At 37.0% G+C, this 57,671-nt stretch carries 62 protein-coding genes, 7 tRNA genes, 5 pseudogenes and 1 riboswitch (2 of these 75 cut by a window edge); of the genes and pseudogenes, 11 read left to right on the forward strand and 63 right to left on the reverse strand.

Annotated features, from left to right (window positions below; translation table 11 throughout):
* The 3 genes from JMM81_RS14045 to JMM81_RS14055 all read right to left on the reverse strand — a co-directional run.
* Nucleotides 1–932, reverse strand: partial view of an acyl-CoA carboxylase subunit beta gene (locus JMM81_RS14045; protein WP_256242191.1) — the 5' portion only. It extends 646 nt beyond the left edge of the window; only the first 932 of its 1,578 coding nucleotides appear in the window; the start codon lies at nt 930–932; its stop codon lies beyond the left edge, outside the window.
* 143 nt (nt 933–1,075) lie between these two features.
* Entirely contained in the window at nt 1,076–2,125 is a 1,050-nt protein-coding gene (gene namA / locus JMM81_RS14050) for an NADPH dehydrogenase NamA (protein WP_256242263.1), read from the reverse strand.
* Between the two features lie 217 nt (nt 2,126–2,342).
* Nucleotides 2,343–3,482, reverse strand: a complete 1,140-nt coding sequence (locus JMM81_RS14055) for an acyl-CoA dehydrogenase family protein (protein ID WP_256242192.1) — start codon at nt 3,480–3,482, stop codon at nt 2,343–2,345.
* 1,083 nt (nt 3,483–4,565) lie between these two features.
* Here JMM81_RS14055 and JMM81_RS14060 point away from each other — a divergent pair.
* The 4 genes from JMM81_RS14060 to JMM81_RS14075 all read left to right on the forward strand — a co-directional run bounded on the left by JMM81_RS14060 (nt 4,566) and on the right by JMM81_RS14075 (nt 8,423).
* Nucleotides 4,566–5,840, forward strand: coding sequence for an MFS transporter (locus tag JMM81_RS14060; protein WP_256242193.1), 1,275 nt, complete (start codon nt 4,566–4,568; stop codon nt 5,838–5,840).
* 71 nt (nt 5,841–5,911) lie between these two features.
* Nucleotides 5,912–6,649 (forward strand): SDR family NAD(P)-dependent oxidoreductase, encoded by a 738-nt coding sequence (locus JMM81_RS14065; protein WP_256242194.1) that lies wholly within the window; start codon nt 5,912–5,914, stop codon nt 6,647–6,649.
* Nucleotides 6,650–7,148: 499 nt separating this feature from the next.
* Nucleotides 7,149–7,463 (forward strand): EthD domain-containing protein, encoded by a 315-nt coding sequence (locus JMM81_RS14070; protein ID WP_256242195.1) that lies wholly within the window; start codon nt 7,149–7,151, stop codon nt 7,461–7,463.
* A 63-nt stretch (nt 7,464–7,526) separates the two neighbouring features.
* The gene (locus JMM81_RS14075) at nt 7,527–8,423 is read left to right on the forward strand and encodes a LysR family transcriptional regulator (protein ID WP_256242196.1); all 897 of its coding nucleotides are present in this window, start codon (nt 7,527–7,529) and stop codon (nt 8,421–8,423) included.
* Nucleotides 8,424–9,158: 735 nt separating this feature from the next.
* Here JMM81_RS14075 and JMM81_RS14080 read toward each other — a convergent pair.
* The 5 genes from JMM81_RS14080 to JMM81_RS14100 all read right to left on the reverse strand — a co-directional run bounded on the left by JMM81_RS14080 (nt 9,159) and on the right by JMM81_RS14100 (nt 10,910).
* Nucleotides 9,159–9,347: a TetR/AcrR family transcriptional regulator gene (locus tag JMM81_RS14080; RefSeq protein ID WP_256242197.1), complete on the reverse strand. Its 189-nt coding sequence runs from the start codon at nt 9,345–9,347 to the stop codon at nt 9,159–9,161.
* Nucleotides 9,348–9,713: 366 nt separating this feature from the next.
* Complete coding sequence (locus tag JMM81_RS14085; protein WP_256242198.1) at nt 9,714–9,989, reverse strand: DUF6273 domain-containing protein; 276 nt, start codon at nt 9,987–9,989, stop codon at nt 9,714–9,716.
* Nucleotides 9,990–9,995: 6 nt separating this feature from the next.
* Entirely contained in the window at nt 9,996–10,136 is a 141-nt protein-coding gene (locus JMM81_RS14090; protein WP_256242199.1) for a hypothetical protein, read from the reverse strand.
* A 334-nt stretch (nt 10,137–10,470) separates the two neighbouring features.
* On the reverse strand, nt 10,471–10,629 hold the full coding sequence (locus JMM81_RS14095) for a DnaB-like helicase C-terminal domain-containing protein (RefSeq protein WP_256242200.1): 159 nt from the start codon (nt 10,627–10,629) through the stop codon (nt 10,471–10,473).
* A 20-nt stretch (nt 10,630–10,649) separates the two neighbouring features.
* Nucleotides 10,650–10,910, reverse strand: a complete 261-nt coding sequence (locus tag JMM81_RS14100; protein WP_256242201.1) for a DnaB-like helicase C-terminal domain-containing protein — start codon at nt 10,908–10,910, stop codon at nt 10,650–10,652.
* Between the two features lie 238 nt (nt 10,911–11,148).
* Between JMM81_RS14100 and JMM81_RS14105 the strand changes: the two genes are divergently transcribed.
* A complete protein-coding gene (locus JMM81_RS14105; protein WP_256242202.1) occupies nt 11,149–12,564 on the forward strand; it encodes a PQQ-dependent sugar dehydrogenase in 1,416 nt (471 codons plus the stop codon).
* A gap of 19 nt (nt 12,565–12,583) precedes the next feature.
* Here the strand turns inward: JMM81_RS14105 and JMM81_RS14110 are convergent, their stop codons facing one another.
* From JMM81_RS14110 to JMM81_RS14200, 19 genes are all read right to left on the reverse strand, one after another.
* Nucleotides 12,584–13,144, reverse strand: a complete 561-nt coding sequence (locus JMM81_RS14110; RefSeq protein ID WP_256242203.1) for a YybS family protein — start codon at nt 13,142–13,144, stop codon at nt 12,584–12,586.
* Between the two features lie 330 nt (nt 13,145–13,474).
* Nucleotides 13,475–15,031 (reverse strand): ABC-F family ATP-binding cassette domain-containing protein, encoded by a 1,557-nt coding sequence (locus JMM81_RS14115; protein WP_256242204.1) that lies wholly within the window; start codon nt 15,029–15,031, stop codon nt 13,475–13,477.
* A gap of 273 nt (nt 15,032–15,304) precedes the next feature.
* Entirely contained in the window at nt 15,305–15,574 is a 270-nt protein-coding gene (locus tag JMM81_RS14120) for a VWA domain-containing protein (protein ID WP_256242264.1), read from the reverse strand.
* Nucleotides 15,575–15,609: 35 nt separating this feature from the next.
* Nucleotides 15,610–16,572 (reverse strand): MBL fold metallo-hydrolase, encoded by a 963-nt coding sequence (locus tag JMM81_RS14125; RefSeq protein ID WP_256242205.1) that lies wholly within the window; start codon nt 16,570–16,572, stop codon nt 15,610–15,612.
* Nucleotides 16,573–16,607: 35 nt separating this feature from the next.
* Entirely contained in the window at nt 16,608–16,898 is a 291-nt protein-coding gene (locus JMM81_RS14130; RefSeq protein WP_256242207.1) for an FAD-binding protein, read from the reverse strand.
* Nucleotides 16,891–17,190, reverse strand: coding sequence for a hypothetical protein (locus JMM81_RS23110; RefSeq protein WP_375162388.1), 300 nt, complete (start codon nt 17,188–17,190; stop codon nt 16,891–16,893). Before JMM81_RS23110 ends, JMM81_RS14130 begins: the two co-directional genes overlap by 8 nt.
* Nucleotides 17,115–17,864, reverse strand: coding sequence for an HAD family hydrolase (locus JMM81_RS14140; RefSeq protein WP_256242210.1), 750 nt, complete (start codon nt 17,862–17,864; stop codon nt 17,115–17,117). The genes JMM81_RS23110 and JMM81_RS14140 overlap by 76 nt, the downstream gene beginning before the upstream one ends.
* Nucleotides 17,865–17,961: 97 nt before the next feature.
* Nucleotides 17,962–18,105 carry a hypothetical protein gene (locus JMM81_RS14145; RefSeq protein ID WP_256242211.1) on the reverse strand — a complete coding sequence of 48 codons (144 nt, stop codon included), beginning with the start codon at nt 18,103–18,105 and terminating at the stop codon, nt 17,962–17,964.
* Between the two features lie 121 nt (nt 18,106–18,226).
* Entirely contained in the window at nt 18,227–18,727 is a 501-nt protein-coding gene (locus JMM81_RS14150; RefSeq protein ID WP_256242265.1) for a DoxX family protein, read from the reverse strand.
* A gap of 248 nt (nt 18,728–18,975) precedes the next feature.
* Complete coding sequence (locus JMM81_RS14155; RefSeq protein ID WP_256242212.1) at nt 18,976–19,806, reverse strand: glycerophosphodiester phosphodiesterase; 831 nt, start codon at nt 19,804–19,806, stop codon at nt 18,976–18,978.
* A 448-nt stretch (nt 19,807–20,254) separates the two neighbouring features.
* Nucleotides 20,255–21,481, reverse strand: a complete 1,227-nt coding sequence (locus tag JMM81_RS14160; RefSeq protein ID WP_256242213.1) for a multidrug effflux MFS transporter — start codon at nt 21,479–21,481, stop codon at nt 20,255–20,257.
* A gap of 605 nt (nt 21,482–22,086) precedes the next feature.
* Entirely contained in the window at nt 22,087–23,445 is a 1,359-nt protein-coding gene (gene bioA / locus JMM81_RS14165; protein ID WP_256242214.1) for an adenosylmethionine--8-amino-7-oxononanoate transaminase, read from the reverse strand.
* Nucleotides 23,446–23,530: 85 nt separating this feature from the next.
* The gene (locus JMM81_RS14170; protein ID WP_256242216.1) at nt 23,531–24,739 is read right to left on the reverse strand and encodes a cytochrome P450; all 1,209 of its coding nucleotides are present in this window, start codon (nt 24,737–24,739) and stop codon (nt 23,531–23,533) included.
* Between the two features lie 81 nt (nt 24,740–24,820).
* A complete protein-coding gene (gene bioB / locus JMM81_RS14175; protein ID WP_256242218.1) occupies nt 24,821–25,828 on the reverse strand; it encodes a biotin synthase BioB in 1,008 nt (335 codons plus the stop codon).
* Nucleotides 25,825–26,526 carry a dethiobiotin synthase gene (gene bioD / locus JMM81_RS14180; RefSeq protein ID WP_256242266.1) on the reverse strand — a complete coding sequence of 234 codons (702 nt, stop codon included), beginning with the start codon at nt 26,524–26,526 and terminating at the stop codon, nt 25,825–25,827. The genes bioB and bioD overlap by 4 nt, the downstream gene beginning before the upstream one ends.
* The gene (bioF, locus tag JMM81_RS14185) at nt 26,526–27,695 is read right to left on the reverse strand and encodes an 8-amino-7-oxononanoate synthase (protein ID WP_256242267.1); all 1,170 of its coding nucleotides are present in this window, start codon (nt 27,693–27,695) and stop codon (nt 26,526–26,528) included. Before bioF ends, bioD begins: the two co-directional genes overlap by 1 nt.
* 70 nt (nt 27,696–27,765) lie before the next feature.
* Complete coding sequence (gene bioW, locus JMM81_RS14190; protein ID WP_256242219.1) at nt 27,766–28,548, reverse strand: 6-carboxyhexanoate--CoA ligase; 783 nt, start codon at nt 28,546–28,548, stop codon at nt 27,766–27,768.
* Between the two features lie 891 nt (nt 28,549–29,439).
* Nucleotides 29,440–29,649 (reverse strand): hypothetical protein, encoded by a 210-nt coding sequence (locus tag JMM81_RS14195; RefSeq protein ID WP_256242220.1) that lies wholly within the window; start codon nt 29,647–29,649, stop codon nt 29,440–29,442.
* A gap of 2 nt (nt 29,650–29,651) precedes the next feature.
* Nucleotides 29,652–29,846 (reverse strand): hypothetical protein, encoded by a 195-nt coding sequence (locus JMM81_RS14200; RefSeq protein WP_256242221.1) that lies wholly within the window; start codon nt 29,844–29,846, stop codon nt 29,652–29,654.
* 116 nt (nt 29,847–29,962) lie between these two features.
* Here JMM81_RS14200 and JMM81_RS14205 point away from each other — a divergent pair, with 116 nt between their 5' ends.
* The gene (locus JMM81_RS14205) at nt 29,963–30,445 is read left to right on the forward strand and encodes a hypothetical protein (protein WP_256242222.1); all 483 of its coding nucleotides are present in this window, start codon (nt 29,963–29,965) and stop codon (nt 30,443–30,445) included.
* Between the two features lie 81 nt (nt 30,446–30,526).
* On the opposite strand, the gene JMM81_RS14210 is transcribed toward JMM81_RS14205, so the two are convergent.
* From JMM81_RS14210 to JMM81_RS14275, 14 genes are all read right to left on the reverse strand, one after another.
* Nucleotides 30,527–30,600, reverse strand: a tRNA-Arg gene (locus JMM81_RS14210).
* Nucleotides 30,601–30,610: 10 nt separating this feature from the next.
* Nucleotides 30,611–30,701 (reverse strand) — tRNA-Ser (locus JMM81_RS14215).
* Nucleotides 30,702–30,714: 13 nt separating this feature from the next.
* Nucleotides 30,715–30,798, reverse strand: a tRNA-Tyr gene (locus tag JMM81_RS14220).
* A gap of 30 nt (nt 30,799–30,828) precedes the next feature.
* Nucleotides 30,829–30,921, reverse strand: a tRNA-Ser gene (locus JMM81_RS14225).
* An 11-nt stretch (nt 30,922–30,932) separates the two neighbouring features.
* Nucleotides 30,933–31,008, reverse strand: a tRNA-Ala gene (locus JMM81_RS14230).
* Between the two features lie 264 nt (nt 31,009–31,272).
* The gene (locus tag JMM81_RS14235) at nt 31,273–31,716 is read right to left on the reverse strand and encodes a BsuPI-related putative proteinase inhibitor (RefSeq protein WP_256242223.1); all 444 of its coding nucleotides are present in this window, start codon (nt 31,714–31,716) and stop codon (nt 31,273–31,275) included.
* A gap of 80 nt (nt 31,717–31,796) precedes the next feature.
* Complete coding sequence (locus JMM81_RS14240) at nt 31,797–31,991, reverse strand: hypothetical protein (RefSeq protein WP_256242224.1); 195 nt, start codon at nt 31,989–31,991, stop codon at nt 31,797–31,799.
* 151 nt (nt 31,992–32,142) lie between these two features.
* On the reverse strand, nt 32,143–32,712 hold the full coding sequence (locus tag JMM81_RS14245) for a histidine phosphatase family protein (protein ID WP_256242225.1): 570 nt from the start codon (nt 32,710–32,712) through the stop codon (nt 32,143–32,145).
* A gap of 328 nt (nt 32,713–33,040) precedes the next feature.
* Nucleotides 33,041–33,991 carry a ribose-phosphate diphosphokinase gene (locus tag JMM81_RS14250; protein WP_256242226.1) on the reverse strand — a complete coding sequence of 317 codons (951 nt, stop codon included), beginning with the start codon at nt 33,989–33,991 and terminating at the stop codon, nt 33,041–33,043.
* Nucleotides 33,992–34,930: 939 nt separating this feature from the next.
* Entirely contained in the window at nt 34,931–35,191 is a 261-nt protein-coding gene (locus tag JMM81_RS14255; protein WP_256242227.1) for a hypothetical protein, read from the reverse strand.
* Nucleotides 35,192–35,278: 87 nt separating this feature from the next.
* Entirely contained in the window at nt 35,279–35,410 is a 132-nt protein-coding gene (locus tag JMM81_RS14260; RefSeq protein WP_256242228.1) for a hypothetical protein, read from the reverse strand.
* Nucleotides 35,411–35,640: 230 nt separating this feature from the next.
* Nucleotides 35,641–35,714 (reverse strand) — tRNA-Arg (locus JMM81_RS14265).
* A gap of 8 nt (nt 35,715–35,722) precedes the next feature.
* Nucleotides 35,723–35,813 (reverse strand) — tRNA-Ser (locus JMM81_RS14270).
* A gap of 329 nt (nt 35,814–36,142) precedes the next feature.
* Nucleotides 36,143–36,409 (reverse strand): DUF1292 domain-containing protein, encoded by a 267-nt coding sequence (locus JMM81_RS14275; protein ID WP_256242229.1) that lies wholly within the window; start codon nt 36,407–36,409, stop codon nt 36,143–36,145.
* A 322-nt stretch (nt 36,410–36,731) separates the two neighbouring features.
* Between JMM81_RS14275 and JMM81_RS14280 the strand changes: the two are divergent.
* The 4 genes and pseudogenes from JMM81_RS14280 to JMM81_RS14295 form a co-directional block, all read left to right on the forward strand.
* Nucleotides 36,732–36,908 (forward strand): annotated as a pseudogene (locus JMM81_RS14280) (MFS transporter); the annotation flags it as partial.
* A 77-nt stretch (nt 36,909–36,985) separates the two neighbouring features.
* The gene (locus JMM81_RS14285; RefSeq protein WP_256242230.1) at nt 36,986–37,552 is read left to right on the forward strand and encodes a copper resistance CopC family protein; all 567 of its coding nucleotides are present in this window, start codon (nt 36,986–36,988) and stop codon (nt 37,550–37,552) included.
* 3 nt (nt 37,553–37,555) lie between these two features.
* Complete coding sequence (locus tag JMM81_RS14290; RefSeq protein ID WP_256242231.1) at nt 37,556–38,647, forward strand: copper resistance D family protein; 1,092 nt, start codon at nt 37,556–37,558, stop codon at nt 38,645–38,647.
* 413 nt (nt 38,648–39,060) lie between these two features.
* Complete coding sequence (locus tag JMM81_RS14295; RefSeq protein WP_309143500.1) at nt 39,061–39,675, forward strand: FAD-dependent monooxygenase; 615 nt, start codon at nt 39,061–39,063, stop codon at nt 39,673–39,675.
* A gap of 137 nt (nt 39,676–39,812) precedes the next feature.
* Here JMM81_RS14295 and JMM81_RS14300 read toward each other — a convergent pair whose 3' ends face one another.
* From JMM81_RS14300 to JMM81_RS14355, 13 genes and pseudogenes are all read right to left on the reverse strand, one after another.
* Nucleotides 39,813–40,535 (reverse strand): YwaF family protein, encoded by a 723-nt coding sequence (locus JMM81_RS14300; protein WP_256242232.1) that lies wholly within the window; start codon nt 40,533–40,535, stop codon nt 39,813–39,815.
* 193 nt (nt 40,536–40,728) lie between these two features.
* Nucleotides 40,729–41,196 carry a hypothetical protein gene (locus tag JMM81_RS14305; protein WP_256242233.1) on the reverse strand — a complete coding sequence of 156 codons (468 nt, stop codon included), beginning with the start codon at nt 41,194–41,196 and terminating at the stop codon, nt 40,729–40,731.
* A 440-nt stretch (nt 41,197–41,636) separates the two neighbouring features.
* Nucleotides 41,637–41,780: a hypothetical protein gene (locus JMM81_RS14310; RefSeq protein WP_256242234.1), complete on the reverse strand. Its 144-nt coding sequence runs from the start codon at nt 41,778–41,780 to the stop codon at nt 41,637–41,639.
* Entirely contained in the window at nt 41,777–42,604 is an 828-nt protein-coding gene (locus JMM81_RS14315; RefSeq protein WP_256242235.1) for a cobalamin-binding protein, read from the reverse strand. The genes JMM81_RS14310 and JMM81_RS14315 overlap by 4 nt, the downstream gene beginning before the upstream one ends.
* 107 nt (nt 42,605–42,711) lie before the next feature.
* Nucleotides 42,712–43,263 carry a cob(I)yrinic acid a,c-diamide adenosyltransferase gene (locus JMM81_RS14320; RefSeq protein ID WP_256242236.1) on the reverse strand — a complete coding sequence of 184 codons (552 nt, stop codon included), beginning with the start codon at nt 43,261–43,263 and terminating at the stop codon, nt 42,712–42,714.
* A 63-nt stretch (nt 43,264–43,326) separates the two neighbouring features.
* Entirely contained in the window at nt 43,327–44,706 is a 1,380-nt protein-coding gene (locus JMM81_RS14325) for a cobyrinic acid a,c-diamide synthase CobB (RefSeq protein WP_256242237.1), read from the reverse strand.
* A gap of 75 nt (nt 44,707–44,781) precedes the next feature.
* Nucleotides 44,782–46,215: an adenosylcobinamide amidohydrolase gene (locus JMM81_RS14330; RefSeq protein ID WP_256242238.1), complete on the reverse strand. Its 1,434-nt coding sequence runs from the start codon at nt 46,213–46,215 to the stop codon at nt 44,782–44,784.
* Complete coding sequence (locus JMM81_RS14335) at nt 46,212–47,282, reverse strand: FecCD family ABC transporter permease (RefSeq protein WP_256242239.1); 1,071 nt, start codon at nt 47,280–47,282, stop codon at nt 46,212–46,214. Before JMM81_RS14335 ends, JMM81_RS14330 begins: the two co-directional genes overlap by 4 nt.
* The gene (locus JMM81_RS14340; RefSeq protein WP_375162389.1) at nt 47,245–48,243 is read right to left on the reverse strand and encodes an ABC transporter substrate-binding protein; all 999 of its coding nucleotides are present in this window, start codon (nt 48,241–48,243) and stop codon (nt 47,245–47,247) included. Before JMM81_RS14340 ends, JMM81_RS14335 begins: the two co-directional genes overlap by 38 nt.
* A 182-nt stretch (nt 48,244–48,425) precedes the next feature.
* Nucleotides 48,426–48,628: riboswitch (cobalamin riboswitch) on the reverse strand.
* A gap of 271 nt (nt 48,629–48,899) precedes the next feature.
* Nucleotides 48,900–49,073: pseudogene (locus JMM81_RS14345) on the reverse strand (ring-cleaving dioxygenase); the annotation flags it as partial.
* Between the two features lie 73 nt (nt 49,074–49,146).
* Nucleotides 49,147–49,491, reverse strand: a complete 345-nt coding sequence (locus JMM81_RS14350; RefSeq protein ID WP_256242241.1) for a hypothetical protein — start codon at nt 49,489–49,491, stop codon at nt 49,147–49,149.
* A gap of 57 nt (nt 49,492–49,548) precedes the next feature.
* Nucleotides 49,549–49,620 (reverse strand): annotated as a pseudogene (locus JMM81_RS23115) (hypothetical protein); the annotation flags it as partial.
* 204 nt (nt 49,621–49,824) lie between these two features.
* Nucleotides 49,825–50,988 carry a Gfo/Idh/MocA family protein gene (locus tag JMM81_RS14355; RefSeq protein ID WP_256242242.1) on the reverse strand — a complete coding sequence of 388 codons (1,164 nt, stop codon included), beginning with the start codon at nt 50,986–50,988 and terminating at the stop codon, nt 49,825–49,827.
* Nucleotides 50,989–51,463: 475 nt separating this feature from the next.
* Between JMM81_RS14355 and JMM81_RS14360 the strand changes: the two genes are divergently transcribed.
* Nucleotides 51,464–52,237, forward strand: a complete 774-nt coding sequence (locus JMM81_RS14360; RefSeq protein WP_256242243.1) for an IclR family transcriptional regulator — start codon at nt 51,464–51,466, stop codon at nt 52,235–52,237.
* Nucleotides 52,238–52,682: 445 nt separating this feature from the next.
* On the opposite strand, the gene wrbA is transcribed toward JMM81_RS14360, so the two are convergent.
* The 9 genes and pseudogenes from wrbA to JMM81_RS14405 all read right to left on the reverse strand — a co-directional run.
* The gene (gene wrbA / locus JMM81_RS14365) at nt 52,683–53,294 is read right to left on the reverse strand and encodes an NAD(P)H:quinone oxidoreductase (RefSeq protein ID WP_256242244.1); all 612 of its coding nucleotides are present in this window, start codon (nt 53,292–53,294) and stop codon (nt 52,683–52,685) included.
* A gap of 104 nt (nt 53,295–53,398) precedes the next feature.
* Entirely contained in the window at nt 53,399–53,824 is a 426-nt protein-coding gene (locus JMM81_RS14370; protein WP_256242245.1) for a DoxX family protein, read from the reverse strand.
* Nucleotides 53,825–53,862: 38 nt separating this feature from the next.
* Nucleotides 53,863–54,267 (reverse strand): annotated as a pseudogene (locus tag JMM81_RS14375) (alpha/beta hydrolase); the annotation flags it as partial.
* Nucleotides 54,268–54,436: 169 nt separating this feature from the next.
* Nucleotides 54,437–55,045 carry a flavin reductase family protein gene (locus JMM81_RS14380; protein WP_256242246.1) on the reverse strand — a complete coding sequence of 203 codons (609 nt, stop codon included), beginning with the start codon at nt 55,043–55,045 and terminating at the stop codon, nt 54,437–54,439.
* A gap of 22 nt (nt 55,046–55,067) precedes the next feature.
* Nucleotides 55,068–55,417: pseudogene (locus JMM81_RS14385) on the reverse strand (VOC family protein); the annotation flags it as partial.
* A 144-nt stretch (nt 55,418–55,561) separates the two neighbouring features.
* Nucleotides 55,562–55,960: a DoxX family protein gene (locus JMM81_RS14390; RefSeq protein ID WP_256242247.1), complete on the reverse strand. Its 399-nt coding sequence runs from the start codon at nt 55,958–55,960 to the stop codon at nt 55,562–55,564.
* Nucleotides 55,961–55,984: 24 nt separating this feature from the next.
* Complete coding sequence (locus tag JMM81_RS14395; RefSeq protein ID WP_305367813.1) at nt 55,985–56,371, reverse strand: MarR family winged helix-turn-helix transcriptional regulator; 387 nt, start codon at nt 56,369–56,371, stop codon at nt 55,985–55,987.
* Nucleotides 56,372–56,684: 313 nt separating this feature from the next.
* On the reverse strand, nt 56,685–57,287 hold the full coding sequence (locus JMM81_RS14400; protein WP_305367814.1) for a CBO0543 family protein: 603 nt from the start codon (nt 57,285–57,287) through the stop codon (nt 56,685–56,687).
* Between the two features lie 260 nt (nt 57,288–57,547).
* A protein-coding gene (locus JMM81_RS14405) for a DUF3231 family protein (protein ID WP_256242250.1) crosses the window boundary here: on the reverse strand, nt 57,548–57,671 show its 3' portion. 881 nt of this gene lie beyond the right edge of the window; 124 of the gene's 1,005 nt are visible here — the last part of the coding sequence; its start codon lies off the right edge, out of view — the gene reads right to left on this strand; it ends in the stop codon at nt 57,548–57,550.

A 57,671-nucleotide genomic window follows, 5' to 3' on the forward strand; every position in this document is an offset into this window, starting at 1 on the left:
TGGGCATACAGCTTTTTGAATTCAAAGAAGGAATCCTTATCAACCATTCTTTCAATGACTGGATACATATCCATTGGAATACGTTGATTTTCTGGTACTAATTCTTCTATTTCTTTGCCTTCAATCGGAAGTTTTGATTCGATTAAGGCTGGAGTTTCCAACCAATTTTGTGGAAGATAACTTAAATATTTTTTAGCAGCATCAAGTGCTTCAGGCTCATTTTCTACTAACATATCGCCTAATCCACTTGCTGTATTGTGCATGCGGGCGCCGCCCATTTCTTCCATTGAAACCTTTTCCCCTGTAGCCATCTCTGCCATTCGTGGAGAGCCTAAGTAGACACTAGCATTTTTATTGACCATCACGACAAAATCACATAGTGCAGGTAAATAGGCACTTCCAGCTGGAGATGGTCCAAATACTAAAGCGATTTGCGGGATTAAACCTGACATTCTTGCCGTATTATAAAAGATCTTTCCTGCATGGCGGCGGTCTGTAAATGTTTCAAATTGTTCATTAAGCCTTGATCCGGCTGAATCAATCATATAAATGAGAGGAATCTTTCTTTTTTCAGCCAACTCTTGCATCCGAATAATTTTTTCAATCGTTTTCTTTCCCCATGTCCCAGCTTTGATCGTCAAATCATTTGCGATGATTGCCACTTGTTGACCATTGATTTTTGCAACTAATGTAACAACGGCATCTGCTGGAAGAAAGTCTTCATCTCTGCAACGTGCGAAAAGGCCATCTTCAACTTCGAAACTATCTTCATCTACCAAATACTTAATTTTATCTCGAACAAACATCTTGTTCATGTCTTTCATTTTGGCGTAATACGGACGATTGGTTGATGTTTTTATTTCATGAGCTTTTTCATATACTGTTTGGTCAATACTCTTTTCTTTCGTTAAAGTACTTTTGTTTTCTTCCATCGTAGTAACCTCCTAAATTGGTCCTCTTATTATTTATATTTAACCTAGTAGATAGCAGAGCTTGTACCTACTATGTTATTGCTTTCGTCAGTAATCATTGTCTGAATGTTTATGTTTTTCCGTAAATTATGTTCATACTCCAGTTAATTAGGATGCCATTTTTCTATTACTGGACCTTCCCATGCTTTTGAATACTGACCTGGTCCAGTCAATTCTATACCTAATTCAACAGCAGCCCTTAATGGCCAATAAGGGTTACGTAATAGTTCTCTGGCTATAAAAATTAAATCTGCCCGATTATTTTTTAAAATTTCTTCTGCGTGAAGAGGACTCGTAATTAAACCAACAGCACCTGTTGCAATCCCAGCATCTTGCTTAATTTTCTCAGCAAGATGAACCTGATATCCGGGAAAGACATCAATCCGTGCAGGTACAATGGCTCCAGAACTACAATCGATCAAATCTACTCCCAGCTCTTTTAGTTTTCTGGAAAAATAAACAATATCATCAATGCTATTTCCTTCAGGATGGTATTCATTTACGGATAAACGTACAAATAACGGTCCATCCCAAACTTCATTGATTTCATCAATTATTTCTTCCAAAAATCGATAACGGTTTTCTATTGTCCCGCCATACTGGTCATTTCTATGATTAGATAATGGAGATAAAAACTCATTAATTAAATAGCCATGTGCTCCATGAAGCTCAATGACATCAAATCCTGCTACTTTTGCTCTTATGGCTGCTTCCTTAAATTGGTGGATAGTTTCCTGTATTTGAGACATGGATAACTCATTTGGTACTCGTTGATCTTGTTTATATGGCAAAGGAGATGGAGCATAGATTTCACCTTCTATATCTGCCTTTCTTCCTGCATGTGAAAGCTGAATTCCTGCCTTACTGCCATATCGATGAATCTCTTGGACAAGTTCACTTAATCCTTCCATATGATTTTCATCCCAAATCCCCAAGTCTTTCATGGATATTCTTCCCTGAGAATGAACGGCTGTCGATTCAAGCATAATCAATCCAACTTGACCCATTGCCCTGCTAACGTAATGCATATGATGAAATTTGTTTACATGCCCATCCCTATTAAATGAAGAAAACATACACATAGGCGACATGACGATTCTATTTTTAAAAACGACTTCTTTTATCGAAAATGAAGAAAATAATTTAGCCATTATCTTCCTCCTCTATTAGTGGACTGCAACACAAAAAACCCAGAGCTAGATCCATCAACACTTTGAATCTTGCCGCTGAGTTATATCTACTAATTTAGAAATAAAAGTATGAGTTTTATTTCCCCATAGATATTCAGCATCCTATTATTTACTTTCTAAAATAAAGCGCTTGCAATTACGAAATTTAACCACTTCATAATTTATAACTAAGATAAACGATTTATAGGTTCATTTCTTTTGCAATAATTTCTTTTTGAACTTCGTCAGTCCCCCCGCCAATTCTCATCAAACGGGCATCCCGCCATTCTCTAGAGATTGGATATTCATCCATATATCCATAACCGCCGTGAATTTGTAAAGCTTTATCCGCAACTTCATAATAAACTTTAGAAGCCAATAGTTTTGTCATGGATATTTCTTTTACTAGCACTTCCCCTTTATCATATTGAGCAGCAGTATTATATAAAAGTGCACGGGCAGCTTCGACTTCGGTTTGCATTTCAGCCAAGTAATGTCTGATAACCTGGTTCTTTGACAGGGATCGACCAAATTGTTCTCGTTCTTTGGCATATTGCACAGCCAAATCCAAACATCTTTGGGCACCCGCTACACAAGCAGTAGCTTGAATCAAACGCTCTCCGTTCAATTGCCACATAAGCTGCTTAAATCCTTCTCCTTCTTTACCCAACAAGGCATCATCCGGAACAAAGACATTTTCTAGAAAGATTTCTGCCGTATCTGATGCGTGCATGCCTATCTTTTCTAACTTACGACCTACCGTATAACCTTCTAAATGACTATCCACTAAAAAGATGCTAAATAACGGTCTGCCATTTTTTTCTCCTGTCTTTGCTATTAAGTTTTGATAATCAGCTCTTATCCCATTTGTAATAAAAACCTTGGATCCATTGATAATCCATCCGCCATCTGTTTTCTTAGCTGTAGTCCGTAATCCAGCCACATCTGATCCGGCAGAAGGCTCGGTAATACCAAGAGCAGCAATTTTTTCTCCAGCTATTGAAGGCACGAGATAGTTTCTTTTCTGTTCTTCTGTACCGAATTTTAATATTGGGTTTGTTGCCATTAAAGCCTGTACATTAAATGCCATCCCTAAGCCTGCACAACCTGATGAAGCAATTTCCTCTGTTACTGCCATTGCTGCAAAGTAATCCAAGTTGCTGCCCCCATATTCCTCAGGATAGCGTACTCCAAATAACCCCATTTGCCCCATTTTTCTAAATATCTCATTTGGAAACCCATTCTTTTCCCATTCTTCGTTATTGGGAACAATTTCCTTTTGTACAAATTTGCGAACCGTTTTTCTTAACTCCTGATGATTCTCCATTACTTTATATTTCATTTGTATTCCCATCCTTTACCTTTTCATCATTTTGCTAGATTATGATTCATTTTCATTTACTATTACTTAACTGAAGTTAACCACCTTTTATCTAGTTCCCCCCTTTTACCTTTCGCAAAATAAAAAGCCCAGCAAAAAATAGCATATCGCTTTTTTTTGCTGGGCTTATTTACGAATAAAGATTGGCTTTTTTGAAGAGTCAATCTCAATAAATAACAGCTTTTATTTAATTCTTGTCCTTATTTTATAAATGAATCAATTTATTGTCAAGTGAAAATATTGCGAAAATACGAAAATTTTTATACAAATCTATAAAAGATCCATGTTTCATTTTATTCAGCAGAAGTCTCCCACTTCTATAAGTAGTGAGAGGAAGGCAATCGTTATTCAATTCAGTGTGGGTTCAAACCCCGACTGAATAAAGTGAAAGCCTCCGGTGAGCCTTTCGATTTGCAAAGGATATTTGCCACGCTCAAAACGCCATATCCTTAGTCTCGCCTGACTAGGACGTCCTGTCCGTCGTCGAGTAAACTAAGGTATTACCTAGGCACAAATACGCCCAGGCGCATTTGATTTTGTGGAACGATTGGCTTTTTTAAAATAAGATACACTTCAATATTATGAGTCCAAAATTAAAATTTATCAACAAACTAATCAATTGTCCCGCCTTTCTTCTTATAATTGATTCTCTCTTTCTAATCTATTAATCTCATTTTTTTATGTATTTTAGTATTGACATCCGCTTTTATTTATCATAAGATTCTGATAGTTCAATAAATTTGTAAGCGCTGTTATTTACAGGGGTAAACAAAAATTTATCTCTCTTAGTAAATAAGTCCAGCATAAAGTTCTCTATTTACTTTATGCTGGACTTATTTTTTTGAATAATCAGAACAATTGTTCCATCCTACCTGTTGGGATGTCACAATATAAAGCGTTTGTCTAAAGAATGGACACATGCAGGAATTTACATTTCCATAAGATCATTTTAATTAAAGGAGGAGATTTGCAAGTGAACTCTACATAAACATCTTTTTCTCTATTAATGAACAAAAATATTTTTTAAAAAGGGGTTGGGCTATAGTGTCAAAAAAAGGTGAAAAACTACACTATGCATGGTGGATAGCAGTAGCTTGCTGTTTTATTTATGCAGGGAGTGTTGGAGTTATTGTTAGTTGTGCCGGGTTATTCTATAAATCTGTGAGTACTGAATTGGGAGTCGGTACAGCTGATATTGTTTTTTATACAACACTTATGTATTTTGTGATAACCATCACCCTTCCTTTTGCAGGAAAAATCTTTTCCAAATTTAATATGCGCCTAATATTAACAGTCGCTGCACTAACGGATGCCCTTGCATTTGGATTAATGGGGACATACACATCTGTTTACCAATTTTACGTTTCAGGTGTATTACTTGGTATCGCTAACTCCTTCTTAATTTATGCAGCCGTACCATTGATTATTAACAACTGGTTTAAGCTTAAGATGGGAACTGTTCTGGGGTTGTCTATGACATTTATGGGTATAGGCGGAGCTATCTTTGCTCCCATTGCCGGATATCTAATTGAAACAATTGGATGGAGAAGCTCTTATATGGCACTTGGAGTGCTTGTTGCTGTCTTAACACTTCCTTTTACCATTTTTGTTATCCGAAAGGATCCAAAAGAAAAAAACATAACTGCTTATGGAGCGGAAATTGCTGAGAAATCTTCCAAGAAGGTTGTTAAGGAAACAGGAACTACTCTCAAACAGGCGATTAAATCAGTTCCATTCTACGCTTTATTTATTTTTACAGGTCTATTAGGTCTAGTGGTAACGGTAAGTTTTCACATTCCGAATCATCTTTTATCAGAAGGTTTCTCTACTTCATTTGCTGCATCTGTCGTTACGTGTGTCATGATTGGACAAACATCCGGGAAATTCCTTTTAGGCTGGTTAAACGATAAAGTCGGGATAAAGATTACAAATTTCATTGGAATCGGTTCAGGTATGACAGGAATCTTGCTCATTTTATTTAGTGGAAGCATAGGGGGTATTTCTCTATATATTGGGGGACTTTCTTTTGGTATTGGGTATTCCTGTAGTACTCTGTTACCACCATTCATGATCAAAGCTGTTTTTGGAAACAGAGATTATGCGTCCATCTATTCCATGATCATGGCATCGTCTACTTTAGCGATCGCCGTTGGAACAACTATCTTTGGATTTGCTTATGATATAACTGGATCCTATTATGCTGTATTCCTCGGTGTATTAGCTATCCAAGGTTTCGCCATTCTTTTAGGTTTCTTGTTATTAAGAAGAAAAGAAATGGCAGCCAGTACCAACACTGTTTTAGCTGTTAATGAGAGTTAATAAAATTTAGAAGTAAAATGACAGACTAATAGATTTATTCATAAAGAATAACGATGAATAGGGGGATATTTATGATATTAAAAGATAAAGTAGCGCTTATAACAGGAGGCGCTTCCGGGATGGGGAAAGCCGAGGCTTTAGCTTTTGCAGCAAAAGGGGCAAAGGTTGTAGTGGCTGATATTAACTATGATGGCGCAAAAAAAGTGGTCAATGAAATCGTCGAAAACGGCGGGTCAGCATTAGCTTTACAGGTGAATATGACTAACTCAGATGAGATAAATGGTATGGTTCAGGATATATTAAATGAATTTAGCCAAATTGATATTCTGGTAAATAATGCTGGAATCTTTGACAAATATAAAACAAGTTTGGAGACTAGTGAAGAAGATTGGGACTTTTTCTTTAATATTAATCTTAAAAGTGCTTTCCTTTTAACAAATTTAGTCCTTCCAGGAATGATTAGCCGTGGAAACGGGACCATTATCAATATTTCTTCTGTGGCTGGATTGGTTGCAGGTAAGGGTGGAGCGGCCTATACAGCATCTAAGCATGGATTAATCGGTTATACGAAACATTTAGCTTCTGTTTACGCTTCTAAAGGAATTAAGGTCAATGCAATCTGCCCTGGTACAATCATAACACCTTTGACGAAAGATATTCTGGAAAATATTCCAGTTGATCAAATTCCAGCAGGAAGATTTGGTCAGCAGGAAGAAGTAGCTGAACTGGCTGTCTTCCTTGCATCAGACCAGGCACAATTCATGAATGGTACGGCTATTCCTATTGACGGTGGATTTACGATTCAGTAATAAAAAATAAACTGTATCATTCCTTTATATGACAAACTTTTAGTTACTTGGACTGATCAAAAGTCAGTCCATGTTCGTAAGTAAGCCCGGTAAAAGAGGTGGAGTCTTTTCACTTCTTATTGCTGGGCTGTTTTATATTTTTATAATAAAGATTTAAAATAAAAGGGCTGAAATTTAATTTATCCTGAATTATTCATAAAAATTCTGAAAGGGGCTTTAGAGCCTTGAAAATCAGCTTTTCTGCCAAAATACTATTGCACTAAAAAGTGATTAAATGTTCAATAGTAAGACTTTAGGTAATTTAATTTTTTAATGATTTTTAGATACATCATACTTCCGGCATTTTAGCCATTGATGAGGTCTGGACAGAGAGGGTATTGATGTTTTATCTCTTTATCAAGACATGAACGTCATCGGCGCATACGAATGCAAACAAGTAATCTTGCGCCCCTGTTATCCGAAATGGCCATTAGGAGAAAAATCCCGCTGGATTAAAAGAATGGGTTTATTAAAATGCTTAGACGAGCAGCGTCCGGAAGATTTCTCCTCCTACTGGGAACATATCCACGGCCCGAAAGCATTGTTACATCATACCGGTGCAGGAATTTACGAGCAAAATCATTTTATTAAAACCATTAAACCTGCTCCAGTCGAATGGAATGGATCCATGTCACTTTGTTACTGGAATGTCGATGCTTTTCAATATGGTCATTTCAGCAGAAAGGATTCTATGGATGTGATTAAAGAAGATGGTTCTCATTTTATGGATATTTTCAAAGCACTATATGCTGAAGAATATCTAATAAAAAAATAATATTAAATTAATGTATAATAGTGTATATAACTATAATTATTAGGTTTATAAAAGGAGTTCAAAATGGAGCTTTTACATTTAAAATATTTTCAAACAGCAGCTAAATATGAACATATGACAAGAGCTGCCGCTGAACTTAATATCTCTCAGCCTGCATTAAGCAAGACAATAGCACGTTTAGAAGATGACCTAGGTACACCTTTATTTCATAGACAAGGGAAACAGATATATTTAAATGAATTTGGTAAAGCTTTCCTAGAACGAGTGAATCGCATATTCATTGAAATAAATGAAGGTAAATCTCAAGTACAAGATATGAATAGTCCTGAAAAAGGAGTTATATCACTAGCCATGACTCTTCCTCATGTCATGGCCACATTTTTTGGCGATTTTCTGAAAGATCATCCGCATGTCAAAATCAAACATAAACAAGCCTCTTCTTCTGAAATGAAGCGTCTATTAGAAAATGCTCAAATTGACATATGTATCTCTACTAGTCTAATAATAGGAGAAAATATTGAGTGGGTTACCTTAATAGAAGAAGAAATATTTTTATCTGTTCCCTATAACCACCGATTAGCTGACCGTAAAATGATAAATCTTAATGAAGTTTCAGATGAAACTTTTATTGGATTACCTCAAGGTTATGGATTCAGGGAAATTACAGACAAGTTTTGTAAGGAGGCCGGATTTACAGCTAATACAGCTATTGAACTGGAAGAATCCTGGACTATTCAAAAATTAGTAGAATTAGGTTACGGAATTTCCTTTATCCCGAATCTCTCAATACTTCGAGATTCAGCACCTAAAACTGTGCGAATTAAGATTAATCATCCAGTTTGTAAACGAACGATAGGTATTGCTTGGCATAAAAACCGTTATCTATCAAAAGCTGCTATAGAATTCCGCCAATTTTCAATTGACTTTTTTAAACATAGAGTTAAAAGTTATTATTTATAACAATATCCCCTATTTTTATTAATCACGCGCTAAGTACCTCCAATCAAGGGTGTTACCTGGCGCGTGATTAATTGGACGCGTTCCACATGCTGTAACAGCTCCTGAGCCTTAAAATAGGCAGCATCCAAATGATGAATGCTGCCTATTTACATAACATGTTTATAAAGCAAAATGATTCGGGGTAAATCTATAGCAATTCAGGGTAAAATCATATCAATTCAGACTGAAACCGCAGAAATTATACAAAATTGGATGACATCGTAGAAAGTACAGCGTGTCCCTGTTTCAGGCTAACCACTAAAAAGTAGTTAGTAACTTTGTGAACCGAAGGAACAAATGCCCAGTGATATTTAGCTAAAGTTTGAATCGATTAATACCCACAGAATCATTATTCTATTTTGATTATTTTTGTTCTAGCTCATCATCTGAAATCCACTCTCGTATTATTGGAATGGTTTCAGCCATGAACAAAAATAGTAGGTCACTCGGTTTGTGGGGATTAGGTTCTTATTCGCTATTCAACAAACGGGCCATTATCTACAGTATATAAAGAAATGGAATTTTTTATTAATATTAGTGAGGTTCAAAATAATGAAGGTTATTATCTTGGACCTCTTTTGTATGGTTAAAATTTATGCGATTTTTTTATGACTCTTTATTCATTCAATCAATAAAAGAGAGATTTGTTCTTATCTTTTGCTATTCTTTCTATTTTCAATATCTTCAAAGTAGACTTTAAAAACTGTAGTAGTTAAAGGCTACTAAGTATAGTTGCTCTTTGCTACCGAAAGCCTCATTGTATTCATTCATATTAACTCCTGTCACCTTTAAAATATCTTCTATTGTGGTGGCTTCATATCCTTTGTTCCAAAATAGTTCCATTGCTTGACTTATAACTTTTGTTTGATTAAAGTCTTGATTCATAGTCGTTCGTCTCCTTTCAGGTTGTATAGATTAACTGAATAAAGATTTCTAGGAAAATTAATTATATATATTATTAATTTATAATAATGGTATTTTTTGTTTAATAACAGCATTCTGCCATTATAAACCATTGATCACTTGTCCATTCTTTCCTCTTCTCCTTTAAAAAGTCTATTATTTTTATAAAATTCAACTATTTAACCTATTGTGTAAGCGTATACTAATTTTAGAATATTTTAAAAATTATGTATACGATTGATTCCACCGATTTTTTTATGTTTTTTCGTAGGAAACATATCAAAGTCAAACGTTACCACTATTAAAATGATGACCCATTCAATAAGAAACTTTAAATTAAATAAAACTTTAGTTGCAGCCATCAGCTTTTTTTAGTTTGGCAAAGTCCGTTCCAACTGCTCTAAAAAAACTTTTTCCGTAAACACCTGACAAACCTTTTAACTCGTTAACACTAAGCAAAAATACTTTGTCTTCTGTGTCTTCTCCATTATCAGTGCAATGGGTCGTATTGATTAATTCTTTTTCAACATCACTGAATGCAATATCATAGAAACTATGTACTCCACCAATTAAAAAAGAAACCCTACTTTCATGTAGGGCTTCAAATGATAAAGCTTCCATCATTTGTTTTTAATCATCATAATATTCAAACTTGGTGTTGCTTACTCCACAACTATCACAAATATAAAGTTGGAGAATATAATCCTCTTCAAAAACTTCTTCTTCGATATAAATGTTTGTTGAATGACAACCATAACATTCTTTACTCATATTAAACGCTCCTTATTTCTTAATGGTTCTATCTATTATTCCATCAATGAGCTAAAAATAAACAACAAACTGCGGAACTCTTTACGCTGTGCGCTACGACCTCCAACAAACGAAAAAGAAGTTTCTTTTTTCATCAGAACTTCTATATAAATCACATTTCATTTTTCAACATAGAATGCCGATCCGCTTCCTTGAACAAGCCTTTTATTACGCAGTAATGAACAGCCCAGCGAAAGGAGAGTAGATCGGGATTCCCATCCAACCTTATGTCGGAAAATCAAGTTAGACTTCTATAGTTCATTCAGTTTTTGCTAAAGTCACAAGAATCGTCCCCTTATCCTACCAAATCTCGAAACCTGCCAAACTCTTTATAAAACGCTAGATGAACCGTCCCAATCGGACCATTTCGCTGCTTCGCTATGATGATTTCGATCTGATCCTTTTGCTCGGACCGTTGATCATAATAGTCATCCCGATAAAGAAACGCGATCACATCAGAATCTTGTTCGATAATTACAAATAATCAATCACGACAAGAATCCGTTTCTCTTCTCCATATTTTTGTCTCAACTTCCTGACATTGGACCGAATAAACGGTACATCAATCCCGCCTTGATCAAGAATATGCAGATCCAGCTTAGAAAGAACCCCCATTGCCTGGTGAAGACCGTTCCAATCCTTTTCTTGAAAAAGTCGGTATGGATTTCTTAATTTAACCGAACTGACTGCCCCTACCTGGCCAAGGGCTCTTTTGAGCAATTGTTTTTTAGCCATTTCTAAGGAAAAAACGATCGAAACATCTTTTTCTAAGCTTTATGAAACATCAAATGATCAATTTTTCAATATAATGTACAAAAACAGACACGTCCCCAATGACCGCCCTGGATTCCTCCGACGCTGGTGCGGAAAATAGCACAATGCCTTGTCAGATTCCCCGGTCCTAATTTGGTACTAATAGAAAAGTTCTAATCATATTCTTATAAGAAAACAATAAGAAGGAGTGTAAAGTTAGTTGATAAAAGTTAAGGTTCGTTTACGGCCCATTGTAAGTAAGATAAATTTACCCACTGTTTTGAAAACAACTATACTTCCGGGCGACTCAATTGAAAGATTATTTATTGCAACCCAGGTAGGAGAGATCTTTTACATAGGAAACTCAAGTTTAAGGACTTTTTTAGATATTCGCCCGCGAATCATAAAACTAGGTGTTTCTGGTGGTGGATATGATGAACGGGGATTGCTAGGGCTAGCGTTTCATCCCGATTTTTATTATAACGGTCTGTTTTATCTTCATTATTCAGTAGCTGGAACACAAGGTCCGGGTGCTCTTCCTGAACCTTTTGAACCTAACCCGTGTGATCCCAGTACTTTAAACCTAAAGTGGACAAATAGAGAAACTCAATATGATCATATTGATACAGTTGAAGAATGGATTTTACAATCGAATGGTCCACCTCAAAAACGACGGACATTACTTAACTTAAGAAGACCCTTTTTTAATCACAATGGTGTCAATAGCTTAACCTTTTCACCTGAAACAGGTAAACTTGTTTTAACAACTGGAGATGGTGGATCAGGCTATGATCCATTTAATTTAAGTCAGGACGATATGGAAATCGCAGGTAAAATAATTGAAATGGATGTAGTTCAGAATACATTTATCCATAATCCACCCGTAGTCACACGTTTTAATGAACTTCCCGTACCTATTCAGGAAACACTTACAGTCATTGCCAAAGGGGTTCGCAATATACCAGGCATTTCATTTCAAAGGTTTTATAATCAGTATATCAAATATGTGGGAAATGTCGGACAGGATTTGGTAGAGTCGATTTTTTCATTCGTTCATTATAAACCAATACCAGTTACTCAGCTTATTCAAGCTTCTTTAAGAAACACCGAACCTGACCAAGAAGGATTTATTAACTTTGGCTGGCGAGGGTGGGAAGGCGCTTTTCCTACTTCGATTATTAGGGGCTGCTCTGCAAATCCCACTTTGGATGAGAAAACAATTGCTTATTACAATGAAGCAGTAAAAACGTCAGTGAGACGTCTTCAGCCTTTAACTAGTTATTTTCAGAAAGATCCCCGACCCGATAAGTTTGGAGGAACTGCACTTACAGGAGTGCAAGCCTATATGGGGAATGGAATCCCCGATTTAACAGGAAGCGTTGTGTTTACCGATTTTGCCCGGGATGAAGAATCCGGGCCTCCGATTAGAGGGGTTTTAGCTTATACCAGGGTAAGAACAGATTGTAAACCAAATAATTTTAGTGTTATTGAAACCGATTATAATTTTGGGTCTCACTCAGCTTATTATGTTAGTTTGGGAACAAATCTAGATCAAACCAGACTATATTTAGGGGTTTATGGTTCTATGAGTGTGACTGATTTTAACAAAGGTACTGTTTTTGAAATTGTTCCATGATTCATACCTAAATGAGTCACTAAGTAATAATGGTCTTTAATTTATAAAAAAAGAATAAAGCCATCTCAACCCATAACCAGTTATAAAGGAAAGAAAATAAAAAAATACTTCCTGTTGTAAGGAATGAAAAGGAATCGGATACGGCTGGACCAAGAACGGGAAAGTGGAAAACATATAGTAGACTCATAATTCCTATCGTTAAGAGAATGGCACCAATAGAAATAATGCTTAATCTCTTCTTGAAAAAGGAAAAAGCTGCACCTATACCAATCCCTAGCAACCCTGTTGTAAAAGGAAAAACGACTAGTTCACTTGGAAACAGAATGAATAGCAACAGGATGGTAAGAAAATAAGACATCACTCCCATCTGAAGGGAAAACATGGCACCAATCAGAATGGGTAAAGTGGCAAATGGGCTGATAAAATATCCGATCCCTGGTAAAAAGCCACCTGCTGCTTGAAGTACAGCAGCCATACAGGCGAGAAAAGATCCTAAAACAAGCCTCTTCGCTTTTGTATGTTTACGAAATTCTAATTGGGCAAATCGAACATCATCTGAAATTGATTTAAAAAAATACATCGGTCTACCTCATTCAAAACGGTTTTTAGATACAATACAATATATTAACCATTGATTAGAGATGGAACTATGATTAAAAATCCATCGAGTAATACCCTATGATAATAAGTAGATGAAATAATTCCCTACTAATCTAACTATTTTTTTGCTTCTAAACAAAAGTACACACCTTTATTATGCAGAATGATTTCTCTAAATTGAATATTTCTCAAAGTTCTTCTTTGGTATATGGAACATAAGAAAAGGGAGAGTAATCATGATGATTGGCTCTCCCTTTTTCCTATTCATATGGGTGGTCAGAAACGGCGTCCCCTACTCAACCGTTCCAGTTTATATGACTTTCGTTGTCCATGATTCTACGTCCCAAATATCGGTTACCACGTCTTGGTAAAACTCAGGTTCATGAGAGATAAGGAGTATGCTTCCCTTATACGATTTCAAAGCTCGTTTAAGCTCAGCTTTTGCATCTTTATCTAAATGGTTGGTTGGCTCATCGAAAACAAGGACATTGCTTTCTTGGTTAAGGAGCTTACATAACCGGACTTTCGCTTGCTCTCCACCACTTAAAACCGATATTTTACTTTCAATGTGTTTTCTCGTTAACCCACATCTTGCAAGAGCAGCGCGTATCTGTCCTTGGCTTAAATGAGGAAACGTATTCGATATTTCTTCGATACATGTGTTTTGATTTTCCGTTTTCACTTCTTGTTCAAAATATCCAACATACTGGTATTCACCGCGTTCAAGTGCACCAGAAAGAGATCTGATTTCTCCGAGCAAGCTACGAAGGAGTGTAGTCTTACCGATCCCATTCGCTCCAACTAATGCAACTTTTTGTCCACGCTCTATATAAAGATTTAACGGTTTTGATAGTGGCTCTTCGTATCCAATGACAAATTCTTTCGTTTCAAAAATTAATTTACCTGAGGTTCTTGCTTCTTTAAAATTGAAATCAGGTTTTGGTCGTTCCTGTGCGATTTCAATAACGTCCATTTTATCAAGTTTTTTCTGTCTGGACATGGCAAGGCTACTAGTAGATGCCCTTGCCTTATTACGGGCTACAAAATCCTTTAAACTAGAAATTTCTGATTGTTGTCTCTTAAAAGCAGCTTCAACTTGTATTTTTTTAGCTTCATAGACAATCAGGAAATTGTTGTAATCACCCACGTAGCGATTTAATTTTTGATTTTCTAAATGGTAGATCACATTTGCAACGCTATTAAGAAATGGAATGTCATGAGAAATTAATAAAAAAGCATTTTCGTATTCTTGCAGGTAGCGTCTTAACCACTCAATGTGTTGTTCGTCTAAATAGTTTGTAGGCTCATCTAAAAGAAGAATATCTGGTTTCTCAAGTAAAAGCTTGGCTAATAAAACCTTTGTTCGTTGCCCACCGCTTAAATCATGAACATCTTTTTCTAATCCTATACCATCAAGACCAAGTCCTCTTGCCACTTCTTCTACTTTAGAATCAATAATATAGAAATCATTATTTGTTAATGTTTCTTGTAATGTACCAACTTTATCTAACAACTTTTCCATTTCTTCAGGTGTAACGTCAGATATTTTTTCGTAAATTGTATGAATATTCATTTCGATGTCAAAGAGATATTGAAAAGCCGTATTTAGTACGTCACGGATTGTCATTCCCTGTTGTAAAACAGTATGTTGATCAAGATAACCGACTCGCTGATGCTTAGCCCATTCTACTTTTCCATCATCAGGCTGAAGTTGCCCTGTAATGATATTCATAAACGTTGATTTACCTTCACCGTTTGCCCCAATTAAAGCGATATGTTCTCCTTTTAACAGGCGGAAGGAAACATGATCAAAGATCGTACGATCGCCAAATCCGTGGTTTAGGTCTGTAACCGTTAGTATACTCATATATTTAACCTCATTTACATTTCATCTTATTTTGTTTAGAAAATATTTATCTATTTGTTCAACTGATTGTTAGAAGTCAATATTGAACTATAACACAAATAATGCAATAGTTTAATGGTATAAATTGTAAATGGATTCAGGTGAGAGATATGGGGACAGGTGTCTCGTTCCATCAAATATTTCTTTACTGCTTGTACTTTTTCTTCTGGAGAAAAGTTCACTATAAAAAATACACCTCCAATTGTTAGTTGTGTCTAACAATTGGGGTGCAGTTCAAAAATTAATTTTTACTCTTTGTCTATCTGTTTTTTTGTAATAAGTTCCGTTTCCTGCAGCAGCCGTTTCCTTCAACTGTTTCTGACCTGCATCGTCCACATTAAATCCAATAATATTTACTTTCACATTTAAATCAGAGTTTGCTAGTTTTTTAGCTTCTTCAACAGGATTTCCTCCACAGGTTTCAATTCCATCGCTTACAATGAATAGAATATTTTCCGAGTTTTCCGATGCTTTTGCTTTTAAATCACCATAAGCAGATTGAATAGTACGAGGTTGCCCTTAACCCCCTCGTACTATTCTTATTCATTCAAATAATAATATTGTATACCTTCTTTTAAGTAGGATTTAATTTTTACTTGGGATTCTAAATACATACATCTTGTAATGGTAGCCATAAACGGAGTAAATAAATGTGCGTTTCTATAGGTCTCTTGGCATAATTGCCATGCTGTTTTTTCTTCTTCTCGAACAGAGTCTATAATTTGATCCATACGATGGATATGGCCGGATTTTATTTCTTCCATTCGCTGATCCAAGCTCTCCATAATGTTTCCGTGTCCCGGAAGAGCTAGCTTCACTTCATAATCCTTTACTTTATCCAAAGAATTAAAATAAGCCATTAGTGGATTTTGATCTATTTCAGATTCACGCAAAATAACAGGTGATAATTTCTCTAATATATGGTCACCAACTACCATAATTTGTTTTTCACGCTGATAAAAACACATATGATCGTAGCAATGACCTGGTGTCCATATGACCTCATATTTGTCATTTCCTAGCTGTACATTTTCGTTGTAATCGAATAGTCCATTTGGTTCGAATTCATAAAAAGGAGTACTATCGTCTTTTTCTTTCATATGTGAAAAGCTTGTCGTTCCATGTTGCTCAAACATATTAAGTATAAAATTAACATAATTTTTATCTTGTCGTCGTATTATTTCCTGATAACCAAGTTTGGAAATATAAACAGGGATCCCGTGTTTTTCCTGGAACCACTTCGCAAGTCCTATGTGATCAATATGAAAATGTGTCAAAACGACTTTCTCCATCTTCATTCCCAATGCCATTAAATTCTCCCAAATATTGATTCCTACCTGGGAATAACTGCCCGTATCAACCACCGTATATCCATTACTGCCCTTAAATAAATAACAATTTACTTGCTCCATGCCAAATGAATAAGGTAAAGATAACAAATAAATATCTTCATTCACCTTTTTCAGCGTTGGCACAGGACCACGTCGATTAGAATTTTTCATAAAATAACACGGCTTCCTTCTCTCAATCGATAAGTTTATGTGTACAGATTACCATAAATAGTAAGAAAAGTCTTACAAAAGAACTTCATCTTTCCACTTTGACCGATTTGATCAGCTGGATGGAACCAGCCATTATCGACTAATGGACGTATAACAGCCAATTTAGCACCAGCTGCATCTGCAAAGTCTTGAGCTATACTTAAATTATCTTTTTTTCCGATACCACGGCCAATGGAGACGATGAATTCTGCATTTTCTACTGTTAAGGTCTCTTCTACTAATGGTTGTTCTTCAATAATTTCATAATCAAAGTCATTTTCAACCACATTCAACCACAATCGTTTCTATGATTACTTCCCCTCTCCGATTGATATTAGGCAATAAGACTGGGAAAATATTTGGACGTACCGTTACCATTTGTGGACGTGCTTCCGGAACAATCATTTTACACATAATATTTCCGCCAAATGATGGTTTAATTTGTTCTAAAATGCAAAAAATAGGCGATAGGCACCTTCCATTATTTGGATGATGCCTATCGCCTATTTTTTGTAAATTAGACTCTCCTCTTGAATATGTTGATGAATGACATCCGGTACTTCCTGAAGAGAATCTAATTTATAGAAAGCCCTTTTCGGCTCCACCTTAATGTCCACTTCGTTATATTTCCATTCCATTTCTGCAGGAATGTGAATCGCATTGATGTTCCGCTCCAATGCGGGCACGATATCTGTTCTTAATGAATTTCCAACCATCCACGTGATTTCAGGATCCGCATCAATGGTTTTTAATATATCAGATAAAGCGGTCGTATCTTTATGTTCAGAAATAAAGATACGATGTTCAAAAAAGATAGTCAGTTCTAATTGGGCAATTTTCCTGCGTTGATTGGCGTCATCGCCGCCTGTGTGCAAATACAATTCGTGTCCAGCATCTTTTAATTCTTGCAGGGTTTCATTCATATAGGGAATTGGTTCTACCGGGAATTTAAATACTTTATACCCTAACTCCCTTATATAATCCATTTCATCTTTTTTCTTTTCTTTTCCCGTTACATTGCAAAAGTATTGATAGGTACGAACAAAAGACTCAGGAAAGCGGTCTGAATCTAAACCATGAACGCTAATAGCTTCGATATCCATTGCGAGTTGTTTCTGTCTTATTTCCTTTTTTGTTAAAGAGTTAAACCATCCTTTCATTTGGTCGGTAAACATTCCGATCACTTGATTAAAATACCTGTTACAATAGGCTAATGTATCGTCAAGATTAAACAATATGTTCTGTTTTTCCATGGGTACCCCTTCGTAAGATGATTTTCGCTCTTTTTATTTTTCCACATGGATCCGATTACTATTACCTAAAAATAAACTATCTCATTCCCCATGTTTTTTAATGAAATTTTTCTTCAACTTGCTTCTTTTGTTTTTCAAGATAAAAATTACTGAGAACGCGGCTTCCACCCCGCAATATTTCATTAAGATAATCTGCTAGCGGGGCTGTTTCGGCTTCTTTTTCAATGGCGACAAACGTCAATACGTTTTTTGTACTCTTCCCCTGACAAACCAATAGAAAAAGCCGAAATTACCCAGTAATGGTTTCGGCTTTAGCTTCATTTCTAAGTATATTCAATTAAGGAAAGAAGACTTTTTTCGGGTTAATTTTCTGCAGAAACCGCAACATCAAATTCGTTTGTTTTCTTGTTCGTAAATTGACGGATATAAGGTAATACCCAACGGTCTAGACCAATTTTTCCTGCATTCGTACCAGCCACAAGAATGAATACACCTAATAATACCATTAGCGCATTCGGATTTGCTACTCCTGAGAATAGGAAAGAAAAATTCATGACCACTCCAAAGAAAGCAGCAGCTGTTGTGAAACAACCTACGATCAATCCAAGTCCGACTAAAAATTCTCCCCATGGAACTAACACGTTAAATAGTTCAACATTTGGAAGTGCAATTCCACCTAGAAAAGATGCCCACCAGCCCTCAACTCCAGGATTCTTTATGACTCCTTGTAGGAAACCAGAAGCATCAAATCCACCGCTGACTTTTTCCCATCCATGAGTCAAAAATGTATACCCTAAGTACAATCTAAATATCGTAAGAATAATAGAAGAAACATTACTTTCTCTTAACCATTTAACCATTATTACCACTCCTTATGTGTTAATTACTTCACAAATAGATTGTACTACATTATCTCGAATTAAATATATTTATGTTAAACATTTCACATTCCTGAAATACTTCTTTGACAACTTTATGAACTATAGTTTTTGTCTATTGATTTATGACTACTTATTTATTAAGGACGATCTTTTAAAATCTGAAAAAGGAGCAACTTTCTCTGCTCCTTTTTCATAACTCTTGATGTAATGTGCTTTTCAAAAATAAACGATTAGTTTCTCGGATCTACATAATCGGGATAATCACTAATAATCGCGTCAACTCCCATATCAAATAGGAAATTGGCTGCTTCTTGACTACGCACCGTCCATGATCCAATCTGCATACCAAGTGAGTGAACTTGTTCTACTAATTCTTCTGTCACAATTCCATAGCTTGGGTTAAACCAATCCGCGTATGCAGAAAATTCTTGTAAGGCTTGTTCTGTTATGTGTGCACGATTAGACGTTAACACCCCGATTGAAACATGAGGAAGAAGCTCATTCATTTTTTTCATAGATTCAAAGTTAAACGATTGAATAATGATTTTTTCGTTTTGTGGTTTATCAAGATTTCGTTCTTTTAATTCTTCTGCTACTTGTTCTTCAATTCCAGGATAAAGCTCTGGAGCTTTTAATTCGATTAAAATACCCATTTTTCCGTGATAGCGCTCAAGGATTTCCTCAAATGTTGGGATTTGTTCACCAGCAAATTCTTCCCCTTTCCAGCTACCCGCATCAAGGCTTCTTAGTTGTTCAAACATTAAATCCCCTACTTTTCCCGTTCCATCTGTTGTACGATCCACTGTTGTATCATGGATTAGTACTAATTTGCCATCTTTACTTCTTTGAACATCGATTTCAATATAATCGGCCTTCATATCTACTGCTAGATCGAAACCAGCGATCGTATTTTCAGGTGCATATCCTGTTGCACCACGATGCGCCACATTATCCACCTGTTTTCTTTCTCCTACTGTTGGTTCTGCTGCAAACGCCTGGCTGAACGGACTGAATAACAACGAAAAGGCTACCCCTGCACCTACTAATAATTTTTTACTCACGTTCTCCATCTCCTATCTAAAATATGTCTTCAACTAGTATTCTAGAAAAGGGATGTTGACCTAGTATGTAGTTCTGTTTACATCTCATTGAGGATTGTGTAAAAAAAATTAGTCTATTCTCCTTACTATTATTTACAACTATAGTAAAGAAATGAATGAATAGTATTTATCTCCTATTTTTATAGACGTTCACTTGAAAGGAGACAAAACCTTGATAAATCCCTCCTATGAAATATCTCCAGATACTATTAACTCCGTTGTATTCATAGTTGGTGACGATGCATAGGGACGGTTCTACTTCGGTGAAAAGGACTGAAAACACAAAACTTCCGATTGTCCTCTAAAAGAACTGTCCCCTTGCTTCCAATAATAAAAAACAAGGTCCTCTATTTAGAAGACCTTAAATTCATAGAAAACATTATTCAATTGGTAAAATTCGGTTTATAAACTACGCATCTTCGAATGATTTTGCAGGTTGTACGATAACAGAAGATTTTCGAGCTAATCCATAATAGGATAGCAGTGCTAAAAGGCTGGCCGAAAAGATGATAACACCCATTGGAATGCCCGTATATTCTCCTGCGATTCCCACTAGTGGAGCTGTTAAGGAGCCGAGTACAAATGGTAATAGCCCTAATAGTGCTGAGGCACTGCCTGCAATATGGCCTTGTGTCTCCATGGCTAATGAAAAAGACGATGCCGATGTGATTCCAATAGACATGATAAAAAAGAAGATCGGAATGGCGACCACAATAAGTGGTGCTTTTAATAGAAAAGCAATTAGTACTAAAGCACCTGATGTGTTAGCGATGAATAACCCTATTTTTAAAAAGGTTCTCTCTGGGATAAGATCCGTAAAGCGACCAACAGACTGGGTACCTATAATTAGTGCAAACCCATTCACACCAAATAATAGACTGAATACTTGAGGAGATATATGATAAATATTTTGATAGACAAAAGAAATTCCAGATACATAGGCAAAGACTCCAGCAATCATAAACCCTTGTGTAAGAGCATAGCCAGTAAATTGGCGATCTTTTAACAACATACCAAAATTCTTTACTACTTGAGAAAAATTACTTGGAACTCGTTTTTCCTTTGGTAATGTTTCTTCTAATTTGGCTGAAACAATTAGTACTAATACCATACCAACACAAGCCAAAACAAGAAAAACTCCAGACCAATCAGTGAACGCGAGAATCAGGCCTCCAATAATTGGTGCAATGATCGGTCCAAGATTGCCAAATAACAGTAATAAAGAGAAGAACTTCGTCAGTTCCCTGCCACTGTAGACATCGCGAACAATCGCCCTAGAAATAACGATTCCACCTGCTGCTGCAAAACCTTGCATAAAACGAGCACCGATAAAGATATAAATATTCGGTGCAAATGCACAGATAACGGAAGCGACTAAATACAAGAAAAGAAAAATGCGCAACGGCTTGCGTCGCCCCTGAACATCACTCATTGGACCAATAATCAATTGCCCTAGTCCCAAGCCTAAAAGACATGTCGTTAAGCTAATTTGTACAAGAGATGCCGTCGTTTGATAGTCCTTCACAATTGTAGGGAACGAAGGTAAATACATATCAATCGTAAAAGGACCTAAAAGTGAAAGTGATCCTAAAAGTATCGCAAGTTGTAATCGTTTGGATCCTGTTAAGTTATTCAATATTGTCTCGCCTTCCTAAAAAAATCATTTTCTATTGAACTACGAACAGATTGATAGAACTTATTACCTTATCACACATATAACAGTATTGAAGTTTATAACTTGGTCCATAAGGGACAGTAGTTCTTTTATCTACTCGTACACAAGCTGAAAATACATAAACCCTTCCTTAACGTATGTGCATGCCTTTAAAACTAGCATAGGACAAAAGATTTCGTCAAGGTATATATTCTCCACTACTTCTTCCATATCTGAATCAGAAGATAATAAATTGGTTCGTACTTCTATATAAAAACGTTCTTTTTTATTACGAGCACTTAAACATATAAATAGGAAGTGAATAGGACGAAGGATTTTTGTTTTTATCATGTGTATTTAGCATATAATGTTATTAGTTATTTTTTGGAGTATTTTCCTATTTATTATTTACTTTTGTACTTATAGACATCACTTGAAAGGATGCAAAAGCTTTGATAAATCCTTCCTTTATATGGAATGTCTCTAGATAATATGTAACTCTGTTGTATTCATGGTTGGGGACGATACATGGGACGGTTCTGCTCACTTTAACAAAAAAATACGTGAGGACCGTCCCCACGTATTTTTTAACTTTCGAAATATTGCTGTATCGCTTCATTTGTTAGATCGATCATGATCTTGATTTCTTCTTTTGTCATCACATAGGGTGGCATAAAGTAGAGAATGTTTCCTAATGGTCTTAAGAGCAAGCCTTTTTCTAGAGCGATTCGATAAATTTGATAGCCAACTCTTTCTTCACTAGGGAAAGGTTCTTTTGTCTCTTTGTCTTTTACTAATTCAATCGCGCCCACCATACCCGTTTGTCTGTATTCACCAATGTATGGCTGGTGATGAAATACGTTGGATGCTAACTCGTTCATGTAGGTGCTTTTCTCTCCAATCTGTTCTATGTAATGCTCTTCTTCAAAAATTTGTAATACCTCAAGTGCCACGCTGCAAGCTAAAGGATTACCTGTATAACTATGAGAATGTAAGAATGCTTTCATCGTTCCATAGTCATCATAGAAGGCCTGATAAACATCCTCTGTCGTTAAAACGACTGACAATGGTAAATAACCGCCTGTTAATCCTTTTGATAAACACATAAAATCAGGTGTAATGCCTGCTTGTTCGCAGGCAAACATCGTTCCTGTTCGCCCAAATCCTACTGCCACTTCATCAGCTATAAGGTGTACATCATATTGCAAACATAGCTCCTTTAGATTTTTTAAATAAGTGGGAGGATACATTTTCATCCCTGCCGCCGCTTGGATTAACGGTTCAATAATAATCGCGGTTAGCTCTTCATGGTGTAACTTTAATTTTTCTTCAACCGATGCTATACAAGGTGTGTTGCAGCTCTCTGGCTTCTCGTTAAATGGGCATCGAAAGCAATCAGGTCCTTGTGCTCGTACCGTATCTAGTAATAAAGGTTGGAAGACTTCGTTATATAGACCTACTCCTCCAACAGACAGAGCACCAAGGGTTTCGCCATGATAGGCATCTGTTAAGGCTAGAAAACGTTTTTTATTTGGCTTGTTTTTTTGCATATGATATTGAAAGCTCATTTTTAAAGCCACTTCTATCGCAGATGATCCGTTATCGGCAAAGAATACTTTTGTTAAACCCTCCGGAGTGATTTCTGCTAGTTTTTCTGCTAGAAAAATGGCTGGTTCATGAGTAAAGTTGGCAAATATCGCATGTTCTAATTGAAAAGCTTGATTGGCTAAGGCGGTGCTAATTCGGTCATTGGCATGTCCGAATAGATTCACCCACCAAGAAGATACAGCGTCTATATACGGCTTTCCATTTTCATCATACAAATAAATACCTTTCCCGCTTTTGATTACGATGGGAGGAAAATCTTCATAATCCTTCATCTGTGAACAAGGGTGCCAAACATGATTTAAATCTCTTCTTTGTAAGTTTGAAATGGTAGGAATCATATACGTAACAACCTTTCTAAACATCCCGTATCTTTTACCGAGATATCTTTTGAATTAAACATTCTAAAAATACAATCTCTATATACTAATCAAAAGTAATGGGCAGTTCGTTTAACGATCTAAACCCCATCAGTTTTCGCCATGGAAGGTCAGAAGATGCCAGTTGGATATTGTCCATCTGTTGCAGGAGGGTTTGAATCGCTATTTGTGCTTCTAAACGTGCCAACGGAGCACCTAAACAAAAATGCGTGCCATATCCAAAGGCAAGATGAGGATTCGGGTTCCTCGTAATATCAAGTACATGAGCATGAGCAAATTGATTCGGATCTCGATTGGCAGCACCCAAAAGAATATAGACTTGATCGCCCTTTTTAATCGTTGTTTCATGAATTTTGATATCCTCTGATGCAACCCGAGCCGTCATTTGTGTTGGACTCTCATAACGTAAAAACTCTTCTACGGCATTTTCAATAAGCGATGGGTTTTCTTTTAGTTCCTTCATCTGATGAGGATGTTTCAATAAAGTAAGGATGGAATTGCTGATGAGATTAACCGTTGTTTCATGACCGGCAATAACAAGTAAAATACAGGTGGCAACTAATTCTTCATCTGTTAATCTATCCTCTTGCTGTTCCTCTTTTATTAATAGACTAATAAGGTCCTCTTCAGGGCTTTGTCTTCGTTTCTCCATCAACTGTTTAAAATAATTCCGTAAGTTGATTGTCATGGCATTCCCATTGTCTAAAGCCTTTCTCGAACGAGTAAAATCAATGGTTTGGATTAGACTTAGCGCCCATTCTCTAAATGGGTGTCGATCTTCCTCAGGTACTCCTAATATTTTCGCGATAATGAGACTGGCTAAAGGAAAAGCAAAATCGGAAATGACATCCATTGATTTCTTATGTTGAACTTGTTGCAGTAAATCGTTTACTGTTTCTTGGATGTAAGGACGAAGCTGTTCCACCATTCTAGGAGTGAATACGTTACTAACCAGAAAACGTAACCGCTTATGATCAGGTTGATTTTTAAAAAGCATCATGTCATTTTGAATGTTTTTGAGCTGCTCATATTTTTTTGAAGTCTCAGGCAGCGGGATGCGATTTTTGAATCGAGTATCTTTAAGAATGGTTATGGCTTCTTCATAGCCTGTCACATACCATCCCGAATATTTGAATAGATTTCCCCAATAAATAGGATGAGTGGATCGAATCTGTTCATAAAATGGATAGGGATTTTGAAAAAACTCAATAGTAGTAAATGAAAGTGGTATCGTTTGATTTAAATTCGTTGTCATATTGTGGCCCCCTCTCATACAATCACAAGCTTTTTACAGAGATGTGTCACTCCCATCTCTGTAAAAAGCTTGAGCTATTTTTTATTTTTCCGCTGCTAAGCTGGCTTGCATTTCTTCTACTGACTCTACTTCAAAGCCTAAGTCATGTAACATTTGTTGATCTTCCGTTTTATCTTGCCCAGCCGTTGTTAAGTAGTCACCAACGAAGATAGAATTGGCTGCATATAACGCTAGTGGTTGTAGTGAACCGAGATTGACTTCACGTCCACCTGAAACGCGAATTTCCTTTGTTGGATTGATAAAGCGGAATAGCGCTAAAACTTTCAAACAATAAAGTGGATTTAATTCTTTTACTCCTTGTAGCGGCGTACCATCAATGGCATGTAGGAAGTTAACTGGAATGGAATCCGCATCAAGTGCTTTTAAACTATTAGCCATATCGACTACATCTTGCTTCGTCTCTCTCATTCCAACAATGACACCTGAACATGGAGACATGCCAGCTTGTTTTACCGTTTCGACCGTACCGACGCGATCATCGTATGTATGTGAAGTTGTGATGTTTGCATGATTGCTCGCAGAGGTATTGATATTATGATTGTAGCGGTCTACTCCAACTTCTTTTAGACGATTCGCTTGTTCTGGCTTTAAAATCCCAAGACAGGCACAAACTTTCAATCCATAAGTATTCTTTATTTCTTTTACTGCTTCTACTACCTGATCGATTTCTTTATTAGATGGCCCTCTCCCACTAGCCACAATACAATACGTTCCGATATTTAAATCATGCGCACGCTTTGCTCCTTCAATAATTGCATTCTTGTCTACCATTCTGTAAGAATCAATTGGAGCTGTTGAAATAGAAGATTGCGAGCAATAGCCACAGTTTTCCGGACATAACCCGGATTTTGTATTGATGATCATATTAAGCTTTACTTTTTTTCCAAAATGGCGCTTTCTAATTTGAAAAGCCGCGTGCATGAGCAATAGGACGTCATCATCTGGACATTCTAAAATAGAAAGAGCCTCTTCATTGGTTACTTCTTTCCCCTCTAACACTTGATCTGAAAGTTCCATCCATTTATTCATTTTAATTCCTCCAATTGATTTATTAATAATGTCACATCTATGTGATCTTTTACCATTTTTTTGATATTTTCTTTTGTGATTTCTTTCAGTTTGGGTGTAACTCCTAGAACAGGCACCCTACATAACTTTTCAATTAATTCCGGATTTGTTTTTTCCGCAAGATTAGGAGAATCATTTATCCCGTTTATCACGATCCCAGCAATCGAAAGACCCATGCTTTTTGCGTATTGAACCGTTAGAAAAATATGATTAAACGTCCCAAGGTTAGGGCGAGCTACAATCACAATGGGCAGCTGTAAAGCTTTTATTAAATCACTAACCAAGAAACGTTCACCTAATGGTACTGAAATACCCCCAGCACCTTCGACAATGAAAAATTCGTGTTTTTCTCTAATCTTTTTCCAATGATTTAATACCTCTTCAATCCCGACGATTTTCCCTTCCAGCTTCCCAGCCACATAGGGAGCAAGTGGTTCTTTAAATTCAAAAGGCGTAATCTCTTCATAAGATAAAGACGTTTGAGACAGCTGCTTCAGCAAGCTTGTATCACTTGCTGGATTTTCACGGGCAATGCCACTTAACAACGGCTTAAATACACCAACATCTATCTTTTTTTCTTTTAATACAGCTGCAAGTCCGCTGGATATAATGGTTTTTCCAACATCTGTATCTGTTCCTGTTACAAAAAAACCGTTCATCAAATCATGTTCAACTCTTTTCCGATGAAATGAAAGCACTCTAACAAGTAGTCTATTTCTTTTGAACCATGGGCAGAGGTGACGGTTAGCCGGATACGGCTCTCTCCATTTGGTACAGTGGGTGGACGGATTGCAGGTGCGTATATTCCATTTTCCTGAAGCTTTTCCGCAAAAATCACAGCATCTTTCGGATCTCCGATGATCACAGGAATAATCGGGGTTAAATCTCCCTTCACCTTATAACCCATTTCTTCTAAACTATTTTTTATTTTGTTTACATTCGAGAATAACAGCTGGCGTTTTTCGTTACTTTCTTCAATGATTTCCAACGCAGTATGTGAAGCGGCACAGATTGACGGAGGCATGGCGGTTTGAAAAATAAAGGTTCTTGCATGGTTGAGCAAAAAGTCAATCAACACCTTGGATCCCGCCACAAAACCACCTTCCGTCCCAATGGCTTTACTTAAGGTTCCAATGACGACATCAGGATAGACACCGAAATATTCACTTGTTCCCCTGCCCTTTTCTCCTAAAACCCCTGTTGCATGTGCATCATCAACAATCACGTAGGCATCATACTGTTTCGCCAATCGAACCATCTGATCAAGGGGGGCAATCGTCCCATCCATACTAAAAACTCCATCCGTTACAATAAACCGCCGTTGATAGGATGCCGTTTCTTTCAACTTTTCTTCAAGATGATTCATATCGATGTGGTTATAAACAACAGTATCCGCTTTTGAGAGTCGACACCCGTCAATAATACTTGCATGATTGAATTGATCGCTTAAGATCACATCCCCTTTTTCAGGCAAGGAAGATAGTACGCCGACATTTGCTAAAAATCCGCTGGAAAACAGGAGCGCTGCCTCCGTTTGCTTAAAACGGGCAATTTTTTCTTCAAGCTTTTGATGCCAATCCGTATGGCCTGTCGTTAACCTCGATCCGCTGCTTCCGACTCCAAATTCGTGCAGGGTAGTTTCTGCTGCGTAAACTAAGCGCTGATCGTTCGCAAGCCCTAAGTAATTATTGGATGAAAAAACGATCTGGCTCCGACCATCAATCACCATCTCAGGTAGGGGAGCCGTATTCATGGTACGAAACTTTCGGTACAAGCCTGCCTCTTTTGTTTTTTCTATTTTTTGGCTTAGCCATTCATCGAGTCCCAACACTTGTCACCCCATTTTCATTTTTCATCTTTGTGAACAGTAACCAACGATTCTCCTTGCTTTTTTTCATTTAACTCGTGTGCCGTTCATCCTTCTCCCATTGAACAAAGATGGGCTGTTTTTCTAGGTAGTCTATGTATGATTGAAGATCGCTTAAGCCATCCACAAAAAAGATTCGGCAGCCGCGTTCATCTCCATATTCTTTTAGATGCGTAATTCGCTGATAACCCTGCTTTTTACTCGCAACATAACCTGTTGTATATTCCGGATCATCTGACCAGCATAATTCTGCGACAGTAGCGGGATGCGCACTCACCTTTGTTGCAAGCACAAGCGCCTCCTTCACTCTTTGACTTCGACGCATGTTGTAATGGTCAGCCCACTTTTCAAAATCCGTGGTTAACCAATCCATTCTCGAAACCCGGACCCCTTTTTCATTTCGATCATCGATTCGTAAACCAGAGCCGATATCAAACAAAATCGCCCCTCTTAGTTCTGAACATTCAGTTATTATTTTGTGTGCCTTTTCAATGCTTTCGGTCGGGACTCCTGCTTTCTCTAGAAGATTCCGAGCGACTGATTGCCCTTCTTCTACGGATCCCACATCATTTGTTACAATAGGTAATGGTTTCAATTTTTTTATCGGCTTATTAATCATTTCAAACTGAATTTGCAGAAAATCTGGGTTACCTCTTGAATGAGATAATGCTTTTTCCAGTAGAATATTTACAGCATTTTTCAAATTCTCATATGTTGAAAGTTGCTCCCCGCCAGATATATGCTTTCCTCCTTTTTCATGAGGCCCATTCTGAGCTGCTCTCATCCTAACACTGTAAAGGTTTTCCTTTAGCAAGGTTTCCTACCATCCTTTCACTCGAAAAGCAGTATTGATGAGTATCTTTTGAACGCTGCGATCCTGTTCATCGTTTTCTAGTGAACTTGAATTTTGGAAATTTGTACAAAGTAAGTATTAGAAAACAGAATCAATTTACTCATCACCATCTAATGAATCATTTAAATTAACTTTTAAAAACACATCTCTTTTTAATGTTAACCTAAATAATATATAGGTTAACAATTTAAATATTAAATATTCTTATTTATTTTGTCAATATTTTATTTTTATAAATTTCCAACAACATCTTATTTCAGTGGTCTCGTACGGTTCTTCTGCTTACTTTAACAAAAAAAGAATAGAAGTAAACTTCTTTTTATTTCTATACCATTTAGTAAATAAGTATATGGTGAAAAGCCCTTAAGTCGAATAGCGGTGTAGTAAATAGAATTTGTAAAATCATTATTTTAGTTGTATACGAGCACTTACAAACAAAAATGGGAAATAAATCGGACGAAGGACTTTTGTTTTATGGTTTGTAATTAGCATATAATGTTATTAGTTATTTTTTAATAATTGCCTATTTATTTTATATCGACGATAAAGATGGGCGTCAGCGCTTATTCTCTTGTATCAATAATTATGCAATAGTTATGCTAATATGTTTCATTCTATCTAATTTAATAGGAGTACATATTTCCCCCAAAAAACGACTAACTTTACCCGTTCTGAGATTTGTTGTCTGCCCTCCCTGAAATATACATGCTGTTCAATATGGCTTCCACCGACGTTTTGTTGCGTATGGTTGCATCTTTAAAGCACCCCGGATCATTATGAACACACCTAATTCGTGTATGATAAAAAACAGGCACCATCCAAAAACGGGACGTTGCCTGTCAACTAGTGTCATCATTTCTCTATCATATTAACTACATTCTCTCCACCACGAACAGCTTGTACGTTTACTCTCATACCCTGTACTCTATCTACATATTTCTCAGCAAGCTTTTGTGCAGCCTCATCGCTTATAGATCTATCTAATACAAGTGTCCCAATAGCCATATTATCTTGTGTATATACTTGACCGTCAATGACACCTTTTTCTTCTTTCACTTTCATGGTTAGTTCGTTGTTTTGTTTTGCTTTGATTGTGATTGGGTGTTTTCTTTCTTATTAGCGACTTGTTCAATTGTTCCCTGTTCATCTATTTCACCAGGTAGATCATTGTCTACTCCACCTGTACTTTCATTATTTGGAGAACATCCAACCATGAATAGTAATATCATGATGATACTCATCAAAAGTTTCAGTTTCATTCATACATCCCTTTTCCCGAATATTTTTTGAAAAGCTCTATAGGTTACATTAATTTGGATACTTAATCATATCTATAAAAATGGAATTTTGATTTTCTGAAAAAGGAGATGATTAATTGTATCCATACTATTATTATCGCGTTAACAACTGGGAACCTACTTTATTATTGTTGCGCCGAAGTTTATATGCTGAAGAAATGGTATGTACTATGAGTAGTGAGCTTTTCCATATACCAGAAACCAAGGACTTAAAAGGGAATAGTGAGATGCATAGTCATCTAGTCCCTGCTTCGTATCACCGTGTAACCGCAGTAGGGTCAGCCCAAAGGCTAAAAAATGGTGAACAACAGCAATCCATTATTGAAACAATGACAGCTTGTATACTAAATGCTGAAACCCAGGATCGAAAAGTAGATGAATGGTTAAATAGGATGGAGAAAAATGCCAGTCCAGAATATAAACCGGTTATTCAAGTGATTATCAAATGGCAAGAACAAGCAAAATCCTATTTAAAACAGGCAAAAGAAGCTTTACAATCAATGGGAGTTTCCTTTCCAGTTTCACAGGAACAACAGGGTGACCAAGAAAATGATTATTAGTTTGACAAGTCTAGCGTCAAGAAAATCATAAAAGTTTTAAATAAAATCAAAAAACTAATCCTCGGTCGGATTAGTTTTTTATGCGCCTTAGAGGATTCGAACCTCTGACCTACGGCTTAGAAGGCCGTTGCTCTATCCAGCTGAGCTAAAAGCGCGACATATATATGGCGGAGAAGGAGGGATTTGAACCCTCGCGCCGCTCGCGCGACCTACACCCTTAGCAGGGGCGCCTCTTCAGCCACTTGAGTACTTCCCCATAAACATAAAAATGGTGGAGGGGGACGGATTCGAACCGCCGAACCCAAAGGAGCGGATTTACAGTCCGCCGCGTTTAGCCACTTCGCTACCCCTCCATTTTGTCTGAGAGACTAATGGAATAAAACTGGAGGAGGAAGAGGGATTCGAACCCCCGCGCGGTTTGACCCGCCTGTCGGTTTTCAAGACCGATCCCTTCAGCCAGACTTGGGTATTCCTCCGAATGGTTAAATGGTGGAGCCTAGCGGGATCGAACCGCTGACCTCCTGCGTGCAAGGCAGGCGCTCTCCCAGCTGAGCTAAGGCCCCAATCAATGTACGAATCTATAATCATTATCGCCCTAGCGACAGAAATAAATATACCATTTATATTCATAGAAGTAAACTTCTTTTTATTTCCATATCATTTAGTTGAAAGTAAGAGAAAAATCGATAAACTACATAAATAATGAAATCAATAAATCACCTTTTATCCAGTTCTTGCTGAACCAGCACAGGAAAATATACCTGGTATTGTTCGCCTAACTATTAAAAAGCGGAGACACCAACTGTGGTGTTTCCACTTTTTTACTATTATTTCACAGTAAACTCTTTTGTCACTTTATATGCTTTTCCGTCTTTTGGTGTCAGCCAGGCGGTAAGAGTATACCTTCCCGTTGTTAGACTCAGATCACGAAGATCCATTTCATAGCTCAATGTCTCGCCTTGCTTCACTGTTTCTTTTCCCAAAACCTGTAAGAAGGAAGTGACGCTCGAAAAAAGATAGATTTGTTCTCCTTCTTTTGTCTCTACCGAGTAATCAAACCTCTGAGAGCTCGTAAATTTTAGTGTTACCTCTTCTTCCGTTTGATTTTTCACTTCATATTGAAAAATCAAGGGACTCTTCTCCTCTAAAGTCGCCACCATTTCACCCGCCACTATACCACTCCCATCACTATTCGTTTCAACACCGTTGTTGGCTGTACTGCATCCGACAAGCAAAAGTCCCAGCAACAATAGGATACATGCTTTCCTCATTGCCTTGCCTCACCTCACTTCAGTTCAAGGGGACAGTTCGGCTGCTCACTTTAAAGCGGAGATCCCCACGTATTGTTTTTTCAAAGTAATGCTTCGGCTAGTAAAGTATAGAATTGAATTTTGTCTTGAAAGTTATATGCATTGGCAATGATCATGAATTCTTCCGTTTGATACCGCTCACTTAACTGAAGCAATTCATTTTTCACTTTTTCGGGAGTTCCCACAATGATTTGTTTTCGATTTTCTTGAATTTTGACTCGATCTTCTTTTGACAAAGACCTGCTTTATGATTGTTTATTAGTAATTCTACCTCAGGCATTACCTTCTTTAAAATGTATCTATCAAATACTATCTCTATTTCTGCTTTGCTATCACTTGTGATACGGTTCCCTTGCTTTTACGGTTTACGGTAAAGCAATCTTTCTACTATCCAAAGCGCCCCAATGCACTTAAATCGGCTAGAGATAATTGACTAACTACTTCATAACTATTTCCTTTTCCTCTAGGCTTTACAATAACTGTTCCCATGTTTGAAATGTGACCCAACCCAATCCCTTTAGGAAAATTGTGAGCGATAATAACCTTATGACTTCCATGCGCTGGTTTAATTTCTAACACTGACTGAAGATTGTCTACTATTCTTTTCCTTTCTTCATTTGATAAATTTCTACTCAACTTATATATCTCAACCCAAAAGGCATCAACTTTAACATTTACACTTCCGAAAGCCAACTGTGCTGTTTCTATAGTTCTACAAAAAGGACTCGTGATGATAGGATAACTAATAGGTATTCGCAAATTTCGGAGAACTTCTCCATAATAAATGGCCTGCCTCCTTCCCCTTTCAGAAAGATTTCTTTGGGTAAAACAATTTTGAAAATTTAAATTAGGTAAATCTTCTCCAACCGTTGCCTCACCGTGTCTAGCATAGAATATAAATCCTCCATCTCTAAGGGAATCAAGTAATGATCTTTTCAATCCATCTTCTCCTTCCATGTAACTATTCCCTATCACTGTTCGTAATCACAAGTTGGATCGTTTATTCAATTTATATTCCCAGTTCGTATTTTCTAAGCATGATAAAAAAATAATTTTTAATCTGTTTGTTAAAATATCTGTGAATTCCCTTCCATAAAATTATTATTCTACATAATTACGAGTACTTAAAAACAAAAATGGTAGATATATCGGACGAAGGGATTTTTATTTTAATATATGTATTTAGCACATAATGTTGTTAGTTTTTTTGGGGGATCGTTGTCTATTTATTTGTATACCCAAGTTAAAAAGCCAACTATCTGACGTAGTTGGCTTCGCGCAAAACTTATTCAAATAAGGGACTTACTGCTTTTTCATGATGAATCCGATCAATGGCCTCTACTAGTAATGCTGCGACGGATATCGTTTTTATTTTTTTACTTGTTTTCTCATTTGATAACTGTATTGTATTTGTCACCACTAATTCATTAATCAGTGACGATTCTATTTTATCAATGGCCTCATCTGTGAAAACAGGATGAGTACAGCCAGCATAAATTGATTTTGCTCCATTTTCTGCTAAGGCTCTAGCTGCTAAAGTAATGGTTTTACCTGTATTAATTAAATCATCAATGATAATGGCATTTTTTCCTTTTACATTACCAATAACACTGATGGTTTCAACAGTACCCTCTTCAAGATTTCTTTTATCGACAAGGGCAAATGGAGCATGTAATAGGTTAGCCATTTTTCTTGCTCTTTTTATACTGCCATTATGTGGTGCTACAACGACGATATCGTCTAATCCTTTATTCTCAAAGTACTCTGTAAGGATTGGAACCCCAATGAGATGTTCAACAGGTATATCAAAGAAACCTTGAATTTGTGGAGAATGAAGGTCCATTGTGAGAACTCTTGTTGCTCCAGCCGTTTCTAGAAGATTCGCCACTAATTTAGCCGTAATGGGCTCCCGGGACCGTGCCTTTCGATCTTGTCGAGCATACCCATAATAAGGAATGACTACATTAATTTGACTTGCAGAAGCCCTTTTCAATGCATCAATCATGATTAAGAGCTCCAAAATATGCTGGTTAACTGGGTACGAAGTGGATTGAATGACAAATACCTCACTGCCCCGAACATTTTCTTCTATATGGATTTGAATCTCTCCATCACTAAACTGAGAGACAGAGCACTTACCTAACTCACATCCCAATAAATCTGCCATCTCTGTCGCTAGTTTTCGATTTGAATTTAATGCAAACATCTTAAATTTATTTTTTAGTTGATACGGCACCTTATGTCCCCCACACTATTTGAATTTCTGTTTTAAAACGATTATTTGTCTATTAATTAATTTTACTATAATTATTGATATAATTCACTCCCTCTATAAATGTTGATATATCAACATTTATAGAGGGAGTCGGAATTTCTCTTGTTTAGGCGGTCCCAAACGAAACGCCTATTTCATGGAGCACCTTCCGATAGGCCATACTTAATCGATCACATTGCAGGTGTAATTCGGCTTGAAAATCGAGTGGCAATAACTCGGGATTTTGGTTTTTAACAATGAACTCGGCCTTGCTCCATTAACCGATCTTGAAAATCAATAAATAGCTTTTCTGGATCATCCAAGGCGTAGTTACGCTCCATGATCATAAACGCTACACTAAGTTGTTCACACACGGGTAAAACCATTAATTAAGTATAAATCGAAAAACCCATCTGTTCCGACGATTTTCTTCTGGACACTCCCACAGCTAAAGCAGTCGGCTTTCTCATTCGGGAGATCTATAAAAAAGGTAAAGCCAGATCCTGAGCTATACTTACAACATTAGAGAAATTGGGGATTGGTGCAAAGCAAATGAAGCAATAGCGATCGAAGATTCTCCAAATGGAGCACATGCAGCCGTAGCAGCTAGTTATTCATATCGTAGCGATTAAAAACACAATTACAAAACCATTACCATTTAGTATAAGACATTACACGATCGACTCTTTAGAAGACTATGAATGACAGGGTTTAGTTGATAAGCATGACTCCAAATAAACTTATAAAAAGCATATGTCTTCTCACTAATGCCATAAGAAGCTGAGCTAGATTCAACTAAGGGAGGTTACAGAACTGAATCCCGAATAGTAGACACTTTTAAAAAAGTGGACCTATTCGGGATTCAGTTCAACTTTTAAGACTCCTTCTTTTTAAAGAACTATGTAGAACGAGATCGTGCCATTAGTGATGAAAGAATCCTAAAGCATATCGAACCCCTTGATGAATATCTTTGGTTTCATATGCAGCTAAGTCATCAAAAGTGATTTTCATCTTTACGTCTTCTAACTCGTAACCGCTATCCAAATCTATATCCAACCGTATTTCATACCCTTCAGCATGATCTTTTGTCTCAATAATATTAAAACTCCGAATGGATGTACCTGTTTCATAAAAAAACGGCACTAATGAATCATTCTCTATTGGTTCTAATGAATCTGTCATACATACCACCACCATTCTTTCTTCAAGCTATATCTTTTACGGTATTAAAAAAACATTAGGCTGCCTTTTTAATATAGGTCATGATCATTATTTTCTATTTCTGCCTTCAGTTTGGTTTTTTTGTCCGTACCGAAGCTGCCCAGCGTCTTGTTCTCCTTTTTGTTTATTCAATTTCCCTTTCAAGTTAACGTTAGGAATGTTTATTTCTTTTTCATCCATGTTTTTCACCTCCGATTCATTATTATGGCATTTTATCTAAGAATTATGTTCATTTATGAATACTCCCACCACTTAATTTTCTAACGAAAATTTGAAGAAGGGGTACTCTTAGCAATATTGATAGATTTCCCGAACAAGAAAGCCCACTTCTTGACAGTAATATAATGAACACGATAAAAGTTTTAACTAAATGCAAAAAAACTAATCCCTAATCGGATTAGTTTCTTTTATGCGCCTTAGAGGATTCGAACCTCTAACCTACGGCTTCGAAGGCCGTTGCTCTATCCAGTTGAGCTAAAGGCGCAATATATATGGCGGAGAAGGAGGGATTTGAACCCTCGCGCCGCTCGCGCGACCTACACCCTTAGCAGGGGCGCCTCTTCAGCCACTTGAGTACTTCCCCGTAAAAATCAAAATCGTATAAAGGGGGACGGATTCAAACCGCTGACCTTCTGCGTGCAAGGCCCCAATCAACATACGAATATGTTAAAAACCTTAAAATCAATATCGTTTTAGCGACATCAATTAATATATCATTTTAATTCATGGAAGTCAACTTCTTATTATCAAAAAATATTTATTTTGGTCCTATTGATAAAATCTCTAATATTTTTGAAATAGATGATATTAGACAAATAATTGAACTTATTGAAATCACAGATAAAGGGTGATACATGTAATCATGTACGATATATACCACCCTCTAACTCCCCCCTTTTGTCTTGTAAAGTCTTAGTCTTCGTCCATTATTTCATCAAAAGCTGAGGACACTTTATCAAATTCCTCATCGCTTTCAATGGCTGTAAAGTCACCATCCTGGTCAACCTTTAAAAAGAAGATATCAATATCTTCCTCTGTTTCTTCTTGAAGATCTTCCACAAAGCTGACTGCAACGTATTCTACCTCTTCAACATTTATCGCTGTCAGTACTTCAACTTCGTGCTCCTGGTCATTTTCATCGCTAATCGTAAAGACTTCGCCTACTTCAATTTTTTCCATGCTATAGCCCCTCTCTTTTTTGAAAAACTCTCTTGCACTAATAACTGCACAAAAGTATTCATAATCATTTTATTTCCAAAGAAGAATAGATTCATTCAGGAAATTCAGATTTAAAAGCCTAATATACCATAAAACAACAATAGCATCTGGAAATTCATTTAAGAATTTCAACCATATATACATAAGTTATTCAAAAATTAACCTATAGATAAATGGGCAATTCCCTTTTGATTTGTTATCCTTACCTAGGAGGTTTTGACATGAAAACACAAGCACAAAAACTAATCCCCATTTATCTACGCCCTTTTATTACGGATGGGTCATTGTCTTTATATCAGGACTAGGAGTATTCTTTTCAGGTTCCGGCCAAACATATTCTATTTCCGTTTTTATTGATTCCTATATTCGTGACTTCGGCTGGAGTCGTTCTCAAGTTTCGGCGGTCTATTCAATGGCAACACTGGCAGCCGGACTCTGTATGTTTTTCGTGGGCCGCTTTACGTTCACCCCCTCCTTAATTTTCTAATGAAAATTTGATAGAATAAATCCATTAATACTATTTGGAGGTTATTTATAATGAAAAAAATATTGTTATTTACTTTTATCTTTTTCCTTTTATTTGTAAACAATGCTTTGGCTCACACTGGATTAGAAAGTTCTTTTCCTCAAGAGGGTGATATTATAAATAAGGAATTACAACAAATCACATTAACTTTTGAATCCAAGATTGAACAGAGCAGTACATTTGAACTTCAAAATTCAATTGGGGAGACTGTACCTGTTGAAAATATCTCTCTATCAGAAAATCAAATGGTAGGAAACCTTTCAAATCCTTTAGGGAATGGAGAATACCAAATCAATTGGAAAATTATTGGAGCTGATGGCCATCCAATTCAAGGAGAATTTTCTTTCTCTGTAGATTTACCTGTTACAAAAGCACCTCCTGAAGAACAAATGGAAACACAAGAAGAAACACAATCCCAACCAAAGGTGCCAGAAAAAGAAGCCGCTACAGTAACTGAAGAACAAACTGTGGAAATTCAACAAAACAAGCTACCTTCTTATGTCATTCCAACCATTATTGGTGTTTTGATCGTTATTGTTGTTGGAAGTTTCTTATTGATAATGAAAAGGAAGAGATAGAAGATGCTTATCATGGGAATCATTAGTCAGGCTTTGTTATATCTCTGCTTCGCCTTATCTTTAGGAAGTTTTCTTCTATATCTTGTACCTAATACTCACCGACCAGATATTCATGTACCAAAGGGTGCTTTAATGATGGCTATAGGTGGAATAACTCTCTTTTCGTTTTTTCCCGTTTTGCAATTGATTTTATACCTATCTCCTGATATTGGATTTGCTCAAACATGGCAATCTGTTCTTTTTACGTTTGAAGTGGGAAAATCGTGGATTTTTACTTGTATTCTATCAAACCTATTATTTATTTTTGTCATTTGGTTTGATTATCAAAAAAAAGCTTTATATGCTTACATTGGAATGGCCTCCATATTCATTTTGATTCTTTCATTAGGTTGGTCCAGTCACGCCAGTTCCTATGATCAGGTATGGGGCTTTTTCAGTCACACAGCACATTTTACTGCTGTTAGTGTTTGGGTAGGAATTCTTTTTGTTGTTAGTTGGTTTTCAAAAAATCACTCAAATTGGTCAAATTTTTTAAATTGGTTTTCACCTGTTGCCATTGTGTGCTTCGTGAGTACTATCATAACAGGACTTATTCTTATGAATTTTGTCGTTGAGTTTGAAGATTACCCTAATTCTTGGATGCTTCCTTATGGACAAGCCTTATTGATTAAACATCTATTGATTATTCCTTTACTGGTATATGCAATGATTAACAGTCTTTTTATTAAAAAGACATTGATGAGAAATTCAAACTTTAATCCAAAACCTTGGACAAGAATAGAAAGTATCATCATTCTGCTTATTTTTTCGGCAACCGCAGCATTAGGGCAACAATCACCGCCACATGAAACTACCGCTACAAGTATAGGCGTTTCTAAATTATTTACTATGTTTTATAAAGGGCAGTTTCAGCCAGAAATGACTGTTCAACTTGACCTTCATTCAACTAGTATTTCTCTTATCGTTTTAGCCGTTCTTTTCTTTGCCTTAATGATTATTTCATTTATCAAAAAAACACCTACAATAGTGTCATTCTTGATGAGTGTTCTATTGGTGGTTTGCGTTTATTTGTCATTAATTCTAAGTATTAATTAATTCCTCGTAGTTATTTAAAAGAGGATTTCGACCATATCAAATAACCTCAAATCAAAAGATATCACTTCAAGCCCTCTAGTTTAAGACACAGGGTTCGTTCGTTGCATTAAATCAATATTCAACTGGATACATGAGAAAGGCTCTCTTCATTTAACAACTCTGCTGTTAAATGAAGAGAGCCCAGATCAACTGCCCCATCGGACCTCTACGGGCAGTTAATCTCCTACCTATCTTCTTTACGAACAGTCCTTGTTACTGTTCGTATAAGGCTAGGATACACAAGATAGCTATACCTTATAAAATTCTTCCACACTAACAACATCTCCTTGGTTACGTATCGTGGTTACCTATTGTCATGAGGAATTGCGAAAATTTAATAGGATCTCTGTTTCTGCCCCGCAGCAGATGAATTCATTTATGCCAACCATGACAAGGGCTTTGCTTTATTAAGTACACGCACCCCAATTTTACAACGTCACTATCTACAAGTGGATTCAAACGATGATATTGCCAATTGGTCAGATGATCGAATTTGGACAGAATTAAACGAAAGAACGAAAACAAAGGATGGCTGGCAGATTCCAGATGGACCGATTAACTCAAAAGGAATTATCCAAATGCGCAGTTTCATTTGTGAGACGATGCAATATGGCCGCCTCTTTATCGCGGGTGATGCTGCCCATACCGTTCCGCCTACAGGTGCCAAAGGACTTAATCTTGCAGCGACTGATGTTAAAGTCATGTCTCGTGGAATTATAGAGTTTTATCAATCAGGCAGCAACGATATATTAGATCGTTATTCAGAAATATGTCTTCGTCGCGTTTGGAAAACAGAACGTTTCTCTTCTTTCATGACAAAGCTTCTTCATACAAATCCAAGCCTTGATTCATTTGAACGTGGTATTCAGCTAACTGAACTGGATTACTATACTTCATCTGAAGCAGGATTAACAACCATTGCTGAAAATTACGTAGGTTTGCCTATTCAATGGGAAAAAGCCGAGGACTGGAAGGTTTTAATGAAATAAAACCTTCATGAACTTCTGCTCCCAACCCAGTATGTAAATGTTGGACAGCCTACTCTCACTGCTTATGTTTCACTACGTACATAAAGGCTTGTTCAAGTAGGCTGTCCGATAATTTATTTTTCAAATACTTCTTAGCATTAGAATGTTCCCCTTGACTTTTCTCCCATTTTAGGAAAAATAATCCATGTGATTAAGCTAAAAATGATTAATAAACTTTCCAAAGAAAAAATATACCAAGGATAGGGACCTAGCACATCAAATAAACTTGGGCTTTTAGGTTTATGGCGTAAAAACCAATAATTTCCGTTCGCCTGTTTATTAATGAACAAGATAATAGGTAAAAGTAGATTAATAAAGACAATCAGTTTTATGACAGTTCGGAATGTTGGGTAATATCCTTTTGCCCACGTAAAATATAAGGTTACCCATACAACCATCATATGCGCATAAAAAAAGTGCAAAAATCGAAAGTGAGGAAAATCGTATGTTAAGGCAGGAGTAAATATAGCTTGGGTTGCACCCAATATGGCAATAAAAAACAATAATTCAAAGACTACTTTTTTTCTAGTCAATAGTAAAATGATACATAATATGAGACCGATATTACACAATTCCAACGGCATGGAACGACCTACTTTCCAGACACTATTCACGTACATCCATACGTGATTCATGATCTCGAACAAAATCAAAGAAATGGCTACTCCTATTTCAGTTCTTCTCCATTTCTCATCATTCAAATTTTTTCGATATCGGAAAATGACGACTGTAATAAGAACAAAGATGGCCAATATAACAAAATGACTTTCAGAAAACATATCAAAATCGAAAGACTTATGACTGTGGCCAAACCACTCCATTACTTTCCACCCCTAGTTTGATTATAGACAAACATAAGATGTGCATCTCATATGACTTTTATACGGCTTATTCTGCCTTTTCACCTTAAAATAAAGAAGGATATATCATGAGGGGATAAACAAAAATAAGCGCATTCCTTTTTTGAGAAATGCGACCATTGACGGAAGTGAAAAATATCTGTATTTTAATGGATTATGTAAATTTCTTTTTGTTATCAATCATGTATTGGAATCCATATAAGAAAAAAGCCTTGTAAAAGAAATATAAGAAAAATTGTAATTCATTAAATCGAACCAGTTTAAAAACCTTTAATTTTTCCATTATCCTCCTTAAAATAAAGGCGAAAAAAGCATTAATAATGGCATTAAGCAATAAAAACTGTTTAAAGTTTCCATAAGTCCATTTTAATATCCACATAGAAGCTACAAGAAATGGACCGATATTAAAAGGGAATTCCCCCCAAATATATGATTTTGGCTTATTGTAAAAAACCCACCATTTTCGTTTTTTTCCAACTTGAACATTCAATGCTTCTAAAATAATAACCAGTATCGATGCAGGAAGAAATCTTTTTATATTACGCCAGCCAAAAAAGGGTAAAGAAAACCATGGAAGTAAAACCATTGCAATATTAATGAACCGTTGGTTTTTCAATGACATATTAATTTAACTCCTTTTTTCATTAGAGTTTCCTCTGCTTTGTTTACTATTCATTTAGGGTTCATTAATATTAGTTGTTTATAAAGAAGACTTCCATTAGTGGGGGTTTTCTTCATCCCCACTGATGATTAGTCACGCAAAGCCTGATTGGCTTTTCTAAGGGCTAAAGCCCAAAGAAAAGTCCTTATCGCACTTATCGGTCTTTACGGGCAGTTGATCTCCCACCTATCCTTCCTCGATTTCTCGAAATCTTGGGGTGGGGGTCTTACTTGCCCGTTAAGACGGGATAAACTAACCTTACGATAGTTCAAGTACAATTCTTTACAACCTCATCTATAGGACAACATTAAAAAGAGCCGCATTAAAGCTAGCTCTTTTCTATATCCACGTTTTTTCTATCAGACAACTGGAAACCAACTTGGTGCACGTGTGATCATATTCTATAATGGGTCTGGAATGACTAGCACTTTTTGATCGGTTTTAGACAGTGTTGTATGAATTTCATTTTCTTGACTATTTTCAACTTTTTCTACCCATTTTGGTTCTATAATCATCTCTCTCAGTTTAGCCAATACATTTATCATTCAACATCATCATCCAATAGAGGATCTTTATTTTCGTTAAATCGCGGATAAATATGAGGGTGAAGGATACTCGCTATCTTATTTAAACCGATTAATAATCTAGGTGAAGGCCTACAAAATAATGGTTCCTCTAATATATACAGTTGATTGTTTTTAATGGCCTCCATCTGTTCCGCCTCAGGACGCTTTAGTATAACCTTTGGATTAACATTTTCTTTCTGTACACCCACCCAAATAACGCAAATAACATCGGGATTTCTTTGTCTGATCTCTTCCCAATCTGTTTTCACACTTGATTGAGCCTGATCTTCAAATACGTTTCTCCCCCCTGCCAGTTTACTTATTTCGGTTAACCAATTGGTAGCTCCAGGGGTAAAAATAGGTTTCGCCCACCATTCCCAATAAAGGGTTGTTGGCTTTTGTACTCTCTCACATAAAGATTGATATTTTTCGAGTATAAGAGTGTATTTCTTAAATAATTGCTTCGCTTTATCAGAAGTATTCGTAGCTTCTCCCACAAATAATAAACTATCGCCTACCTCCGTTAACGTCTTAGGATTAGGGACAATGACATACGGGATGTTTCGTTTCTTTAACTCTTCAATATTTCGTTCCATTCCAGGTACAGAGAGAGAGGCTAACACTAAGTCAGGTTGTAATTCTTCCACTTTGTCCATATCAATGTTCAAATCTGAACCTAGTCTTGGCAATGAGTGAACATCCTCCGGCCAATCTGAATAGTTATCCACTCCGATCAACGAAGATGTTAACCCTAAGTAAGCTAATAATTCTGTATTACTTGGACAAATAGAGATTAATTTCATATAAAAACTCCCTTAACTGTTAATCTAACAAAGGTAAAAATATCCAATAAGTGGTATAAAAGTGTGATAAGGATCTGAAGTTCAGCAAAGATATAGCCTACATGACTCTAAAATTCTATTCCTTTAACAGCTGGTATGCCCTCATTATAATAATGTTTTTCGGGTTCAATTACTGAAACAAGATCAGCTATGTCTTTAATTTCTTGCTTGGCATCTCTTCCTGTAATCACAAGATGAACATGGGAAGGTTTATTTTTGATTACATCCATCACTTCGTTTAGAGGCAAAACATCATCGATTGGAAATTTATTAATAGCTAATGCATTATTGATTTCATCTAAAATAACTAAATCGTACTCTCCACTCATAACCGCTTCCTTTGCTTTCGGCCATCCCTTCTTTAAGGCTTCTCTATGTTCCTCTGGTGTTTTTGTCCATGTGAAACCAACTCCCAGTTGAACCATATCAACGCCTAGCTTTTGTAGGGCAATTTGTTCACCATATGAACGCTCAGGTGATTTGATAAACTGATAGATCTTCACTTTAAATCCTCTACCAATTCCTCGAAGAGCTAACCCTAAAGAGGATGTCGTTTTTCCTTTTCCATCACCTGTATAAACAAGTGTTAATCCTTGTTGTTTTTGATCTATTTGACTCATGAAACCTACCTCCTGTTATGTTGAATGTACATTCACTTCTAGAAACGGGATCGATTTATTGGCTTATGTCGCGTTTCTTCTATTCTCTAGACATTTTCTTATCCAGTTCTCCACCATCTCTGGGCAAGAGGCAAAATGAAAATGAGTGTACCCCGCTACTACATTATGTCGTAAATACCCTTCCTTTTTTACACCTCTCATGCCTTTCGTTTCATAAGCATAAGGGACATCCTCTTTGACAGCCTGGAAGGAGGAGTAATGAAATTCATGCCCTCTTGCTTTCAAATTTTCAAGCATAAAATTGGCCTTTTGCCCACTAATCTCTCGATATCCCAATGCCGCTAATTTAGGTTGCATTTGTACGCTACCTGGAATGACTCCGACCATTTCATAGGTCTTCTTTTCCGTCGTTTCAATGGACTCTGTTAAATACATGAACCCTCCACATTCAGCGAGTGTCGGTAAGCCATTTTCAATCGCTTCCTTTACTGAACGCTTTGCTTTTACATTAGAAGCAAGATCATGAGCGAACTCTTCAGGGAATCCGCCACCTATATAAAGTCCATCCACATCTCTAGGTAATTCCTCATCCGCGAGTGGCGAGAAATAAACAATTTCTATCCCTTTTGCTTCCATGATTTCAAGATTCTCAGGATAATAGAAATTAAAGGCGCTATCTTTTGCTACCGCGATTTTCACTACATGTTCTTTCTTCTTTTCAAAAATTGAAGACTTTTGGCTTACCTTTAACGGCTCAGCAACAGCTAATTGAAGTAGTTGATCTATATCTACAGTCTCACTGACTAGCGTGCCTAATTGATCAAAGAACGGATCAAGTTCCCCTCTTTCCATAGAAGGAATAAGTCCAAGATGTCTCTCAGGAATTTCAATATCCAGTTCCCGCTTCAAATAGCCAATAACAGGAACGTGACATTCCTGCTCAATTGCTTTCTTAACAAGATAAAAGTGACCTTCGCTCCCCACTTTATTGGCGATGACCGCTACAATGTTTGTCCCCTCTGCAAACAATTGAAAACCTTTCACGATCGCTGCTGCACTTCGAGCCATACTTTCACAATTGACAACAAGCAAAACCGGGCTTTTCGTGATCATGCTAATCTCTGCTGTACTTCCCTCATTTGTTTCTGGATTTTTCCCATCAAAAAAGCCCATCACCCCTTCGATGATTGAAATGTCAGATCCCTGGCTGCCATGAGTGAAAATATCTAACACATGATCTTTCGTGAGCATCCAGCTATCTAAATTTCGCGAAACTCGATTTGTTACAGCACTATGATAGGAAGGATCAATATAGTCAGGTCCGCATTTAAAACCCTGCACGGTTAACCCAACCTTTTTCAATGCTGACATTAAACCGATGGTCAATGTCGTTTTCCCCACACCGCTTCCAGTACCAGCAATTACTATTCGTCGTTCTACCAACTGTCATTCCTCCTTCTTGAGTAACCTGTACATAAGTATCCATTAGCAAAAACCCATACCAGAATCGATCCACGATTAGTGAACCCTTTGTACATATTTGCTGAGTGCTTCCTTTACTGCACGATATACCATTTGACCAATGCCTTTTCCAACAGCTGTTCCTGAACCAGCGCAAGGTATTTTTTCCCCTTGTTGTGTAAGAGCAAGAAAGAGAGCATCTGTTGATGTCCCCGCTGCGATTGGATCGGAATGAGCATCTGCTTGATGAAAATCCTGCAAGGCTTTCACTTTTGCTTCTGTAGCAGACATATAGCCATCCACAAGGGCACCATCTGTAAAATGGGCATCTATGAAGAGCATCGTGTTCATGCTACCGATGGTGTGGGCGGAATTTTCTACACTTGCCGTCACGATGACCATCATGTGTATATTTTCTATTTCTTTCGTTACAACAATCATATCCTCAAGTTTTGCCTCCGTCATGATTCCGACCGCTTGCTCATGAGGAATCGAGTATTTTGTCATCCATTTTTGCAAGTCGCTTTCAGACTGTGAGTCATGACCACTTTTGGCCACATGAAAATGACAAAAATGGTTTAACCACTGTATCCCTCCTCCGATGACCCCATTGGATATGGTGCGTAATGGTTGATCAAATTGAACATGAAGATATTCTTCCGTTTGGTTCATTTGATAAGAGTCTTCAAAGGGTAAAGGCTGACTTGCTGTAGAGTAGCCTGGTGTCATGAGAAGCTGTGGTTTAGGAATCGTTGGGTGTGATTGAGCTTTCACCTTCACCTCATAAACTTTCTTTAATTGCTCTTCTTTCCTTAATAGATCTACATCTCCTACTTCTAAAAAGCGCCCATTATGAAGTAAGGCGATACGGTCTGCATAAAGTGAAGCCACATTCAAATCATGCAGGATTGCAAAAATGGTTAACCCCATCGTTTGTTGTCTTTCTTTTAGTAGATTCAATATTTGAAAGGTATGTTTAATATCCAAATGATTGGTAGGTTCATCTAAAAGTAAAATCTCAGGCTCCTGTGCTAAAGCTTTCGCCAATAAGACTCGTTGCTTTTCACCACCGCTAATCATACGAAACTGAGCTTTTCGAAACTGACTTACTTTGGTGATGTCCATCACCTCTTCGATCACTTTCCGATCTTCCTTCGAAAGCTGCTTAAGGATCCCCTTTTGATGAGGGTAACGTCCAAGACTGATCACTTCTTCTACGGTATAATCGAAAGATACTTGAACCTCTTGTGTGAGAACCGCCATTTTTCTGGCTTTCTCCATTTTGGAGAGAGTTTGAATTTCTTTTCCTGATAAGGTAATCTTGCCTCTCTTAATCGACAACTGCCCTGTAATCAGTTTAAAAAGGGTTGTTTTCCCACTCCCATTAGGTCCAAGAAGGGCAAAGAACTCTCCTTTTTTAATCTCTAAATCCAATCCCTTAATAATGGGGGAATTGGCGTATCCACCGACCACGTTTTGCATGTTGATCATCTGCTATTTCCCCTCCCCATTCTTTCTCTAACTAATAATAGCGCAAAGACAGGTGCACCAATTAAAGCCGTAATCACACCAATCGGCAGTTCTTTTGGCGCAATAATCGTTCTTGCCATTACATCCGCTAAAATGAGAAAAGCTCCCCCTGTTATCATCGATAATGGAAGAACATGGCGATGATTCGGACCCGTAACCAGTCGGACTAGATGTGGAATAACAAGCCCAACAAAGCCGATAGACCCTGAAACAGCTACAGATGCTCCAGTTAAAAGCGAGGCACCAATGAGAATGAATGTTTTCCCTTTTTTCACATTGACTCCAATATGATCGGCCGCTTCTTCTCCAAGTGCCATGGCATTTAATTCACGATGGTGATAGAACAATATAGAGGCACCGACAATCATAAATGGGAAGATCAATTGAATATAACTCCATCCCCTCATTCCGACACTTCCATATAACCAGTAAATAATTTGTGTCATCGCATCCCGATCCCCTAAAGAAATCAGAAGAGAAACAAGGGCACTAATAAAAGCACTGACAATAATTCCCGCCAATATAATCGTTTCAATCGCTAGGCTTCGGCTGCTTAATCGAACAAGCCCGAATACAATGAGTAAGGCGATGAATCCGCCGATAATCGAAACAACCGGAAGCGTAAAGCTTCCTAAGCCAATAATCGACACTTGAAAAAATAAAACGAGAACAGCACCGAGTGAAGCACCTGAAGACACGCCAATCGTATAGGGGTCTGCTAGTGGATTGCGTAAAAGACCTTGAAAAGCTGCACCCGCTAATGCAAGAGATGCCCCTACACAAAAGGCAAGAAGAACTCTTGGCAGACGGATATTCCAAATGATCATTTCTTCATTCTTGGCTACTTCATCTAGCAAACTCATATTAAATACATGGTCCATTATGATATGTAAAATAGTAGGCACTGGGATAGTGACACTACTATAAAGCAAGCCAAGAAGGCTTGTACCAAGTAAAAGCCCTCCGCTTAAAATATATAGCCAACCTATTTTATTGCTTAAAAATGTCCGGATAGATAAATTCCGCAAGTGTCTCGACTCCTTCAATTAAACGCGGACCAGGTCTTGTCACCGTATCGCTATCAACATCAAACACCTGTCCATTTTTTACAGCTGGCACTTCTGCCCAGCCTTCACGATTTAGCACCTCGGCTGTTGGATCTTCTACATAATATCCATACGTGGTAATAATCACCTCAGGGTCTAATTTGACGATTTCTTCTTCCGTCAGCTTGACCCAACCATCGTGGTCTTCTGCCGCGTTAATGGCTTGAATGGACTCAAGCATCTCATGCATAAAGGTGTTTTGTCCTGTCGTAAAAATATCTGGAGCCGGTGAAACTTCTACCCAAACTTTCTTTTTATCCGTAACGGACGCTGTTGCTTTGTCTTTGATTGCTTGAAGACGCTCTTTCATATCCGTAATGATGGCTTCTGCTTCCGTCTTGCTTCCGGTAGCCGCACCAATCATTTCCATGTTGCCATAAACGTCCTCAAAGGATACAGCACTACCAACCACCACCACATCAATCCCTGCTTCTTCAAACTTTTCTAAAACATCCGGATGTGTCTTGTAATGATAATCCGTTACAAGAGCGATATCTGGCAGAAGAGAAAGAACAAGTTCTACATTGATATCTTGTCCGCCCACCTTCTCTTTTTCTAGTGCTTCCTCTGGATAGTTATCGTAATCGGATACACCAATGATTTTATCGCCTAATCCTAATGCAAAGGCTATTTCGGTCGTACTCGCTTGAATCGAAACAATGGTTTCAGGTTCCTCATCAATCTTTACCTCTCGATTCGCATCGTCTATGATCGTGATAGGAAATAGCTCTCCCTTGTCCTTATCCGCTTCTTCTGTCTTGTCATTTGGAGCAGCAACCTCTTCTTTCGTTTTCTGTTCTTGTGTACCGCAGCCGATCATTATACCGATACTTAACAGAAGAACAATACTGAAAAGCCCCCATTTTTGTAACATTTCTTTCATCATTTTTTACCTCCTTCTATTTTTGGACACAAAAAAACGCTATTCCTGTGGAAAGCGTAGAGTTAAAAGGCATCTTTATGCTACTGAGTCTTGTAGACAGTATAATAAACTTGCAATCTTCATGATAAATCATAACAATAGATCATCGATTACCTGCACTTTAAACACTCCTTTCCTCGAGGAAGCTTAAAACAAAATAGGCAGGTCTCCTGACTTGCGAATCAACGGTTGGTTATCCCTTCCCATGTTAAAAACACAGTGGATCTTTCTAACCTTCCTTTTCGCTTACAGTGGCGGGACCGTGTTGGACTTACACCAACTTCCCTCTTAGTCTTAAATGAATCTTACTATGAACATTTAAGAAACCTAGTTATCTATTATTCATTTTTTTGTTCTAAAAGAAATTATAGTAGAGTGTTCTCCCTTTGTAAATGATTTATATTAAATTGTCCCCTTTGTAAAGGACATTTTTGAAAAAGGTCATGCAACATGAAGAAGATAATTTCTGTATTGTACAGGAGTCATCCTAGGCTTACACCTACCGACATTCATCTCCCATTTACTCATTGGGCTGTCGCCCTTCATATTCCTTGAGGTGGGAGTCTTCTGTCGGGAAATGATAAAATTTCATCTCCTTCTAAATAGCGAATGATTCCTTACAGATACTCTTTTTCAAATTCAATTGTGCTACGAACTGTATCGATTGGGCGAACTAAGCTTTCAATTTGTTCACGTTTTGGCTCTAAGAATGGTGGTAATGATAAGACTTCACCTACTGTTTCATATGGCTCATCACCCATAAATCCCGGACCATCTGTTGCCCATTCGAAACATCTTCTTTTCTCCTGACAACCGTCTTGCACCATTTTTCCAGTAAAAAGACAACCAAAAAAATCGGTTGTCCTACAAACTCAGATAATAATTCTTCACCATTTCACCCATGACCCAGTTGGTTCTAGCACTAGTCACTCCCGTACTTGGGCACTGACCGCCATCTCCGGTTAAGTCAGCCACAATTGTTTCCACAAGGGGTTGATGGACGTGCCGTGGCAGTTCGAAACTCCATTGCTCTGTTCCACTAGCTGATGTCAAAACAATTGGCTCGTTTCCGAAAGTTGAAAAGGTAATTTTCCCTTTACTGCCGACGATTTCATTCACATCCACATTTTCAAAAGCAGAAAAACACCAATTACCTACGCCGTGGACTCCAGTTTCAAATAGATAAGTACCTGTAACGATATCTTCCACACGATCAATCTCGTATTTACCTGGTGATATTGAATTCAAATCATGTTCACTGAGAAACTCCAGTCCTTTTTGTATTCTTGGATAGACGCCGTAATATAATTTTGCATTAGATAGCTTGTCAATTATCAATCATTTCTTTGACTTTTTGAAAAAGTGGATTTTCCCTCTGGTTGAACATACTACCAAAGGCCCATTCTGGTTTCATTGCGGCGAATTCGTTTAATTCTCTAACCTGTTTTGTGTAAACACCAGCTGGTTTTTCTACCAATGCGTGTATGTTTCTTTCTCTATTGCACGCAAAAAAACCGCTACAATCTCCCGTAGTTGTAATCCTTAATGCGTCCCCGTTACATCCAATATTACGTTTGTAACATTCTTCTTCTCGAATGTGGAAGTGTTAATTATTTCTTGTAATTTTTCATAATAAAGGTCTGTATTGATTGGCAATTCTACCGTTTCGTTGATCCAAGCAGACAAGTACATCGCATTGGAAATTTCTAACGCCTTTACGCCTTCCACACCTGGAGCAAGCAACGGTGAATCTTTCACAATCGAATCAATCCAGTTCTGAATAATACTTGAATGATTCCCATTCTCACTTTTTACGGGAATAGCGATTTTTTCAAATTTTGGCTCACCAAATCCACCTGTATAGGTTACATTAAATTCACGTTCTGATTGTGTTAAGCGATAAAATGTAAGTTCTTCATTTTCCACGACTATTTTTCCACAATCACCAACGATTTCAAATCGATTCGCACCTGGTACTTCTCCCGTCGACGTAATAAATACACCTGTCGCCCCGTTTTCATATTCCACATACGCTGTTACATCATCCTCTACTTCAATATCATGATATTTCCCAAAACGGCAAGATGCACGAACGCTCTTTGGCATAAGGCCTGTCGTCCACTGCCATATATCTAATTGGTGAAGGGCCTGATTTAATAAAACACCACCGCCTTCCCCTTTCCATGTCGCTCTCCATTTACTTGAATCGTAATAGCTTTGCGGGCGATAAGAATCGGTAATAATCCAATTCGTCCGTTTAATTTCACCAAGTTCACCTGATTGGATAAGGTCCTGTAATTTTTGATAAAGAGGATTGGCCCGTTGGTTATACATGATACCAAATACTTTTCCGCTCGCTTTCGCCGCTTCGTTCATTTCTAACACATTCTTTGTATAAACGCCTGCTGGTTTTTCAATGAGGACGTGTATCCCTTTAGCGAATGCTTTTTTTGCCAGATCAGGATGACTGTAATGCGGAGTCGCAATAAGAATGGCATCAATACCCGATTCATTTAAAAAGGTGTCTTCGTCTCGGAAAATTTGCATATCACCTGTTGTATGGTTTTTCACCCATTCGATTCGATCTTCATTCCGACTACAAATCGCTGTTAACGTTGCTCCTTCTATTTGTCCTTTATCTAGCATTTGAACATGTGAACTGCCCATATTTCCTATTCCGATCACACCAACTTTAACTAAGTCCATTTATAATCCTCCTCATCTATGTTTTGACTGTTTATTTGAAAAATCCAAGGGTACATTCGGATATTCTACATTCAAGATATCTAATTATTATTGTTTCACTATCCTTGATCCTTTATAGCCATATTGCTCTATAAGAAAAGCTTTCATATTAATATGATGTTACTCGTTACTTAAAATATAAGGAGGTTGGACTTTTCCAATAATTAACCGTAATACAATACAAATGTATCGTATTACGGTTAATTTAAGTGTAAACACTTTTGAAGTATCTGTCAATCAGATTTTTAGGCCTGTCATACAATCTGTTATGATTAAAAATAAAACGCAACACATAGGTCAGTTTGAATAGCTTTATCTGATAATGAACTAGAAATTTTCTCTTCATACATTAGTTACTCTGAACAGTTACACAAATGTCATTTTCAATATCGAAATTTCAGATATAATAGAATTAGGAAATAAGGAGGAAATACTTTTGAACAACGATAATCAGGATCAGAATAAGACGTCTAATATTCAAGTTATCTCTCGTGCAGCCAAAATACTGAGAACTCTTAGAGAACATCCAAAGGGATTAAGCCTATCGCAAATTGCAAAAGAAGTGAGCCTAGCTAGATCGACGGTTCAAAGAATTGTTACTACACTGGAACAAGAAAACTTTGTCGCAGCAGCTACTGCTAACGGTGGTTTCCGCCTTGGACCTGAAATTGCAATACTGGCTGCCGCTGTCCACAGTAATCTAAGAGAAGAAATTAGACCATTTTTAATACAACTATCTAATAGAGTGAATGAAACGGTCGATCTCTCAATATTAGATAATGGCAAGGTACTTTTTGTGGATCAAATTATCGCTGCACATCCATTGCAAGCAACTTCTCAACCCGGAGCAGCCTTTCCATTACATTGCACGGCAAACGGAAAGGCCATACTCGCTTCATTACCCATCATGCAGGTTGAGAAGCTACTACCAGAGCAGCTAAAACCATACACTGATAACACGATTACGAAACGGGATGAACTGTTAGAGGAGTTAGAAAAGGTTCGTAGAGAGGGTGTTGCTTTTTCCAAGGAAGAGCACGTTCATGGAGTTTGTGCGGTAGGTGCAGTTGTATTTGATCGTATAGGAAATCGAAGTGCGATCTCAATACCACTCCCATCTACTCGTTTCTATGGTAATGAAGACAAACTAACTACTGCCCTTCTCGAAACCTGTCAAACCATTGACCAACACTATCATACAAAACGATAGAAAAAACTGTAATGATTAGAATCGTAGAAGGGCACGCTTTTGGGTCGTGTGTTCTCAAAAAAAGTCTAGTGGGTAATCAATCAAGGCCACTGAAAAAGTCCATTTACAGAGAAAAAGAAGCTAATCACCTACTATATGTAGATAATTGGCTTCTTTTATTTGCTTTATATTGATAAAAATACCTATTAATTACTTAAAGCGAATACTTTTTCAGCAGCCTATAATCAATCCTCACCAGACTTTTAATACATCTATTATTTTTTATTAAGGAAGAGATTAAAAGCGCTCTCTATAAGGCACTCTCAGTTATACTTTTAAAAAAGGGCTGTCCCATAAGGTGTCTGACATCCACAAAATTACATTCATCTAGAATCATGTTTAACCTATTGATACTAGATCGTGTATTGTGGTGTCTGACACCTTTGCTTTTGGGATCCCCTGTATATCATTGAATTCCTTTTTTCACCCATTCAGCTACTGTAACAGTACGTTTAGCTTGATGTTTTACTGTTGCTTGTACATCTTCAATCATTTTCCCATCTTGACCCACGGTTACACTTGTTCCATATGGATTTCCTCCAGAACCAAAGATCACTGGGTCCGTATAACCAGGGGCTGCAACAATGGCTCCCCAATGATACATCGTTGTATACAATGATAAAATGGTAGCCTCCTGACCACCGTGTGAGTTTTGTGCAGTAGTCATAGCACTTACTACTTTGTTAGCAAGTTTGCCATTAAACCATAGACCGCCTGTTGTATCTAAGAACTGTTTCATTTGAGCTGGCACATTACCGAATCGAGTTGGAACACTAAAAATAATCGCATCTGCCCATTCAAGATCATCTAACGTTACTTCTGGAACATGTTTGGTGGCTTCGACATGAGCTTTCCACCCTTGATTCTCATCAATGACTGATTGTGGAGCAGACTCAGGCACTTTTAATACTTTTACTTCTGCACCAGCTTCTTTTGCACCTTCTTCAGCCCATTTTGATAATTGATAGTTTGTTCCACCCATGCTGTAATAAATCACCGCTAATTTTATATTTGGCATTTTTTCTGTCTCCTTTATTGAAGAATTTCCAAATATTTTGGATAAAAACCCCATTTTAATACACCACCTGTTGCTTCTTTCTTTTGAAGTCTATATTCATTTTTTTAAGCATCTTTTGTTAAATCATTTGAATTCCCTTTAAAAATGAATCGACTTACTGATAATAATTTGCTTCCATTGATAGCAAGATATATTGCCATTGCTAATAAGGCTAAATCTAACTCGTAACCCGCCATTTGACCATTACCTAAGAAACCAACTGCAAGCTTCACTTTAAGTGTCGCCCCAATCATTAGTATAGCTAATAAAGCAGAAATTATTTTTGTTCCAAATCCAATAATTAAAGCCATTCCACCAACTAATTCAATTAATGCAACTCCATACGCCAAAAACCCTGGTAACCCAATGCTACTAAACCAGCCTACAGTATTCTCAATACCGTCTTGAAACTTAACTAAACCATGAATAAAAAATATTACACCTAGTACTACACGTAAAATAAGAGCTCCGACTTCGTTTTTTAACAACATAATGAATCCTCCATAAAAAAATTTATTATTATATATGATTATAAATGACGATACCAATGTGCCGCGGCTTCTACTTCTTCAGCGGTTAATTGACGGCCTCTATTTTCCCAATGAAGTTCTACCTTTGCATTTGTCTTCTCCAATAACGATTGTAGTTCAGACGATTCCGCTGGTGAACAGATTGGATTGTTTGTTCCAGCAGCAATGAACACTGATTCCTCTGATAAATCAGGAAGTTCAATCCCTCTTCTCGGAACCATCGGATGATGAAGAATCGCACCCTTCAAGGCATTTTGATAGTGAAACAATAAACTCGCAGCTATATTGGCTCCATTTGAGTAGCCAATGGCCAGTATATTTTCTCGGTCAAAATCATATTTTTTTTCTGTGTCATCAAGAAATTCATTTAATTCTTTTGTACGAAAAATAAGATCTTCTTCATCCTTTGCTCTCCAAGCAATATGGTGAACCGTCCGGCTCCCATCGAACCACGAACAGAAGAAGTAAGCTTAATTTCTTTGTGCATCGTTCACCATCGCTGTAATATGATGGATACCTGCTGTTTTTTGCATTCTTATTCTCTCTATTTCACCAATGGGATTTTGTAACCAATTACTTTGGCCTTTCTATCGAGAAGACCTCACCAATTTTCGCATAATCATGACCAGCCAATCTGCTTACGGCAGCTAATCCAATAGGATCAATTCTTCCATTTTCATAAATTTCATTTTCAATGTGAAATTGAACCACTTTTCCGATGATAAGATCACACCCAGCTGAATCCAAACCACCTAGTTCTAAAGAATGTTCTAATGAACACTCCAGTCGAATTTTTGCTTCCTCTACCCCTGGTACAGAAATTTTTACACTTTTCACTGGAGTTAATCCTACTAATTCAATTTCACTTTGATAAGGAGGAAGGCTTGCAGCTGTTTGATTTATTTTCTCAACATTCTGTTCATCCACAATATGGACGACAAACTCCTTTAACTCGATGATATTTCTGGCTGTATCTTTTTGTCTCCCTTGTGATCGTGCGATAGATAATGAAATCATTGGGGGATTGGACGAAACAATATTAAAATAACTAAAAGGTGCGCCGTTCAAAATACCATCTTTCGAACTGGTTGTGACGAAAGCAATCGGTCTTGGAATAATACTTCCGATTAAAAATTTATAATTTTCTCTTTCGGTATTCCTAGAGGGGTCGATCGAAAGCAAAGAAATCATCCCTTTCGTATAGTTAATCTAACTCTCTCACTTCAAACGGAAGTACAGCTCGTTCAATCTTATCTCTATGGGGTTCATACTGTTCAGGCAACATTAATTTTCCCCCATCGTCTCCTGTGATTCATCATGAGCGAATCCTGGTGGATCGGTTGCCATTTCGAATAAAATTTCCCCATGCTCTCTAAAGTAAATAGCATTAAAATAGTTTCTGTTCTGTACAGAAGTGACCCCGTATCCATTTTCCTTAACATAATTTTTCCAATCCAGTTGGTCTTGGTCGTCACTGGCTCTCCATGCAATGTGGTGTACTGTGCCTACACCCATTTGTCCACGGACATCAGGAGTTAACTTTAGATCAATGATTTTAAAAGTTCATAAAGTCTTTTAAGTACAAACCGATCGATCATGAACAGACTATTAACTGATTAGTTAGTTTACCCATTTGATACGGTAAAAAATTTTCAGTTGCATTTATTCTTAATTAAATAATCTTTATTCCGAGATATTTTAGAATAAAAAAACATCTAGAGCATATTGACCAGGACCTGTTAAAACTACACCAATCGTTACCGCTATTAAGATTAAATTATATTCATATCCATTTTCTGTTGCCCACAATCCATTTGGACCATGTACCTTAACGATCGCCATGACCATTGTTCCTGCAATCATAATGCCAGCAAGGGATGTAAGAAGTCCTGAAGCAAACAAAAGTCCTCCAATAAGTTCTGTCAGTCCTGCAAGGAAAGCCATTGTTACTCCTGGTTTAATTCCAATAGATTCAAACCAACCACCTGTGCCTTTTACTCCGTGACCCCCAAACCATCCAAATAATTTTTGAGCACCATGACCAACAAATAACAAACCAACTACCAATCGAATGATTAATAAACCAATATCTATCATCTTTAAATCCTCCTAAGTTGTTTTTTATCTCGAGTTCGAGATATTTTGCCTAAAAACTCCTGCTTCTACTCTATTATTTACTTTTTTCAAAAGCTTTACGATTGTCTCTGCCTCATCATAATTTAATGATCCAAACATGTAATCCACCAGTTCTTGATGATCCGGCATGACTTTGTTCATTAAATCCATTCCAGCATCCGTTAATGTCACATGTATGGCTCGTCGATCATCAGGACAAGCTTTTCGATTTAACAAACCTTTTTGTTCTAATTTATCGATAACATAGGTCATTGAACCACTAGAAATGAGTATGCTATTACCTATCTGCTGAATGGTTTGCTTCCCCTTAAGATAAAGTACTTCTAAAACAGAAAATTCGGTAATGCTTATCTTATTATTGATCATTTCCATCCTTATTCGCTCCTGGATTGCTTTGGATGTTTGCATTAATACCAGATAAGGCTGATTTGTACATTTTCCTTCCATTTAAGCACCTCTAAACCATTTAACTTCAAATACAATATATTTAATTAATATATCTTGAATTAAGTTATTTTTAATATAGCCTTATATTAATACTTTCATTCTTTTGTGTCAATAACCTTTTTATATTTAAGTATTTTTCTTCAATTTTGCTGAAACAACCTCTAATACAAAAACATAATCTTCGTTACCAGAGGTTACTTTTAAAGGGTCATAGTTGAATAGGTTTTTAAAAGTCCTTCTATTTCAAAGAACCAAGATAATATCCTCCAAGAAAAATAGTCACAATAAGGATAAAATGAATAATTGCCCAACCAAGTCTACCGAATTTCAAATGATTAATATTGATGGGCTTTCTTAAACCTTTAGGAATGATGATACCTCCAACCCATTCAAAAACTAGAAGGTATATCCACCACCATGTATAAGAATCCCAAAAATCCCACTTAAAGTTATATTTGATTAGTCTTGTATTTGTTAATGCCCATGTTTCAAAAAAAATTCCTATATGAATAATGGTCCAATAAAAAGGTATTTTCCACCCCCATTTCTCTGGACTATAACGAACTGATAATAGAACCATTATGGGAAAGGATAATGTAATTACAGTTATAGGCATCATTTCAAGGGTAGGAAATAATAAATATGGAAATGAGTAAAAATCCAATTTCACAAATATATAGCAAAGAATGTTTCCGACTAAAGCCGATAAAATAAATAATAAACCGTATCTATTCTTATCTAATCTTAAAAAAGAAATAAGAAACAAAAAGCCAATGATAAGAACAATAATATAGATAAAAGATTCGGCATTAAAACCAATATTTACATATTCAGTTAGCATTTTATACACATTTCCCTACCTAATTTTTTATGGTTATGAGAGTAGCATTCTTAATTAGGAATAAGACTTCAAGGGTAAGCAGTTTGTTAAGAATGCCATCTTTGACTTAAGGATGGAGTACTCTTAAATTAATGTCTTATTCTCATTGATGTAAGAAAAAGGAAAGCACCGTACTTTGCTTGCCTTTTTCGTCGCAGTTTAGGCCACTCTTATTAATAAACAGAAAAACACATTATCACTTTTCATCGAGCTTCATGGCATTAGTTCTGTATTAATTGGTCACGGTCATCTGCTTGTGGAGGTTCCTCCATCCAACCGTGTTTAATCATAATATTGGCTCCATCTTCAGCATACAGTGAAATTTCTGGAATTAAAGACGCATAT

The organism is Bacillus sp. V3B (assembly GCF_024494465.1).
Taxonomy (GTDB): Bacteria; Bacillota; Bacilli; order Bacillales; family Cytobacillaceae; genus Bacillus_BD.

Coding starts and splice junctions, on each gene's coding strand:
- JMM81_RS14090 (WP_256242199.1), bottom strand. CDS start 10,136: ATGAGTAAAGAATGTTATGGTTGTCATTCAACAAACATTTATATCGAA.
- JMM81_RS14390 (WP_256242247.1), bottom strand. CDS start 55,960: ATGATAGATATTGGTTTATTAATCATTCGATTGGTAGTTGGTTTGTTA.
- JMM81_RS14080 (WP_256242197.1), bottom strand. CDS start 9,347: ATGAATCAAGACTTTAATCAAACAAAAGTTATAAGTCAAGCAATGGAA.
- JMM81_RS14370 (WP_256242245.1), bottom strand. CDS start 53,824: ATGTTGTTAAAAAACGAAGTCGGAGCTCTTATTTTACGTGTAGTACTA.
- JMM81_RS14235 (WP_256242223.1), bottom strand. CDS start 31,716: ATGAGGAAAGCATGTATCCTATTGTTGCTGGGACTTTTGCTTGTCGGA.
- JMM81_RS14140 (WP_256242210.1), bottom strand. CDS start 17,864: ATGGAAAAACAGAACATATTGTTTAATCTTGACGATACATTAGCCTAT.
- wrbA (WP_256242244.1), bottom strand. CDS start 53,294: ATGCCAAATATAAAATTAGCGGTGATTTATTACAGCATGGGTGGAACA.
- JMM81_RS14290 (WP_256242231.1), top strand. CDS start 37,556: ATGCTTATCATGGGAATCATTAGTCAGGCTTTGTTATATCTCTGCTTC.
- bioA (WP_256242214.1), bottom strand. CDS start 23,445: ATGATTCCTACCATTTCAAACTTACAAAGAAGAGATTTAAATCATGTT.
- JMM81_RS14310 (WP_256242234.1), bottom strand. CDS start 41,780: ATGATAAATGTATTGGCTAAACTGAGAGAGATGATTATAGAACCAAAA.
- JMM81_RS14300 (WP_256242232.1), bottom strand. CDS start 40,535: ATGGAGTGGTTTGGCCACAGTCATAAGTCTTTCGATTTTGATATGTTT.
- JMM81_RS14195 (WP_256242220.1), bottom strand. CDS start 29,649: ATGAAAGTGAAAGAAGAAAAAGGTGTCATTGACGGTCAAGTATATACA.
- JMM81_RS14330 (WP_256242238.1), bottom strand. CDS start 46,215: ATGATCAACATGCAAAACGTGGTCGGTGGATACGCCAATTCCCCCATT.
- JMM81_RS14200 (WP_256242221.1), bottom strand. CDS start 29,846: ATGAAACTGAAACTTTTGATGAGTATCATCATGATATTACTATTCATG.
- JMM81_RS14285 (WP_256242230.1), top strand. CDS start 36,986: ATGAAAAAAATATTGTTATTTACTTTTATCTTTTTCCTTTTATTTGTA.
- JMM81_RS14320 (WP_256242236.1), bottom strand. CDS start 43,263: ATGAGTCAAATAGATCAAAAACAACAAGGATTAACACTTGTTTATACA.
- JMM81_RS14255 (WP_256242227.1), bottom strand. CDS start 35,191: ATGACAGATTCATTAGAACCAATAGAGAATGATTCATTAGTGCCGTTT.
- JMM81_RS14075 (WP_256242196.1), top strand. CDS start 7,527: ATGGAGCTTTTACATTTAAAATATTTTCAAACAGCAGCTAAATATGAA.
- JMM81_RS14355 (WP_256242242.1), bottom strand. CDS start 50,988: ATGGACTTAGTTAAAGTTGGTGTGATCGGAATAGGAAATATGGGCAGT.
- JMM81_RS14070 (WP_256242195.1), top strand. CDS start 7,149: ATGGGTTTATTAAAATGCTTAGACGAGCAGCGTCCGGAAGATTTCTCC.
- JMM81_RS14110 (WP_256242203.1), bottom strand. CDS start 13,144: ATGTATTTTTTTAAATCAATTTCAGATGATGTTCGATTTGCCCAATTA.
- JMM81_RS14085 (WP_256242198.1), bottom strand. CDS start 9,989: ATGATGGAAGCTTTATCATTTGAAGCCCTACATGAAAGTAGGGTTTCT.
- JMM81_RS14100 (WP_256242201.1), bottom strand. CDS start 10,910: ATGGCTAAAAAACAATTGCTCAAAAGAGCCCTTGGCCAGGTAGGGGCA.
- JMM81_RS14125 (WP_256242205.1), bottom strand. CDS start 16,572: ATGAAAAATTCTAATCGACGTGGTCCTGTGCCAACGCTGAAAAAGGTG.
- JMM81_RS14340 (WP_375162389.1), bottom strand. CDS start 48,243: ATGAAAGAAATGTTACAAAAATGGGGGCTTTTCAGTATTGTTCTTCTG.
- JMM81_RS14275 (WP_256242229.1), bottom strand. CDS start 36,409: ATGGAAAAAATTGAAGTAGGCGAAGTCTTTACGATTAGCGATGAAAAT.
- JMM81_RS14400 (WP_305367814.1), bottom strand. CDS start 57,287: ATGCTAACTGAATATGTAAATATTGGTTTTAATGCCGAATCTTTTATC.
- bioB (WP_256242218.1), bottom strand. CDS start 25,828: ATGAATAAATGGATGGAACTTTCAGATCAAGTGTTAGAGGGGAAAGAA.
- JMM81_RS14115 (WP_256242204.1), bottom strand. CDS start 15,031: ATGAGTATACTAACGGTTACAGACCTAAACCACGGATTTGGCGATCGT.
- JMM81_RS14305 (WP_256242233.1), bottom strand. CDS start 41,196: ATGTCATTGAAAAACCAACGGTTCATTAATATTGCAATGGTTTTACTT.
- JMM81_RS14245 (WP_256242225.1), bottom strand. CDS start 32,712: ATGGAAGGAGAAGATGGATTGAAAAGATCATTACTTGATTCCCTTAGA.
- JMM81_RS14065 (WP_256242194.1), top strand. CDS start 5,912: ATGATATTAAAAGATAAAGTAGCGCTTATAACAGGAGGCGCTTCCGGG.
- JMM81_RS14315 (WP_256242235.1), bottom strand. CDS start 42,604: ATGAAATTAATCTCTATTTGTCCAAGTAATACAGAATTATTAGCTTAC.
- bioD (WP_256242266.1), bottom strand. CDS start 26,526: ATGAACGGTTTTTTTGTAACAGGAACAGATACAGATGTTGGAAAAACC.
- JMM81_RS14260 (WP_256242228.1), bottom strand. CDS start 35,410: ATGGATGAAAAAGAAATAAACATTCCTAACGTTAACTTGAAAGGGAAA.
- JMM81_RS14170 (WP_256242216.1), bottom strand. CDS start 24,739: ATGACAACGAATTTAAATCAAACGATACCACTTTCATTTACTACTATT.
- JMM81_RS14395 (WP_305367813.1), bottom strand. CDS start 56,371: ATGGAAATGATCAATAATAAGATAAGCATTACCGAATTTTCTGTTTTA.
- JMM81_RS14055 (WP_256242192.1), bottom strand. CDS start 3,482: ATGAAATATAAAGTAATGGAGAATCATCAGGAGTTAAGAAAAACGGTT.